Source organism: Kocuria coralli, assembly GCF_008831305.1.
Taxonomy (GTDB): Bacteria; Actinomycetota; Actinomycetes; order Actinomycetales; family Micrococcaceae; genus Kocuria; species Kocuria coralli.
Map to the genome: position 1 here is coordinate 1 of NZ_ML708612.1, position 57,671 is coordinate 57,671.

The following is a 57,671-nucleotide window of genomic DNA, read 5'->3' on the forward strand; positions in this document are numbered from 1 at the left end:
CCCATACAGGCCCTCCGGCGTCATCTGGACCAGCCCGGTGACGGGGTTGACGGTCCAGGCGAGGTCCCTGATCTTGTCCTCGACCAGAGCATCTGTGACGGTGCGGGCCGCGATCCGGGCCGGCCTCTTCCAGGCTCGGTAGGTCCGTGCAGCGATCACAAGGCCCTGCTGGCGCAGGACGGCAAGGATCGGCTCTACTGCATAGCCTTCGGCGCGCATCTCGTCGATGAAGGCGAGGATCAGCGGTTGCGGGGGTCGAGCTCCCCCGCGAAGAAAATCGAGGCCCGACGCAGGATCTCATTGTCCTCCCTCAGTCGCTTGACCTCGGACTTCAGGCGCTTGATCTCGGCTGACTCTTCACTGGTGACGCCGGGGCGGGTCCCGTCGTCGACCTCGGCCTGCGCCAGCCAGCGCCGCACGGACTCCCGCGAGACGCCCTCCTGACGGGCCACCGCAGTCGTCGCCGCGGTCAAGGTGGGGTACTCCTGGGCGTGCTCGCGCACGAGCCGCACGCACCTCGCGCGCAGCTGGGCATCGATCTTCTTCGGCATGCTGTCCATCCTCTCGGACTCAAACAGCAGCGGCATCAAACCCGGGCCGATTCAGGATGAGACGGATCGGCTTCTTGCCGTTCGCGAACCCGACCCCTCCCTCATTCGAGACGTGCCCCATGTCTGAGTAGAAGCCCCGCCACAGATCCCCCCGGATGACCGTCCGACCGAATGTAGGCAGGTAGTCGTCGGAGGTCCGGTAGTTCCGGTCCAGGGTGTAGATCTGCCAGATCTTGCCCTTGCTGGAGCGCGTGAGCCGGTACGTGCGACCATCGGTCTGATGCTCCACCCATCGTCCGACCGGGACGTCGACGTTTTTGCCGGAGACAGGAGGCGTGTCTGTGCGACCGATGCGGGTCAGGTTGTCGAGGATGAACTCTCGCGCCGCCTCAGATGCTGCCAGGAGCAGATCCATTCCCGGGGCCCCAATGAACGTCCCCTTGCGATTCCCGGATTCACGCACGAGATCGAACCGCTCAATGTCTGCACGCACGGCCGGTTCCTCGTCGAGCCTCTGGTACAGCAGTTCCGTGGTGCCGTCGTCGTTGAGCCACAACGGGTAGTTGGCGTCCCACTTCTCGATGCCATCATAGAGCGGGGTGTGCCTGACCTCGGTGTCGAACGCTGCTGTCCTCCGATAGATCAGGACGTACTCGACGTTCTTGACGATGGTGCCCTGCTGCGCGTTGGTGGTCTTCGGTCCGGAGGTCGTCGACATCTCGACCGCGAGCTGCGCGACCTGGTTCTCGACTCCGAAGATCTGATCCATGAGCATCCGGAGACGGTGCTGCTCATCGTCGCCGATCGAGACCATGATCGCGCCGGTCGACTTGAGGATGTCCTTCGCGACGCGCAGTCGCCGGTCCATGAACGCGAGCCACTTGGAGTGGCGATAGTTGTCGTCGTTGTCGACGAAGCTGTCGTTGTAGAGCCAGGGTGCTTTACCCCCGGTGTTGTACGGCGGGTCGATGTAGATGAGGTCGACCGCGCCCTTGTGCGTGTAGAGCAGCGACTCGAGAGCGTGGTAATTCTCGGCATTGATGACGGTGTGGAATGGCGTGTCACCGCCGCGCTCCTCGGGGTCACCCGAGGCCACGAGGCCGGGGTAGATCGGGTCGCGAAAGTCGGCGACGAAGACGAGGTCGACGAGAGCGCGCGACGCCTCGTCCTTTGTCCGCGGATCGACCAGGTCGGCGACCCTACCGCCCTTCGGGCCGGAGAAGCCAGTTACGATCCACGTGGCCGTCGACTCCGCCACGGTCTCGCCCCATGGCGGCAGGAAGCGCACCTTGTCCCCGACGGATATGGGACGTCCGGTAAGGGAGACCGACTCGGGCAGGTGCCGCTCAAAGCTGAGACCGAACTGCTGTCGGCTTTGCAGCGCGTCGATGTGCCGCCGGATCTCCTTGGCAGTGCCGGGGTCGGTCTGCGCGACGCGCTCAAGGAGCGATCGAAGTTCGTTGCTCACAGGCCAGTGCTCCCTCTCTCTACTTTGGTTAATCCTGCCGTAGCCCTGTGACAATCCGAGCACGCGACGTGGTTGAAGTTCTGTCTGGCTGGCTGAGTCGCCACCGAGCTACCTCGTCGCGTAGAACGCCACGGCCGCCGACGCCGCGACGTTCAGCGAGTCCACGCCGCGCATCATCGGGATCGTCACCCGACGGTCGAGCCGACGATCAGCCTGGCGCGTCAGCCCGTGTCCCTCCGTCCCGAACACCAGCGCCAGATGCGGGTGGTCCTCGGCAACCAGATCGTCGAGTGTGATCGCTCCCTCGCCAAGCGTCATGCCGGCCACGACGTACCCGTGCTCTTTGATCATGTCGATGTCGCCAGGCCACGAGTCGATGCGTGCCCACGGAACCTGGAACACCGTCCCCATCGAGACCCGGATCGAGCGGCGATACAGCGGGTCCGCGCAGCTGGGAGTGACCAGAACAGCGTCCACACCGATCGCCGCGGCGGACCTGAAAGCGGCACCAAGATTCGTATGGTCCACAATGTTCTCGAAGATCGCGATCCGTGACCGTGTCCTCATATTCGAGGAGAACTGCGGAGTTTCAGGACCGCCCACGTTCGTATGGTCGACCAGACCCTCCAGGATCGCGATACGGGAGCGTTTCTTGTGGTCCTGGGCCGTGGCCAGCAGTTCGCCGAGCGGGACCGGAACCGGGCGTTGCATCGCTGCGAGGGCGCCGCGGTGCAGATGGAAACCGGTGATGGCCTCCAGCACCTGGTCGTCCCCTATGAAGAGGGGAACCTCCGGATGGGCGTCGATCACATCCGCCAGGTCATGGACCCACTTCTCGGCCATGAAGAACGATCGAGGGCGGTGACCGGCGTCCAGGGCCCGGCGCAGGACCTTGGAGGACTCGGCCAGGTACATCCCCCGTTCCGGTTCGAGCTTGCGGCGCAAGGCCACGTCCGTGAGCGACGTGTAGTCGGCCACCCGCGGGTCATGGGCGTCGTCGAGCCGGATCATCTGGGGAAAGCGCGTTCCGAGCGGATCGACCGCCGATTCGTCGTCGTGACCCGGGCCAGCCCCCGGGTCCATCGCGGGCCCCGTCACAGGAGCTGACGGATCATGTTGCCCAGGGCCACCACACCGAGCACCACGATGACCGTGCGCAGCGCGATCGGCGACAGGCGCTGGCCGACCTTGGCGCCGACCCAGGAGCCGACGGTGGAGGAGATGGCGATCAGCACGACCACCCACCAGTCGAGGCGGTCGAAGGCGAAGATCACGTAGGAGACCGCTGCCACGATATTGACCACGGCCACCAGCACCGTCTTGACCGCGTTGGCGGACTGCATGGAGGCCATCAGGAAGACACCCAGGATGCCCAGGAGCAGCACCCCCTGGGCCGCCACAAAGTATCCGCCGTAGACACCGGCGAAGAACACGAGGACGTACAGGCTCAGCGGCTGCGCTTCCTTGTCGGGGTCCATGGGCTGGACCTCTTCGCCGCGTGCCTCGGCCTTTTCAGCCGCTTTCTGGGCCTGCTTCTCCTTGCTGGCCCTGACAGCTGACTGCAGGCGCGGCTGGAAGACCACGAAGCCCAGGGCCACTACGATCAGCACGGGAGCTACGTAGGCGAAGACCTCTTCCGGCAGGTGCATCAGCAGCGCCGCGCCGGCCACACCGCCCACCACGGAGCACGGGATCAGCTTGAGCAGGGTCCGCCCCACGCCCTTGAGCTTCTTCCGGTACCCCCACGCACCGGTCAGGTTGCCCGCGATCAGGCCCATGGCGTTGGACATCGTGGCGGTCACGGGGGGTACGCCCATGGTCACCAGGACGGGAAAGGTCACCAGGGTGCCCGATCCGACGATGGTATTGATCAGGCCGGCCCAGACACCGGCCACCAGAATCAGGGCTACCTGCCACCATTCGAAATCCAAGGTGGCGAACAGGTCATTGAGCCACTCCACGTACAACGCCTCCGGTTCTTGTGTGTTAAGCGCTGCATACGCGCATTAAGACAACCACCAGGAGGTGGGCTGGGAATCGAGTCGATTAATCCTGGCGGAAGGCGGCGAATCGCCGGCCGACTCGAACGAGCTTAAGCGGCAAACCGTAGGTTTGGGACAGCGCAGTGGGCGTCATCACATCGGCCACCGGCCCGGCCGCCACCACGGCGCCGTCGCGCATGAGCAGCGCGTGGGTGAAGTTCTCCGGCACCTCTTCGAGGTGGTGGGTGACCATGACGACGGCGGGCGCCGTGGCCGAGGCGGCCAGTTCGTCCAGGCGCACCACCAGGTCCTCCCGGCCGCCGACGTCGAGGCCGGAGGCCGGTTCGTCCAGCAGCAGCAGTTCGGGATCCGTCATCAGAGCGCGGGCGATCAGGACGCGCTTCTTCTCCCCCGAGGACAGCGATCCGAACTTCCGGTCCGCGAGCCCCTGGAGGTCCCAGTCCCTCAGGAGGACGTTGGCGCGATCGGTATCGGCGTCGTCGTACTGCTCCCGCCAGCGGCCGGCGACGCCCCATGCCGCGGTGACCACCGTATTGAACACGGTCTCGCGGGCGGGGATCTGCTCGGCCAGAGGAGCGGAGGTCAGGCCGATCCGCGGACGCAACTCGAAGACGTCCACACGGCCCAGGGTCTCGTCGAGGATCTCCGCGGATCCGCGCGTGGGGTGCAGGCGTGCCGCTGCGATGGACAGCAGCGTGGACTTGCCCGCTCCGTTGGGGCCCAGGACCACCCAGCGTTCGCTGTCGTTGACCGTCCAGGACACGTGGTCCAGCAATTTCTTCTCACCGCGGACGAGGTCAATATCGGTCATTTTCAGGACGGCGCTCATGGCCACAACTCTAGTGCTGCGTACAGGGTGCGGGCCCGCGGGACGGTCCGCGAGTCGGGCACCGGTTCCAGGAATTCGCCCACACGGCTACGGGCGATAGAATCCGGGCCATGACCGACGAACTCGCCGTGATCGCACTGTCCAGAACGCCCGAGCCGGAGGATGCCGACAGGATTCTCGCGGAGCTCGAGGACGCCGGTGCCACGGTGGAGCAGTACGGCCGGGTCCGCGTGACCGCCACCGCCTCCAGCGGCGGCGAGGACTCCGAGGCGACCGGGTACTCCGCCATGACGGTGCGCGTGGCGGGCGGTGACCTCGAGGCGCTCAGGAAGCGCATGCGCCCCGACCCCGAGGGTTTCCGCTGGCACAGCGTCGACGTCAACGTGATCCCCCAGGCGCTGTTCGATCCGGACGCCAAGAAGCTCCTGGTCGTCGACGTCGACTCCACCCTGATCCAGCAGGAGGTCATCGACCTGCTGGCCGGCCACGTCGGACGCCAGGAGGAGGTCGCTGCGGTCACCGAGCGCGCCATGCGCGGCGAGATCGACTTCGCGCGATCGCTGCAGGAGCGCGTGGCCGTGCTGGAGGGCGTTCCCGAAAGCGTCCTGGACGAGGTGATCTCCCAGGTCCGGCTGAGCATCGGCGCCCGCGTCCTGGTGGAGACCTTCCATCGCGCAGGGCACACCGTGGGCGCGGTCTCCGGCGGATTCAACCAGATCCTCGCTCCCCTGGCGGAGAAGCTGGGTCTGGACCACTATCGGGCCAATGACCTCGAAATCGTCGATGGGCACCTGACGGGCCGTGTGCTGGGCGAGGTCGTGGATGCGGACGTCAAGGAACGCATGCTCAAGCAGTGGGCTGCCGAAGACGGCGTGAGCCCCGAGCAGGTGATCGCGGTGGGCGACGGCGCCAACGACGCGAAGATGCTCTCCAGCGCCGCCGTCGGCATCTCCTTCAACGGCAAACCGCTCCTGCGGCAGTCCGCCGACGCGCAGATCAACATGCCGAACCTGGACTCCGTACGGTTCTTCGCCGACCTCTGATCCGCTCGGATCTCCGATCCGTCTCCGCTGATGTCCCGTGACGCCTCCGGGACCTCCGGTGACGATGTCACGACGTGAACGACGACGCCGGGGTGGCCCCGTTCTGTCCGATGGACAGGCGGGCCACCCCGGCGTCGTGAAGAGGGAGTGTCAGCCGACCGGCTGCGGTGCGCCGCCGTCGGCCGGGAAGTCCCCCGAGCCGCCCGCCAGCTCGATGTGACCGGTCGCGACGTCCGCGGTGACCATCTTGGCGATCTCCTGGGCGAACTCGTTGACCGAGAGCAGCTTGCCGGCGGCCTCGCGCCGGGCCTCCAGGGCGCCGGGCTGGGCGCGGTTGAGCAGGGTGGCCGTGACGGTCCCCTCGATCATGTCGCCCGAGACCACCACGAAATCCACGCCCTGCTCCGTCATCTCCGGGACCCGGGAGGTGAGCTGGTCCTCGCCGGCGCGCTTGGAGGTGGCCACGTCCACGTAGGCCTCCATGGTCTCGACCTCGCGGATGAAATGCGCCTGGTGGCTGGTCACGAACACCACGCGACCGCCGTCGGTCAGGTAGTTCAGGGCGACGCTCAGGGCGTCGTTCTGGGCGTCGCGGTTCAACCGCATCGCGTAGTCCTCGCCCATCCCGGACTCCATGCCGCCGGAGGCGTTGAGGATCACCCCGTCCACGGCGCCGAAGGCTTCGACGGCCTGGTCGAACATGGCCTTCACGGAATCCTGGTCGGTCAGGTCGGCGCCCACGGCGATGGCCTTGCCGCCGGCCTCCTCGATCTCCTTGACCACCTTGTTGGCCCGCGGAGCCTTCTGCCGGTAGTTGACGACGACGTTGGCGCCCTCCCCCGCCAGAATCTTCGCGGTGTCGGCTCCCACGCCTCGGGAGGATCCGGTGATCACGATGGTCTTTCCTGCCACAGACTTCATGCGCGCAGCTCCTTGCGTATCGGGTTCGGGTTCTTCACAACGCTCTTCACGGCGCTTCGGCTCGAAAGCCTAACCAACGGTCGGCTCAGAGACCCATGGCCAGGCCGCCGTCGACGCGGATGACGGTGCCGTTGACGTAGCCGGCCCCCGGGGAAGCGAGCCACTGCACGGCATTGGCCACTTCCTCGGCGTCGCCGAAACGACCCGCGGGGATGCTCGCCTTGTAGGTGGCGGTGACGTCCCCGGGCAGCTCGGCGGTCATGTCGGTGGTGATGTAGCCGGGGGCCACCACGTTGGCGGTGACGTTGCGAGCACCGAGCTCACGGGTGATGGCGCGGGCCATGCCGGTCAGACCCGCCTTCGATGAGGCGTAGTTCGCCTGGCCCGGGGCGCCGGTGAAGCCCACCACGGAGGAGATGAAGATGATGCGGCCGCGCTTGAGCTTCAGGAAGCCCTTGGTCGCGCGCTTGGCCACCCGGAAAGCCCCCACGAGGTTGGTGTCCAGGACCGAGGTGAAGTCGTCCTCGCTCATGCGCATCAGCAAGGTGTCCTTGGTGATGCCGGCGTTGGCCACGAGCACCTCCACGGGACCCCAGGTCTTCTCGATCTCCTTGAAGGCGGCGTCCACGGAGTCCGTGGAGCTGACATCGCACTGCACGGCGTCCACGCCCTCGGGTGCCGCACCCGTCCGATAGGTGATGATCACGCGATCGCCCTGCGCGCGGAAGGCATCTGCGATGCACTTGCCGATCCCTCGGTTACCTCCGGTCACCAGGACGACGCGGGGCTCGGTGGTTTCGGGTGTTGCAACTGCCATGGGAGCTGGAGGCCTTTCGGTCTGAAGAATCTGTCTCGCCGGTCGCGGTGTCCGGCGCAGCCGCACCCGGGCGGCGTTCAGCCCCCTGCGATGCCAGGGGCCCGCATCACATTACCGTCACGACCCTGGGGATTCCTTGGGCGCGCCCAACCATGCTGGGTCCGGCGTATTGTGCGAACCGGCCAGGGTGATCGCAAGCACCTGTCACTTCCTTAGATTCGCTGTGTGGCGCAGGCTGTACGAGAGAGGAGAAGGCGGATGGCATCCGAAGGTTTCGAGGCACCGGACGTTCAGCACTTCATCGAACTCCTGCGCTCCGCCGGCGCAATGGACGGTGGCGGCGGCCTGGATGACATTTGGCGTCGACCAGAACCACAGCTTCTACCCGTCCCCGCTACGGTGCGAGCCTTCCGCTTGCGCGTCGATCTGCTGGGGACGAAACCCCCGGTGTGGCGGCGTATCGAGGTTCCCGGAGACATCACCCTCCCCCGGCTGCACGAGGTCATCCAGACGACCATGGGGTGGACGGACAGCCACCTCCATCGTTTCCGTACGAGCAACAGCCGCAACGCCCCCGAGTTCCTGACGCAGTTCGACCTCGATGAAGGCGACGAAGGCCTGCTCGAAGACGATGTACGCCTCGACCAGGTCATTGCGGCCGAGGGCGACAGGCTCTGGTACGACTACGACTTCGGCGATGACTGGGAGCATGTACTGCGCGTGGAGAAGGTCCTCGAGACTCCTCCCCCGGCCCCCGTGTGCCTCGGAGGCAAGCGCGCCTGTCCACCGGAGGACTGCGGCGGGACGTGGGGTTACAGCGAACTCGCCGACTGGGTGCGTAGCGACTACGGTGACGCCCACATCCCGGACGTGTTCGACAGTCCCGAAGATGGCCGGGCATGGCTGCCCGTAGGCTGGCATCCCGATGCCTTCGACGTGAACGAGACCAACGAGCTGCTCACCGCGCTCATAGCTGAACCGGTTCCCGTGGTGAAAGAACTCGCATCTCTGCTCGAGTTCTCGGGACAGCGCGGTGCACGCGGGCTGCGCCAGACGCTCGTGCAGCCGTCCATGTACGGCCCGACCGAGATCAGCACGGATGCGGCTGCCGAAGTCATTGAGCCGTTCCAGATCCTGCTCGATGTCATCGGCAATGGCTCAGACCTCACCGGCGCGGGGTACCTGAAGCCAGCGGCCGTCGAGCAGATCGCACAGCGCACCGGTATCACCCGGTGGTGGATCGGGAAGACGAATCGTGAAGACCTCACCTTTCCGGTCGCGGAACTGCGAGCCACGGCGCGAGCTCTGGGCCTCATCTCCGTCCGCGAGGGCCGCATCGCCCCCACCCAGGTGATCAAACGCCACGCGGGCGACCCTCAGGCGATCCTGCGTCACATCACCGGCCGTCTCCCGCTCGGACGTTCTGCCGCCGAGCGGCACGCCGGCTGGGCTGCTCTCGCCGTCGTCGGAAGCGAGAGGCCCGCAGAGCTGTGGGATGCGAGCATCAGCGCGCTCATGTTCGACCTCGGCTGGGGCATCCGGGGCAACCCGTACGCGGCTCCTCCGGCCGACAGCCCCACGCTCGCCGCGCTCACGCTACTCGCAGGCGCTACGCATGAGCGCGGGCGCCTGCATGGCGTGAACGCCGCCGTCGCGGCAGTTGCCCGGATCGTCATCCGAGGCTGAGACAAGGGCCAGTGCCCACCTACCCGTATTTCCCTGCGGTACCTGTACTTCACCTGCCGGTCGTCACGTCAAGTTCGAAGGCCGGGGCTGTTCTGCGGGTTGTCGCGCGGGTTGATTCGATCTCATTCGAACCCCGCGAGAGGGTTTAGGGCCCCGTTTCGGACCCCGCTGGAAGGCCAGTCATTGCTTTGTTCATCTCGAGCTTCTTTGGACGGCCGTCAGAAACCATCACAGGTGCCGCCTATCTGTACCGGATTCCGTCGACCCCGAAACCGTCATAGGCGCTTCGCGGCTCCAGCCGCGTTCCGTGGGGTTCCATACGGCTTCAGCATCCAAGCCGCTGAGCACCGGATCGACGAAGACTGCGACGGCAGCTACCGCGTCGGAGAACCGAGGCGGGAGACTCGCACCCACCTCGCCCAGACTTTTCCGGTAAGGGACATAGGTCGAGTCGCGTAGCTCCCCGAGCCCGTCAGCGGCACGTGCCAGCGGGATCAGGGCAGTTCCTCGAAACTCGGCAGTTGCCGTGAGTGCGTCGCGCAGCAATCCGCACTGCACGACCTGGGTACCAGTCAGGAGATAGGTGTCGGCGAAATCGCGCACGCGAGTGTTCGCTCTTCCCAGCTCGATTGCGGTAACGAGCTTCTCTGCGAGCACGGTTTCGATCGGGTATCCGAGGATGCGGACCGATGGGGAATCTGGCCGCAACGCCGGCAGTTCGACTGTGCGCGGAGCCGGAGTGACGGGGTCACCGAAGTTGATGTCCAAGCGCAGCTTCACCTGCGCAGTGGCGAGTTGCGCGGTCATCGTCACTCGCACGCCCGAGTACAGGGCGTCATCGCGGATCACCGCGGTCGTGATGGTCTCGGGCAGGAACTCCACGCCGTCGTCCGGATCTGCAATCGCGGCAATCTCAGCGACGCGGCGAGCGACTGTCTCGTCGTCGGCGGCCATGTTGCGGGCGAGCGCGTCGGCATCGACGGTTGGGCGGCGGTACCGAATGAGGCCAGCAGCATCCCGCCCTTCAAGATGAAGTCATCGGCGTACGCGGAGCGCGACATACGCGAGAGCCACCGTTCGACGACGTACATCGTGAGGAGTTCTTGCGTTCCCCGCTTCTGACGGCGGGCCTGGTTCTGCAGGTCGAGGTATGCGCGGCCCGCAGCGCTGTCGCGTGTCGGCCGGCTCATCGGGCACTCGCAATATCGAGGGCCACGCGCATGGGACCAAACGTCCCCAGCGCTTCCGCGTAGTCCAGCAGCAACGCGGGCCGCGCGCCCGGCCCGGTCAGGTAGCGGTGCAGTGCGGCGTGCGCGATCGGCTCGCCAAGGCGCCTCCGAAATCTCATGAGATCCACCACCGTCCTCGCCGCATCGTAGATGCGCACCGGTTCTCCCGGCCCCGCCTCGAATGATGTCAGCCCGAGGTCGAATGTCGCCTCGTCGAAACGAAACACCGTCACGGGAGGGTATGTGATCACCGGCGTATGCGATCGTTTGGGCACCGCGATCTGCGCTGATGGCGGCATCTCATCCGTCAGGTCGTGGATCGCCGCCGCCGACATGCAGCACACGATGGCGCGAGGAGCCCGGTGCGCCACGGCGATCATGTCTGGGTACGACGCCGGGGGCGCGTCCGCTCGACGAAAGACCCCGCGCGAGAGTTCGATGATCAGCCCGTCATCGCGCCAGGCGTAGAGGTCCCGAGGATGCACCCCGTGGGCCCGCGAGGTCTCCGTCGTGAACGTCGACGGAAGTGACTCCTTCAACTCCTTCATGGATACAATCCTTGCACGGACCACTCGACTATGTGTGGTTTTTATCCACCTCTGGTCACGTGTTCTTCTCGCTCTGATCGACAGCACCATGCCCACGACGACATTCCGGCTTCGGTTGATCGCCGTATAAGACTCATGCGCCACCCTTGTTCAAATCCTTGCTGTTGTTCCTCCAGGTTTGCAAGGCTAGAGCCCACCCTCAGCGGCGCCTCGTCGATGTCGATTTCAGGCTGGCCCAACAGCTCCAGAGGGGTGAGACCGGCGGGCGCTACGGAGGTCGCCGCTGCGGACAGGACACTCTGTGCTCCGTCGGTCGTGTCTACCCAGGCGAAGTAGGACGGCCGGTCATCGGTGTCCCTGTTCTTGTTCAAGAATGCGGCGAGTTTTTCCCGCCCAGGGGTTAAGCTCGGCCCTCGGCGGGTGCACAATGAACTGATGGATTCATCAGTTTCCTGATCATTTTCTGAGCAGTGAGGAGGTAACTCGTGGCACGGCGTTACCTCACCCCGGAAGACCTCGCGGAGATCCAGGCCGGCGGGCACGGCACCCAGGTCCGGCCGTCCGGCGCGCAAGGCGGCCGCCGAGCAGGGCGCGGATCCCCCGAGACGGTGCATTCGATCACCTCCACCCCCGAGGCCCATTCGGCCGACATGGGCCGGAGGATGAAGGTCTACTCGGTGCAGATGGCATTGCGCGTGGCCTGCTTCTTCGGTTTCGTGTTCATCGACAACGTCTGGTGGCGCATCGCCTGCGTGGTGGGCATGGTGTTCCTGCCCTGGTCGGCCGTCCTCCTGGCCAACGCGGGCGCCGACAAGTCCGAGCGCGGTTCCAGCTACCTCGGCCCGGATCTGCAACCCGAGCTCACAGCGGCATCCGGCGGACCGGCGTCGGAATCCGACGACGACGCGACGGACTCCGACGATCCGGCCCGCGATCGAGGTGAGGCGCAGGACCCGTCCACGGATGAGTCGTCGCCCCGTCCCAGCGGGGACCTCGGGCCGGACGTGGTCGAGGGCGAATGGTCCGCCGACCCATCCTCCGATCGAGACCGCTAAACTGGACGGACGCCGTCCAGGTGATCCGTCGTCGCGGGGACCGCATGGCCCCGTCCGTTTGGCACCCATCCTCGGCACTGAATCACCAGCGCCCACCATCAAGCAGGAGCAATACGTCCCCATGTCCTTCGATCTCCTGGGATCCCTGTCAGGGGGCCCGCAGAACCCCGAAGGGCAGTCGGAGCAGCCCGCCGGCCCGGAGATCGTGCAGTGTTCACGTCGCGGTTGCCGGGCTCGTGCCACCTGGCGTCTGGAATGGAACAACCCCAAGATCCACACCCCCGCTCGGCGCAAGGTCTGGACCGCGTGCGATGAGCACCGTGAGCATCTCGCCGAGTTCCTGCGCCTGAGAGGCTTCCTCAAGGACGTCCTGCCGATCGATGCGCCGGAGGCCTCCGGCGCTGCGGATACCCCGGAGGGATCCCGGTGAGGGAGAAGATCGCCGCCTACTCCTTCCTGCTCTCCGGCCGGTGGATCGCCTGGTTCCTGCTCTGCTGCATCGGGGCGGTCCTGTGCCTCTATCTGGGCTCCTGGCAGATGTCCCGCGCCGATGCCATGACGGCTCGCAACGACCTGATCGTCAACAACTACGACGCCGCTCCGCTCACGGACGACGACGCGGTCGGCGCCCTGACCGGTTTCGACGGCTCCCAGCAGTGGCATCCGGTCGAGCTGACCGGCTCCTACCTGCCTGAAGACACTCTGGTGGTCCGCAACCGTGCCCACGAGGGCGTGATCGGCTACGAGGTCCTGGTGCCGTTCCAGGTCACCTCCGGGGAGATCGTGGCCCTGGACCGGGGCTGGATCCCGACGTCCGAGGCGGGAGACGGATCGCCGTCGGAGATCCCCGCCCCGCCCGCCGGCGAGGTCACCGTGACGGCCCGCCTGCAACCGGCCGAGACCGACCTGCGGCGCGACTCCGCCGAGGGCCAGATCGCGTCGGTCTCCGTGGAGCAGGCCGCGGAGCTGACCGGGCTGCCGCTGGTCACGGATGCGTACGGGCAGGTGGCGACGGAGGAGCCGGCTCCGGCGGCCGCTCCCGAGTCGTTCTCCATGCCGGACCTGGACTACGGGCCCAATCTGTCCTACGCGCTGCAGTGGGACGCTTTCGCGGTACTGGTCTTCGTGGCCTACGGGTACTCGGCGCGGCAGAAGGTCCGTAACGATCAGTGGGACCGCGAATACGCGGCGCAGATCGAGGACGAGCTGTCGCGCTACTACGACGACCACGGCAACTTCGTCTCCCAGGGCGACGGGATGACTGAGGAGGACGTGGTGCGTCGTCTGGAGATGGTCGACGACATGCCGGCCCACCTGAAGGACATCATGCGGCCCAAGCGGGTCAAGCGGACCTTCTCCGTCGTCGATGCAGAGGAAGAGGACGCCCTGCTCGAGGCCTACGAATCCCGCCGCTAGCCGCTTTTCTCTTCCCCCCATCCCGGCCGAGTGGTGAGTTGAGCCGCCCATCGACGTCGAGAAGCGGCTCAACTCACCACTCGGCGGAATTTTCGCCCTCCTGTGTCACCGCTTCGGTGAGCGGCGGGGTGCTATTTTCACTCCATGCACGCAACGACGCCCGGTACCGACGATCAGGGAGGCCGGACGGAGGACGTGACTTTCACCTGGGACGATGCCCAGGCCGAGAGAGTCCACCTGACGATGAACCGGGTGACGGACAAGGCGGACTACGAGCGCGGCCTCATGCACCGGGTGCCCGGCACGGATACCTGGCCCCTGACCCTGCGATTGCCCACCGCGCTGCGTGCCTCCTACGGGTTCACGCCGCTCGGGGCGGGAGAATAACCACCGCAGGGGCCTCCCCTGATCACCCGCACATTCTGGGACCCCCGCAATCCCGATCCTCCGCTGCGCCGTCAGGGACCCCACGGGACATCGATTCACACCGGCTCGCAGGCTCCGCCGCAACCGGAATGGCGCACCGGTCGCGGACCTCTTGAACGGCACGTCGGAGAACGCCTCGAAGGGCGCATCGTCGAGGACTCTCTCGAGGTGCCCCGCGGGAGCGGCCCGCGCAGGCACCTGCTCTACCTGCCGGCACCGGATGCCCAGGAACAGAGCGTCAGCACCTCCGGATTGCCCCTGCTCGTCCTGTTCGACGCCGAGGTCTGGTTCGACGAACTCGGTCTCCCTCACGCTCTGGAAGCCGCGGTGAGGGCCGGCCGCCTGCCGCCGCTCGCCGTCCTGGGCCTGACCACCTCCGGCCGGGCGGACCGGTTCCGGTCCCTGGGGGCGAACTCAGCCTTCCTCGCGGGCGTCGCGGAGACCTCCATCCCGTGGGCGGAACGGGCAGCCGTCGCACAGGGTATCCTCCTGGCCGGGCGCGATCGCCGGATCCTGGCCGGTCAGAGCCTGGGAGGGTTATCCGCGCTGGTGGGAGCGCTGGAGCTCCCCGACGCCTTCGGAGCCGCCCTGGCTCATTCCGCGTCCTTATGGTGGGAGCACCAGGAGGCCGGCCCGGAGGGGTTCATGCCGGCCCCGCCGCGGTTCGACCGCGAACCGGGGAACAACTGGATCACCGCACGGTTCCGCGAGGCCTCCGCCCGGGACGTCAGGATCCGGCTGGAAGTGGGGACACGGGAGGGGCCCGCCGCTGCACACAACCGCGCCCTCCATCGCGTGCTGCTGGAGTGCGGCTGGGAGAGCGAGCAGCATCTCTACGAGGGCGGTCACGACTGGGCCTGCTGGCGGGGATGCCTGATCGACGGCCTCGACTGGGCGCTCTCCCCGCCCACTCCTACCGAGTAGTGAGTTGGACCGCCCATCAGCGCTGATGGGCGGTCCAACTCGCTACTCGGCAGGGAAGGAAAGAGTCAGGCCAGGCTGATGAGGTCCTGGTACTCCTGGGACCAGAGGTCCTCGATGCCGTCGGGGAGCATGACCACGCGCTCCGGGTCCAGGGCCTCGACCGCGCCCTCGTCGTGGGAGATCAGCACGACGGCGCCTTCGTAGTTGCGCAGCGCCGCGAGGATCTCCTCGCGGGAGGCGGGGTCCAGGTTGTTGGTGGGCTCGTCCAGCAGCAGCACGTTGGCGGACGAGGCGACCAGCGTGGCCAGGGCCAGGCGGGTCTTCTCACCGCCGGAGAGCACCCCGGCGGACTTCTCGACGTCGTCGCCCTGGAAGAGGAACGATCCCAGGATGGTCCGCGCCTGGGTCTCGGCGAGGTCCGGGGCGGCCGACTTCATGTTCTGCAGCACGGTGCGCTCGGTGTCCAGGGTGTCGTGCTCCTGGGCGAAGTAGCCGAGCTTGAGCCCGTGCCCGGCCTCGATCACGCCCGAATCCGGGTTCGTCACCCCCGCGAGCATGCGCAGCAGCGTGGTCTTGCCCGCGCCGTTGAGCCCGAGGATCACGACGCGCGAGCCGCGGTCGATGGCCAGGTCGACGTCCGTGAAGATCTCCAGGGATCCGTAGGCCTTGGACAGGCCCTGGCCCCGCAACGGGGTCTTGCCGCAGGGAGCCGGGGCCGGGAACCGGATCGCGGCGACCTTGTCGGCCACCCGCTCCCCCTCGACTCCCGCCATGAGCCGTTCGGCGCGCTTGATCATCTGCTGGGCGGCCACCGCCTTGGTGGCCTTGGCCCGCATCTTCTCGGCCTGGGCCATCAGGGCCGAGGCCTTCTTCTCCGCGTTGGCGTACTCGCGCTTGCGGCGGTGCTCGTCCTGCTCGCGCTGGAGCTTGTAGTGCTTCCAGTCCATGTTGTAGACGTCCACGACGGCGCGGTTGGCATCCAGGTAGAGGACCTTGTTCACCACCATCTGCATGAGCTCGACGTCGTGGGAGATCACCAGGACGCCCCCGGAGTAGTCCTTGAGGAACTCGCGGAGCCAGGCGATCGAGTCGGCGTCCAGGTGGTTGGTGGGCTCGTCCAGGAGCATGGTGTCGGCGTCGGCGAACAGGATCCGGGCCAGTTCCACACGACGCCGCTGGCCGCCGGAGAGCGTGCGCAGGGGCTGGTTGAGCACCCGCTCGGGCAGGTCCAGGTTGGCCGTGATCGTCGCGGCCTCGGACTCGGCGGCATATCCGCCGGCTGCCACGAACTCCGCCTCCAGCCGGGCGTAGCGCTTCATGGCCTTCTCGCGCACGGCGTCGTTGGAGGAGGCCATGTCCTCCTCGGCCACGCGCATCCTGTCGATGACCTCGGCCAGGCCGCGGGCGGCGAAGATGCGGTCCCGGGCCAGCTGCTCCATGTCATCGACCTTGGGGTCCTGCGGCAGGTACCCCACCGTGCCGGAGCGGGTCACGGTGCCGTCGGCGGGCAGGGTCTGGCCGGCGAGGACCTTGGTCATGGTGGTCTTGCCGGCGCCGTTGCGGCCGACCAGGCCGATCTTGTCGCCTCGCTGGACCCGGAAGTTGACCTCGTCCATCAGCAGGCGTGCGCCGGCGCGCAATTCCAAGTTGGACACGGTGATCAACGGGCTTCAGCCTTTCATGGGGGACGCCTGATGCGGCAAGACCGATCAAGTGTACCGGCAGCTCGTCATCCGCGCAGTGTCGCCAGACACTCCCGCGCCCAGGAGATCTCGGCCTCCGCCCGGGCGCACACCCCGCGGTAGGCCATGAGCTTGAACTCGATCATCTGCTCGGCCTCCGCCTCGGGATAGTTCTCCAACCGCCGTTGCAACGTGGGATGCGTCCGGTCGGTCAGCTCCCGGATCTGCTCGTAGGCCTGCTCGGCGGCTGCCTGGTGATGCGCGATGTGGTCCTCGAAGTGCTGGCGGGCGGTCTCGGCATCGGTCCATTCGAGGTAGGCCGTGCGCAGGCGGACGGGATCCCGTTCCAGGGCGTAGGTCAGCGGGGTGCTGACCCAGTCCGTCAGGGCCGCACGGCCCTCGGGGGTGACCTCGTACTCCGTCTTGGTCGTGCCCTTGGTCCCCCAGGGCACCGGGCGGGTCACCAGCAGGCCCTCGGTCTCCATCTTTCTCAGCTCCGGATAGATCTGGGAGTCGAAGGCGTACCAGACGTTGCCCACGGAGCCCGCGAAACGCTTCGCGGCGTCGTACCCGGTCATCGGCCCGGCTGAGATCAGAGCGAGTAGCGCACTGCGTAGGCTCATGACCGTTCCTCACGTCCGGGAATCCCGGGGACCGGCCGCGGACGGACCCTGGGTGACTTCCCGTGACACTAGCCCACGGCGACCGCCCGCCGCTGCGCTCAGGCCATGACGTGCTCAGGACCACAGGAACTGTTACATCCCGGTCATCGGCACGTCAGAGAATGACCCGCGTCCGCTACGCTCCCAGAGGTTCGCGCGTCGCGGGCCGCTCACCCCACGGATGCAAGGGATCCGCCGTGAACACTCCGATCAATCTCCGCCGGGCCATCGACGAACGGCCCATGACCGGTTTCCAGTGGTTGGTGGTCGCCCTGTGCGGTCTGCTCAACGCACTGGACGGCTACGACGTCCTGGCCATGGCCTTCACGGGATCCGCGGTCTCCCGTGAATTCGACCTGTCGGGATCCGAACTCGGCGTGCTGCTGAGCGCGGGCCTGATCGGCATGGCCGTCGGTTCCCTGAGCCTCGGACCCCTGGCCGACCGTTACGGGCGGCGTCCCCTGCTGATCGTGTCGTTGGTGATCAACGGCCTGGGGATGGCCATGTCCGCCACGGTCGGCTCCCACTGGGAACTGGGACTCTGGCGGGTGTTCACCGGCATCGGCGTGGGCGGAATCCTGGCCTGCACCGCGGTCATCGCCAGCGAATACGCCAACAACGCCCGTCGCGGCATCGCCATCAGCATCTTCACGGCCGGCTACGGCGTCGGCGCGACCCTCGGCGGCCTGGGCGCCGCCGAGCTCATCCCCGCCTACGGGTGGCGGTCGGTCTTCCTGGTGGGGGCGTTGTGCACGGTGGTGGTGCTCGCCCTGATCTCGCTGCTGCTGCCCGAGTCCGTCGACTACCTGGCCACGGGGAAGCATCCGAAGGCCGCGGCGAAAGCAGCCGTGGTGGCACGGCGTCTGGGTATCGGCGGGCCGGTCGCGCTGCCCGAGTCGGCCGCCGTCGTGGAGACCCCGGGAGGCAGGGCGCGCGACGGCGGTGTCCTCAGCCCCCGGTACCGGACGCAGAGCCTGTTCCTGTGGGCCTCGTGGTTCATCGTGATGTTCGGCTTCTACTTCGCCAATACGTGGACGCCGGCGCTGCTGGTGGAATCCGGTATGACCCAGGAGCAGGGGATCCTCGGCGGGATCATGCTCACGCTGGGAGGAACGTTCGGAGCCCTGCTTTACGGCGCCATGACCTCCAGATGGACCGAGAAGGCCGTGCTGATCGTGTTCGTGGTCCTCCAATCGATCACGCTGGTGCTGTTCATCGTCTCGACCTCGGTGCCGACCGTCGCCTTCGCGAGCGGGGTCCTGGTGGGCATGCTGGTCAACGGCTGCATCGCCGGGATGTACACGCTCTCCCCCATGTCCTACGAACCCGGCCTGCGGGCCACCGGCGTGGGCTGGGGAATCGGCGTGGGACGCGTGGGTGCGATCCTGGCGCCCCTGGCGGTCGGCCGGCTGCTGGACACCGGGTGGACCCCCGTGCAGCTCTATCTCGGTGTGGCGGTCGTGGTGCTGCTGGCGGCCGTGGCCCTGTCCCGCCTGAAGGTCGTGCGCACTCCGCGGACGGTGACGGCGGACCATGGCACGGGCAGTGACACGAACGACGGCGACGCGGCCGCCGGATCGCACGCCCGACCGGAGAGCGGCGACAAGGGCTGAGCGCTGCGTCGGCCCTGGTTTCCGCCCGACTTGAACACTGTTTAAGATACCTTCATGACCTCACCCCGGAACACCTCCGCACCCCAGTCCGAGCGCCCGGCCCGCGCGCAGCAGCGATCCGCCGGAACCGACCTGGCTCTCATCGCCGTCTTCGCCGCGTTCTGCGCCGTGCTCTCCGTGATGCCCGCCATCCCGATCGGGCCGCTCGCGGTGCCGATCACGCTGCAGACCCTGGGCATCTACCTGACGGGGCTGGTCCTGGGCGGCCGCCGGGGCGGACTGGCCGTACTGCTCTACGTGGTCGTCGGCGTGGCGGGGCTGCCGATCTTCGCGGGCTTCCGCGGAGGGCCGGCCGTCCTGGCGGGCCCGACGGCCGGATACATCGTGGGTTTCGCGATCGCAGGATTCCTGACCGGGCTGCTGGCCTACGCCGCGCTGCGCAGGGCACGGACCGGCCGGGCCAAGGTCATCGGCCTGTTCGTCGCCGCCGTGCTGGGCGGGTTCGTGATCGCCCGGGTCGCGGGCATCCCGGGCATGGTTGTCAACGGAGGCCTGTCGTGGCGTGACGCCTTCTTCGCCGACCTGCCCTTCTGGCCGCTGGATCTGATCAAGTGCGCCGCGGCCGCCCTCGTGGCGGCTGCCGTCCACAGGGCGTTCCCGCGATTGGCCTCCGGCCGGTGATCTTCAGCCGCGCGCGCAGGGATCGCTCGCCGGGCCCCGCCGGGCACGGCGACGAGCGCCCCGACCCCGCCCAGGGCATCGTCCTGGACGGGGTGGACGTCCTCCTCCCAGGGGTCGATGGCCAGCGGGAGGATACTGCGATCCTGCGCGGAGTCACCACCCGCCTGGACGGTCCGCGGACTGCGGTGGTCGGGCTCAACGGCTCCGGGAAGTCGACGCTGCTGCGGCTGCTCAACGGCCTGGTCTCCCCGAGCAACGGGACGGTGTCCGTCCACGGCATCGACGTCGCCGCCTCCCGGAAGGCCGCACGGGCCGCGGTGGGATTCGTATTCACCGACCCGCTGGCCCAGCTGCTCATGCCGACGCCCCTGGAGGACGTCGAGCTGTCCCTGCGGGACGGCTACCCGGACAGCGCGCAGCGGAGGCGGCGGGCGGTGGAGCTGCTGACGGAGGCCGGCCTGGCCGACCGGATGCACCACTCGGTCCACGACCTCTCCGGCGGCCAGCGGCAGCTGACCGCCCTGACGGCGGTCCTGGCGGTCGAGCCCTCCGTGCTGGTGCTCGACGAGCCCACCACCCTGCTGGACCTGCGCAATCGTGCTCGCCTGATCGACCGCCTGGACCGGCTGCCCCAGCAGGTCGTGATCGCCACGCACGATCTGGGCCTGGCGGCCACAGCCGACCGGATCCTGGTGGTCCATGAGGGCCGTCTGGTGGCCGACGGCGGCCCGGAACTGCTCGATCGGTACCACGAGTGGTGCGTCTCGGGCTTTCCCGGTGAAGAGGCCAGCGCCCTCGAAGGGACGCAGCAGGACGACGGCCCGGGAGTCGCCCGATGAGCGGGCGCCGGGAACTGTTCGGCACCTACCGGCCGGCCGGCACCTGGCTGCATCGCATGCCCGTGGCCGTTAAAGGTCTGAGTGTGCTGCTGCTGACCCTGTTCCTCGTGCTGCCCATGGACCGATGGCTCTCGGACCTGCTGGAAGTCGCCACGGGCCTCGGCACCGGCCCTGGATCGGACGCTCTGCTGGTGCCCCGGTGGGCGATCCCCCTGTCCTGTATCGCGGCGATCATCCTGGCCGGAGCCACGGCGGGCCTGACGATGCGCAGCTGGTGGAACACGCTGCGGCCGGCGGCACCCGTCTTCGTGCTCCTGGCCGCATACCATCTCCTCATGGGCACTCCTCAGCGGGGTGCCGCCGTGCTCCTGACCGTGATCGCTGCCATGCTGGCCACCCGGGTCCTGCTGGAGACCACGCCGCAGGCCGCGCTCATGGACGGGCTGGTCCGCCTGCTGACCCCTTTGAAGATCGTGGGGCTGCAACCCGCGAGGGTGGGGCTGGCCATCCAGATCATGCTGCGTGCCATCCCGTACCTGCTGGGGGTGCTGGAGGACATCCGGCAGGCGGCGGCCGCTCGCGGTATCCGCATGGGGCCGGTCAGGGTCGCGACCCCGGCCGTGATCGCCGCGGTGGCCCACGCCCAGCGCACCGGCGAAGCCCTTGCCGCTCGCGGCCTGGACTGACCCGGAGCCGGCTTTCGGAAGGCAAGCCCCTCCCTGAGGGCATCCGAGATGAGACGTGAGACGACACCCGGGAGGAACCCGGGGCGACAGAGAAAGACCGTGGCCTATGACCCCCCGCAGACGTGCTGCCGCAGTGCTGGCCGCCGGCACCCTCGCAGCCCTGACCGGATGCAGCGGCATCCCCTTCGACTTCCTGAACGGCTCCTTCCCCTCCGCCGCCGAGGAGGATGCCGCCCTGGTGGAGGAGGCCAAGGAAGTCCTTCCCGAGATTGACGTCAAGGGCCGGGCGCCCAAGACCGGTTACGACCGGGACGAGTTCGGCCAGCGCTGGGCCGATATCGACCGCAACGGGTGCGATCAGCGCAATGACGTGCTCACCCGCGACCTGATCGACGTCACCTACGTCGACCCCGCCTCGTGCGCGGTGGCGACCGGCACCCTGGAGGACCGCTTCACCGGAACCACCATCGACTTCACCCGCGGTGCCAAGACCTCCTCTCAGGTCCAGATCGACCATGTCGTCGCCCTCTCCGACGCCTGGCAGAAGGGGGCGCAGCAGCTCAGCCCGCGGGAGCGCGAGCAGTTCGCCAATGACCCGGAGAACCTCATCGCCGTCGACGGCCCCGCCAACGCCTCGAAGGGCGACGCGGACGCCGCCACCTGGCTGCCGCCCAATCGCGACTACTGGTGCGGCTACGTGGCCCGGCAGACCGTCGTCAAGGACGACTACGACCTCTGGATGACACCCGCCGAGCACGACCGTATCGACGAGATCCTGACTGCCTGCTGACCGGGGGGGGGGGAGCCTCCGGACAAGAGCCTCGGAGCAGCAACGCCCGGGGCCGGTCAGGGAACTCGTCGTCTCCTGACCGGCCCCGGGCGTTATCGGGCTGGGTAGCGCGTGATCAGATGTTGAAGCCCAGGGCCCTCATCTGATCGCGGCCGTCCTCCGTGATGCGCTCCATGCCCCACGGCGGCATCCACACCCAGTTGACGTGCCACTCGTCGACCAGCGTGCCGATGTTCTGCTCGACCTGCTCCTCGATCACGTCCTGCAGGGGGCAGGCCGCGGTGGTCAGGGTCATGTCCAGCTTCAGGGCGCCGTCGTCCATGTAGGACGCGCCGTAGAGCAGCCCCAGGTCGACGATGTTCACGCCGAGCTCGGGATCGATCACGTTCTTCAGCGCGTCCTCGATCTCCTCGATCTTCGGGGCGCCCGCGGGGATTTCTGCGGTCTCAGTCATGGTTCTTCCTCACCATCTCATGGGCGGCGCCGGGCGACGACGCCCGAGGCAGGTCGGCGGCAGGCCTCGGCTCAGCGAGCGGCCGCGACGTACTTGTCGTAGCCCTCTTCCTCGAGCGTGACGGCCAGCTCCGGGCCGCCCTGCTCGACGATGCGGCCGTCGTTGAAGACGTGCACGAAGTCCGGCTTGATGTAGCGCAGGATGCGGTTGTAGTGGGTGATCAGCATGACACCCAGGTCGTTCTCCTCCTTGGCGCGGTTCACGCCGTCGGAGACGACGCGCAGGGCGTCGACATCCAGGCCGGAGTCGGTCTCGTCGAGCAGCGCCATCTTGGGCCTGAGCAGCTCGAGCTGCATGATCTCCATGCGCTTCTTCTCGCCGCCGGAGAAGCCCTCGTTGACGTTGCGCTGGATCATGGTGGGATCCATCTTCAGCTGCTCGGCCACGGCCTTGACGTCCTTGGTCCAGGTGCGCAGCGACGGGGCTTCGCCGTCGATCGCGGTCTTGGCCGAACGCAGGAAGTTCGAGGTGGTCACCCCCGGGATCTCGACCGGGTACTGCATGGCCAGGAACAGCCCGGCGCGGGCGCGCTCGTCCACGGACATCTCCAGGACGTTCTCGCCGTCGAGCAGCACCTCGCCCGAGTCCACCCGGAACTTGGGGTGACCGGCGATCGTCGAGGCCAGGGTCGACTTGCCCGACCCGTTCGGACCCATGATGGCGTGCACCTCACCCGAGTTGATGGTGATGTTGACGCCCTTGAGGATCTGCTTGCTGTTTTCGTCGTCGAGCAGGACCGATGCGTTGAGGTCCTTGATCTCCAGAGTGCTCAATGTCTCTCCTGTGTTCTTAAGTCTGTGGTTCTGCGCCGTCAGCGACCGTGACCGGTCAGTGGTCGGCGTTGGACAGTTCGGCCTCGACGACGTCGCGCAGGCGCGCCTCGATGCCTTCGTCCTCGATCTGCTGCAGGATCTCGAAGAGGAAGCCGCGCACCACCAGGCGCCGGGCCTCGACCTCGGGGATCCCGCGGGACATGAGGTAGTAGAGGTGCTCGGCGTCCAGCTGACCCGTGGTCGAGGCATGCCCCGCGCCCTCGATCAGGCCGGTCTCGATCTCCAGGTTGGGGATCGAATCCATGCGGGGGCCGTCGTTGAGGATCAGGTTGCGGTTGAGCTCGTAGGTGTCAGTGCCCTCGGCCTCGGGACGGATCAGGACATCGCCGACCCACACGCCGTGGGCGGCCCGACCCTGCAGCGCGGACTTGTAGGACACGCGGGACACGCAGTTGGGCTGCGAATGATCCACGAACAGGCGCGACTCGAGGTGCTGGCCGTCGTCCACGAAGGTGAGGCCGTACATCTCGACCGAGCCGCCGGGGCCGGTGTACCGGACCGCCGGGGTGACGCGGACGATGTCGCCGCCCAGGTTCACGGACACGTGCTTGAAGTGCGCGTCGCGACCGAGCTTGCCGTGCTGGGCGGAGGCGTGCGCGGTGCCCTCGTCCTGCCATTCCTGCAGCGAGACGACGGTCAGCTGGGCCGAATCCCCCACGATGAACTCGATGTTCTGGCTCACCACGGCCGTGCCGCTGTGGCGCAGCACCACACGGGCCTTGGAGAACGGCTTCGCCTCGACGATCACGTGCTGGGCCGCGGCCTCGGTATGGGTGCCCTCGATCTCGACGGAGATAGTCTCGTCGACCTCGGCCTCCTGCGGGATGGTCACCACGGTGGCCTCCCGGAAATGCGCCCAGGCGTTGGCGGACAGGCGGTCCTCGGGGATGCCGGCGGCACCCACGCGGGGATCCTCGCGACCCACGGTCTCCACGGTGACGAGATCCGGCCCGGACACGGTGACGGCCGGTGCCGCCCCGGTCAGCTCACCCGCGTGCAGCCCCTTGAGGCGCTTGAGCGGCGTGAACCGGAAGTCCTCTTCCCGGCCGGTCAGCTCGGGGAAGTCCGCCAGATCGTAGGAGGCGGTGCGCTCGGCACGGGAATTGCCGGCGGGCTTCTTGGCCACGGAGACCTCGACCTCGCCGTCCTGGGCCTGGGCGCTGTGCTCGGTGGCGAGCTTCTCGCCCTCCTGGGTCATGCCCGGGATGGCCACGCGCGCCTCATCGGTGCGCACGCCCTCGACCAGGTTCTCTTCGGCGGTGGTGGTACCGGGCTGCTCCGTCACGGGGCTCTCAGCGGTATCAGTCGTGGCGGTGTTGGACGTATCAGCCAACGGATCCCTCCATCTGCAGTTCGATCAGGCGGTTAAGCTCCAGCGCGTACTCCATGGGCAGCTCACGGGCGATCGGCTCGACGAAGCCGCGCACGATCATGGCCATGGCCTCGTCCTCGGCGATGCCGCGCTGCATGAGGTAGAACAGCTGCTCCTCGGACACGCGGGAGACGGTGGCCTCGTGGCCCATGGAGACGTCGTCCTCGCGGATGTCCACGTAGGGGTAGGTGTCCGACCGGGAGACCGTGTCCACCAGCAGGGCGTCGCAGACCACGTTCGACTTGGCGTTGTGCGCTCCCTCCCGGACCTGGACCAGGCCGCGGTAGGCCGCCCGTCCTCCGTTGCGGGCCACCGACTTGGAGACGATGGACGACGACGTGTTGGGGGCGATGTGCACCATCTTGGAGCCGGTGTCCTGGTGCTGTCCCTCACCCGCGAAGGCGATCGAGAGGGTCTCGCCCTTGGCGTGCTCGCCGGTCATGTAGACGGCGGGGTACTTCTGGGTGACCTTGGAACCGATGTTGCCGTCGATCCACTCCATGGTCGCGCCCTCGTGGGCGATCGCGCGCTTGGTCACCAGGTTGTAGACGTTGTTCGACCAGTTCTGGATGGTCGTGTAGCGCACGCGGGCGTTCTTCTTGACCACGATCTCCACGACGGCGGAGTGCAGCGAGTCCGTCTTGTAGATCGGGGCGGTGCAGCCCTCGATGTAGTGCACGTAGGAGTCCTCGTCGGCGATGATCAGCGTGCGCTCGAACTGGCCCATGTTCTCCGTGTTGATCCGGAAATAGGCCTGCAGCGGGATCTCGACGTGGACGCCCTTGGGCACGTAGACGAAGGAGCCGCCGGACCACACCGCGGTGTTCAGGGCGCCGAACTTGTTGTCGCCCACCGGGATCACGGTGCCGAAGTACTCCTCGAAGAACTCCGGGTGCTCGCGCAGCGCGGTGTCGGTGTCCAGGAAGATGACCCCCTGCTCCTCCAGGTCCTCGCGGATCTGGTGGTAGACCACCTCGGACTCGTACTGGGCGGCGACGCCGGCCACCAGCCGGGAGCGCTCGGCCTCCGGGATGCCCAGCTTCTCGTAGGTGTCGCGGATGTCCTCGGGGAGGTCCTCCCAGGACTGCGCCTGCTTCTCCGAGGCGCGCACGAAGTACTTGATGTTGTCGAAGTCGATGTCCGACAGGTCCGCGCCCCAGGTCGGCATGGGCTTGCGGTCGAAGAACTTGAGCGCCTTGAGGCGCATGTTCAGCATCCACTCGGGCTCGTTCTTTTTCGCGGAGATGTCGCGGACGACCTCCTCGCTCAGACCGCGGCGCGCCGAGGCGCCGGCCACGTCCGGGTCGGCCCAGCCGTACTCGTAGTGCCCGATGCCCTCGAGCTCGGGGTTCTTCTCCAGAATGTCGCTGATGACCGTGTCATTAGCGTTCGTCACGTCAGTCATGACGGCCTCCTCTTGTCGAGCAGTTCGCACGGGGTGCCGTGCTCAGGCTTGGATCCAGATGGTTCTTCAGGGCGGGCGGGCCCTCACGTGCCCACGGCACGGCTACGACCCGTTCCCGCGGCCGGCCGGGAGAGCGGCACGTGCGTGTTGCACACGTGGGCGCCCGCGGCCAGTGTCGAGAGACGCCGGATATCGACGTCGAGCAATGAGCTGATCATCCGGGTCTCCGCCACGCAGAACTCCGGATGCTTGATCGCGATCTCCTGCAGGGGGCAGTGCCCCTGGCAGAGCTGGGCGGACAGCACGCGGTGCCGGGCGGGCCCGACCTTCACGATCGTGGCCGAGGCGGCGTAACCGTCAGCCGAGAGCAGCCGCACCAGCACGTCCAGGCGCTCCGCGACGTCGTCGCCGGCGGCCTCGACCGTGGGCCGGTAACGCCGCTCCATGTGCTCGTACTGACCGTCGACGAACGCTCGCAGCGCTTCCTCGCCACCGAGATCGCGCAGGGCGTCGAGGGCGTCCGCGGCGATGCCGAGGTAGTCGTTGCCCAGTCGCTCGTGCCCCTTGGGCGCCACGACGTAGCGGCGGGCGGGGCGGCCCGCTCCGGCGGCGTGACGCCGGACCATGGTGACCTCGATGAAGTGGTCGCGCTCGAGGGCGTCGAGGTGGCGCCGGACGGCTGCCGGCGTCAGGTCCAGGATCTTCCCCAGGTCGCGGGCCGAGACGGGGCCGTGCTCGAGCACGGCGTTGAGGACGCGTGACCGGGTGCTGGACTCGGCGGCCTCCTCGAGACTCAGGGGGCCGCGAGCTGGATCGCTGTGCTGAACGGTCATGCTGGCCCTCCTCGTCGTTCTCGTCGGCGTCTTTCCGCCATCTTCACGTCGTCGCTGTCCGCGGCCAGAGGTCAGGATCCCCGGCACACGAAATACACAACCAAAGTATGACGAAATTAATTCCGCGTGCCTAGCAAGGCGACCCTCACCTGATCCCGCCATGATCGCTTATTGCGACAAGATCATAATAACTCACCGAGCGGGATCGGTGGTCCTCTCGGCGGGTGTCGCGCTCCCCCGCGGCGGTTCTGCCGGGGCGTTCTTGGCGGAGGTCACCGCGAAGGCCTTCTCGACGGCGAAGGCCACCGTGGCCACCATCACGGCCGAGCCCACGAGATGCAGCGTCACGGCCACGATCGGCACGCCGTTGAAGTACTGGTAGAAACCGATCAGCGCCTGCCCGACGATCACCGCGCCCACCACCGCGTAGGCCCTCCACACCGAGCGCGGCCAGCGGCCACCGCCCACGATCAGGGACAGGGCCACCAGGGCGACCAGCGCGTAGACCGGCAGCGCGTGGGCGCGGGTGATGGACACCGCGTCGAACGTGTGGCGCACCACCTCGCCGGCGTCGCCGGAGTGCGGTCCCGTTCCGGTCACGAGGGTGCCGAGATACACCGTGACCGCGGCGAGCACGGCCATGAGGACGGCACTGCACCGGATCAGCGCGCGGGAACGGGCCGCCTGCCCGGGGGCCTCACGTTCGGCCACGGCGGGCAGGGCTGCGCGCCGCACCCGGTTCACATACGTGGCGGCCAGGAAGATCATCACGGCCGAGATCATGAAGTGGATGCCCACGACCCACGGGTTCAGTCCCGTGTGCACGGTGATGCCGCCCACCACCGCCTGCAGGGGGATGCCGAGCCCCAGGATCAGGGTCAGGGCGAAGAAATCGGGGCGCCGGCGGCGCAGCCGCAGCACGGCCAGGAAGGCCGCGACGGCTACGACAGCCAGCACGAAGGTCAGCAGCCGGTTGCCGAACTCGATGGCACCGTGCAGCCCCATCTCCGCGGTGGAGGTCCAGGACTCGTCCGTGCAGCGGGGCCACGTGGGGCAGCCGAGCCCGGAACCGGTCAGGCGGACCAGGCCGCCCGTGAGGATCAGCAGTGAATTGGCCACCAGGGAGGCCCACGCGGTGAACAGCACCCAGCCGTCCGCCCGGGTCCGGAAGAAGAACGCGCCGAGGCTGCTGCGCCAGTTCCTGGATCCGCCGGTGCTGTCCTGCTCGGCGTCCGGGGCCTGCGGTGCAGGGGTCGATGGGCCGTCGGTCGGTGCGTAACTCACGTATTCACGTCCAGGGCGTACAAGGGGTTCGGGGCGCATCCAGTCTAGCCGCCTCCGGCCTCGCTAGCTCCAGCGGAACCAGCGGGCGGTCGCGGCCCAGGCGCCCACGGCCCACACTGTGAGCAGCACCACGGGACCCAGGGGCGAGAGCCCGGAGGCGGGGACCAGGACGGCGCGCAGGCCGTCGGACAGGGCGGCGGAGGGCAACAGGCCCACCAGGGGCGCGATCCACTCCGGCAGCGCACCCGCGGGAGCCAGGGTCCCGCCCGCTACGGCCAGCAGCACCCAGAGCAGGTTGACGACCGCCAGCGTCGCCTCGGCCCGCAGGGTGCCGGCCACCAGCAGCCCCAGGCCGGTGAAGGCCACCGCGCCGAGGACCAGGAGCACCGCGGCGAGCGGCACGCCGGACCAGGGCACGCGCCAGCCCATGGCCAGCGCGACACCGCAGATCAGGAGGGTCTGGACGAGCAGGACGATCAGGATCGCGCACAGCTTTCCCGCGATGAGGCCGCTGCGGCCCAAGGGCGTGGTGGAGAGCTGCCGCAGGACGCCGTACCTGCGGTCGAAGCCGGTCTGGATGCCCTGACCGGAGAATGCGTTGGAGATCACGCTCAGGGCCAGGACCCCGGGCACGGCGTAGTCGACCCGCGAGGACCCGGCAGGCAGGACGGCGTCGAGCAGGTCCATCCGGGTCAGGGCGATCAGCGCGATCAGCGGAAGGATCACCAGCAGCAGGAGCTGCTCCCCGTTCCGGAGCATGGTCAGGGTCTCGTACCTCGCCTGGCTCATCACCCGTCGCGCCATCGGCGACGGCGCCGAGAGCACCGGGGCGGAGCCCGCCGTCGTACGGTCCGGGGAGTCGTGCTGGGGCCCTGCGGTGGCCGGCCGGTCGTTCATCGGATCTCCTCACCGGCGATCGCCAGGAACACGTCCTCGAGGGTGCGCGGTTGCAGGGACATGGAGACGGGCAGCTCACCAGTGGCCTCGAGCCACCGGGAGGCCTGGGCCAGCAGTTCCGCGCCGAATTGGCCCGTGACCGTGACCTCCTCCCCCTCCAGCCTGACCTCCACCGCGGCCCCGGGCTCGCCGGGGGCCGCTGGCGCAGCCCACGACGGCGGTCTCCGGATCCAGGCCTCGCGCTGGCCCGCCGTCAGGCCGATGCGCAGCATGCCCGGCTCGCCGTCTCCGGCGATCAGCTCGGCCACGGTCCCCGAAGCCCGCACGGTGCCGCGGTCCACGATGACCACCCGGTCGGCGAGGCGCTGGGCGTCGTCGAGCAGGTGGGTGGTGAGCACCACGGCCACCCCTTCCTCGGTGAGCTGGCGGATCAGGTCGAAGACCACACCGCGGGACTGGGGGTCCAGGCCGGCGGAGGGCTCGTCGAGGAACACGATCTCGGGCCTGCCCGCCAGGGCCGCGGCCAGGGCCACCCGTTGCTTCTGGCCGCCGGAGAGCCTGCGCAGGGGCGTCCGGGCGAAGCCGTCGATTCCCAGCCGCTGCATCAGCCGCGGCATGTCCGCCGCGGTCCGGTACATGGAGCTGACGTGACGCAGGAACTCCCCCGGCCGGGCCGACTGCGGCAGGCCGCCGTCCTGGAGCATGACCCCGGCGCGGGCGCGCAGCTGCGGGCCCGCGTTCCAGGGATTCTCCCCCAGTAGCCTCACCGCGCCGCTCGTGGGCTTCAGCAGTCCCTGGGCGCATTCCATCGTGGTGGTCTTCCCGGCCCCGTTGGGGCCGAGCAGGGCCGTGACCTGGCCGTGGAAGGCGGTGAAGTCCAGGCCGTTGACCGCCTGGACGGTGTGGAAGCCGGGCCCGCTGGAGACCTTGAACTCCACCACCAGGTCTCGCACCTCCACGGCGGGAGGCGGGGAGCTCTGGGGTTCGCGACGGTCCTGGGGCACCGATCCAGTCTAGGCTCTCCCCGGTGCCGGGCAGGACATCGGGTTCAGCCGGCCATCGCGTGGCGCACGGTCTGGACGGCTTCCGCGATCCTGTCGCGGCTCTGGGAGGTCACGGGGTGGATGGGCCGCCGGGGTGCGGCCGTGTGTACGCCGCATACGTCGTTGAGGGCGTAGATCGAGCTCAGCGGCCGCTCCCATCGCAGCACCTCGATCAGGGGCGTGAACGCCTCCCGCCAGCGACGCACCCCGTCGTCGTCGCCGGCGACGGCGGCAGCCCGGAAGGCGGCGAACTCCCGCGGCAGCGCAGCCGCCAGCCCGGTGTGCCACGCGGTGGTGGGGTCGGCGTCGTCGACGATCAGCCGCGGACTGGACACTCCGAAGGCCGTGCCCGGCTCGCACAGCTGCTCGAAGAGATGACGCCGGTTCTGCAGGGCGCGCACCGAATCCGCCGTGTCCTTGAACGCCACGACGTTCTCCAGGTGGGTCAGTTCCGCGGCCAGGTCCACCGGGTATACGAACCCGGTGGTGGCCGGGTTGTTGTCCAGGCACAGGGGCAGGCTCACGGAGGAGGAGACGGTCTCCACCTGGTCCGCGATCTCCGGGGAACGCAGCGAGACGTAGGAGAGCGGATTGACCACCAGCGCGTCCGCCCCGGCGTTCTCGGCATCCCACGCGAGCTCCAGGACCTGCTGGGTGGTCAGTGCCGAGATGCCCACCCCGACGGGCACCCCGGAGCCCTCGGCCGCCGCCACGGCGGTGCGCACGACGTTGCCGCGCTCCTCGTTGCTCAGGTAGGCGAAGGAGCCGGCCGTGCCCAGGACGCAGATCTCGTCCACGCCGGAGTCGGCCAGCCGCGCGATCTGCCCGGAGAAGGTGACCAGGTCGATCATGCCGCCGGGGAAGAAGGGCGTGACCGGGTAGGCCACCAGACCCGAGAAACGCATACTCAGCATGCTCGGAAGTCTACGGGGCTCAGAGGATCGGGCCGCCGATGAAGGGGTCCGCCGCCACGGCCACGAACACCAGCGTCAGGTAGGTGATCGAGCTGTGGAACACGCGCATGGCCTGCTTGTCCGTGGGCCGCCCCTCGTTGGCCAGGTGCAGGAGCCGGTGGCACTGGAAGGCGAACCAGGCCCCTGCCGCGAGCGACACGGAGGCGTAGAACCAGCCCGCTCCGCCCACCGGCACCAGGAGCAGGGAGCAGATCACGGTGGCCCAGGCGTACAGCACCACCTGCGAGGAGACCTTGCCCGCCGGGGAGACAGCCCCGAGCATGGGGATCCCAGCCCGGGAGTAGTCCTCGGCGTATTTCATCGACAACGGCCAGTAGTGCGGTGGAGTCCACAGGAAGACGACGGCGAAGAGCACCAGCGCCGGCCATTCCACGGTGCCCGTCACCGCGGCCCAGGCGATGATGACGGGCATGCACCCGGCCACTCCGCCCCAGACGATGTTCTGGGAGGTGCGGCGCTTGAGGATGATCGAGTAGAACACCGCGTACAGGAAGATCGCCACCGCGGTGAGCACGGCCGCCAGGGCATTGACCGTGACCAGGAACCAGGCCACGGAGACCACCGCGACCACCCAGGCGAAGATCAGCGCCTCCCGGTCGCCGACCGCCCGGGTGACCAGGGGCCGCTTGGAGGTCCGCTTCATCACGCGGTCCGACTCCCGGTCGATATAGGAGTTGAAGGCGCCGGCCGCGCCGGCGGAGAGGGTGCCGCCGATCAGGGTGTTCAGGATCAGCCAGAAGCTCGGCATGCCCTGCTGGGCGAAGATCATCGTGGGTACGGTGGCGATCAGCAGCAGCTCGACGATGCGCAGCTTCATCAGCTGCAGATAGGCGCGCAGACGGACGCCCAGCGGGGTGGCCCGGGCCGGGGTGGCAACCGCTCGGGTGTCGCCGGAGCCCGTTTCGGGTTCCACGGACTGCTCCGAGGCTTGCGCTGAACTCACGTGTTCGCTCTCCCTGACATCGAGGCTGCTGGATCCGGAAGCCGCGGCGGGACGCGACGAGTAGGCACCCGGGTGCCCGGCGGGCGCGTGGCGGCATGCGGATCACAGGAAATTCCCCGTCAGTCTATCGCCTGGACCCGGTTTCGGCAGAACGTGAACGGGCCCGGGGTGCCGGAGACCCGCAGGACGCCTCCCGGTCCTCCCGTCCCCATCCGCCTGTTTCGCCCACAGCCGAGCGGATGCCCCCTGCCGGGAGATCCCAGGCGCCGGGAGCGCGGAGATACCGCGGTTTAGCCCGGCCTGACGCCGCGCAACGTGGCGAAACCGGCGAGTGCACGCGTGCCGATCCGGGGGCCGTGTCCTAGGCTGAGGCAGGAACAGCGCCGTGAGTCACGCCTGCCGCGGCCCCGGCGCCGATAACGAACCTTCTTAGGAAAGGACAGCGTTCTAGTGCCTCAGTCTGAGCAGCTCACCTGGACCGATGTGGATCGACGTGCGGTGGACACCGTGCGCGTCCTGGCCGCCGATGCGGTGGAGAAGGTCGGCTCCGGCCACCCCGGCACAGCGATGAGCCTGGCCCCGGCCGCTTATCTGCTGTTCCAGAGGGTCATGCGCCACGACCCCTCGGACGACCGCTGGACCGGCCGCGACCGGTTCATCCTCTCCCCCGGCCACACCTCCCTGACGCTGTACCTGCAGCTATTCCTGGGCGGGTTCGGCCTGGAGATGGAGGACATCGAGTCCTTGCGCACGTGGGGCTCGAAGACCCCCGGCCACCCGGAGTACCGGCACACCAAGGGCGTAGAGATCACCACCGGCCCGCTGGGCCAGGGCCTGGCCTCGGCCGTGGGCTTCGCCTACGGCCAGCGCTACACCCGCGGTCTGCTCGACCCCGACGCCGCCGAGGGCACCTCCCCCTTCGACCACCACATCTACGCGATCGCCTCCGACGGCGACCTCCAGGAGGGCGTGACCTCGGAGGCCTCCTCGCTGGCGGGCCACCAGGAGCTGGGCAACCTGGTCGTGATCTACGATCAGAACCAGATCTCCATCGAGGACGATACCGACGTCGCTTTCACCGAGGACGTCGCGAAGCGCTACGAGGCGTACGGCTGGCAGGTCCAGACGGTCGACTGGACCAATGACGGCGGCGAGTACACCGAGGACGTGCAGGCGCTCTACGACGCCATCGAGGCGGCCAAGGCCGAGACCCGTAAGCCGTCCCTGATCTGCCTGCGCACCATCATCGGCTGGCCCGCGCCCAAGAAGCAGAACACCGGCGGCATCCACGGCTCCAAGCTGGGCGGCGAGGAACTGGCCGCCACCAAGGAGATCCTGGGCTTCGACCCCGAGCAGCACTTCGTGATCGACGACGAGGTCCTGGCGCACACGCGTGAGCTGGGGCAGCGGGGCGCCGAGGACCGCAAGGCCTGGGAGAGCTCCTTCCAGGAGTGGCGCGAGGCCAACCCCGACCGGGCCGCGCTCTACGACCGCCTGCGCGACGGAGAGCTGCCGGCCGACTACGCCGCGGCCTTCCCCACCTTCGAAGCGGGGAAGGCGGTCGCCACTCGCGCCGCCTCCGGCAAGGTCATCAACGCCATCGCCGACGCCTTCCCCGAGCTGTGGGGCGGTTCCGCCGATCTCGCCGGCTCCAACAACACGACCATCGAGTCGGCCGCCTCGTTCATTCCCTCCGAGCACTCGACCGGCAAGTGGACGGGCAACCCGTACGGGCGCGTCCTGCACTTCGGCATCCGCGAGCACGCTGCAGCCTCGATCGTCAACGGCATCACCATGTCGTCGCAGACCCGGGCGTTCTCCGGTACGTTCCTGATTTTCTCGGACTACCAGCGTCCCGCCGTGCGCCTGGGCGCGCTCATGCGGGTGCCGTCGATCTACATCTGGACCCACGATTCCATCGGCCTGGGCGAGGACGGACCGACGCATCAGCCCGTCGAGCAGCTGTCCTCCCTGCGCGCGATCCCGGGCCTCGACGTCGTCCGCCCGGCGGACGCCAACGAGGTCTCCGTGGCCTGGCGCACGATCCTGGAGAAGCGTGAGCGCCCCTCCGGGCTGGCGCTGACCCGCCAGAACGTCCCGACCTTCCTGCGCGAGGACCTCGACGGCGATGCCGAGGGCGAGAAGCTGGCCTCCGCCGAGGGCACCGCCAAGGGCGGCTACGTCCTGGCCGACACCGACGGCACCCCCGACGTGATCCTGATCGGCACCGGCTCCGAGGTGCAGCTGGCCGTGGCCGCCCGCGAGTCGCTGGCCGCCGAGGGCATCAAGGCCCGCGTGGTGTCCATGCCGTGCCGCGAATGGTTCGACGACCAGGACGAGGCCTACCGCGAGTCCGTCATCCCCTCGGCGGTCAAGGCCAGGGTGACGGTCGAAGCCGGCATCGCGATGTCCTGGAACGACCTGCTGGGCGCCTACGGCCGCGCGGTCTCCCTCGAGCACTTCGGGGAGTCGGCCGCCTACGAGAAGCTGTACGAGGAGTTCGGCATCACCGCCGAGAACGTGGCCTCCTCGGCACGCGAGTCCATCGAGGCGGCCGCCGGCACCGGCGCCTGAGAACGTGCGCGCGGCGGGGACAGCTCCCGGCCGTGCGCACGGGCCCGCCGCGGCTTCGCGCCGCGCCCCGAACCACCACAATTTTCCATACGTATGAAGGAGCGCATCATGACTGCCTCGACCAAGAAGCTCTCGGACGCCGGTGTCTCGATCTGGCTCGACGACCTCTCCCGCGAACGACTCACCAGCGGCAACCTCCAGCAGCTGATCGACGAGAAGGACGTCGTGGGCGTGACCACCAACCCCACGATCTTCGCGGGGGCGCTGTCCAACGGGGCCGCCTACGCCGACCAGGTCAAGGAACTGGCGGCCGAGGGCGTCGACGTCGACGAAGCCGTCTTCCGGATCACCACGGACGACGTCCGTGACGCCTGCGACGTCTTCGCCTCCATCGCCGAGGCCACCCAGGGCGTCGACGGGCGGGTCTCCATCGAGGTCGACCCGCGGCTCGCGAACGACCCCGAGGCCACGGCCACCATGGCGCGGCGCCTCGCCGAGACCATCGACCGGCCCAACCTGCACATCAAGATCCCCGCCACGCAGGCGGGGCTGCCGTCCATCGCCGAGACCCTGGCGAACGGCGTCTCCGTCAACGTGACGCTGATCTTCTCCCTCGAGCGCTACCGCGAGGTCATCAACGCCTACCTCACGGGCCTGGAGAAGGCACTCGAGAACGGCAAGGACCTGTCGACGATCCACTCCGTGGCCTCGTTCTTCGTATCCCGCGTGGACTCGGAGGTGGACAAGCGGCTCGAGGCGATCGGCACCGACGAGGCCCTGGCGCTGAAGTCGAAGGCGGGCCTGGCCAACGCGCGCCTGGCCTACCAGGTCTACGAGGAGGCCTTCGCCACCGAGCGCTGGAAGCGCCTGGAGTCGGCGGGCGCCAACGCCCAGCGCCCGCTGTGGGCTTCGACCGGGACCAAGGACCCTGCCCTGTCCCCCACGCTGTACGTCGACGGCCTGGTCGCTCCCAACACGGTGAACACCATGCCGGAGAAGACCCTGGACGCGACCGTGGCCGGCGCCGAGATCACCGGGGACACCGTCACGGGCACCTACGAGGAGTCCGACCGGCACCTGGACCGTCTCGCCGAGCTGGGGATCGAGTACGACGACGTCGTGACCCGGCTCGAAGCGGAGGGCGTGGAGAAGTTCGAGGCCTCCTGGGCTGAGCTGCTCCAGACCGTGCAGACCGCGCTCGACGACGCCCGCTGAGGTTCCCGGGGCCGGCGGCTTCCGCGGGCGCATCCGCAGTTCGTTCCATCAAGAAGTACGAATCCAGAGAAGTACGAATTCAGAGAGGACATCATGAGTTCCCTATCCGTCATTCTCACGGGTGCTGCCCGCGAAGCCGCTGACCGTCACGTTCCCGACCTCGTCGCCGAGAAGTTCGCCTCGCGCCTGTTCGCCAAGGACCACACCCTGTGGGGCCCGGCGGCCGAGGACGAGGCCTCCAAGCGCCTGGGCTGGGTGGACACCGCCGAGGCCTCCCGCCAGCTCGTACCGCAGATCAACGAACTGCGCGAGGCCTTCGCCGCCGAGGGCGTCGACCGTTTCGTCCTGGCCGGCATGGGCGGCTCGTCCCTCGCCCCTGAAGTGGTGACCAAGACCGCCGGCGTCGAGCTGTTCGTGCTGGACTCCACGGATCCGGTCATGGTGCAGGCCGCGCTGTCCCAGGACATCGCCCGCACCGCCGCGATCATCTCCTCCAAGTCCGGTTCGACCGTGGAGACGGACTCGGCGCGACGCGCTTTCGAGAAGGCCTTCAACGACGCCGGCATCGACGCCGCCCGTCGCATGGTGGTCGTCACCGATCCGGGCTCCCCGTTCGATCAGTCCTCGCGCGAGGCGGGCTACCGGGCGGTCTTCACCGCGGATCCGACCGTGGGCGGCCGTTTCTCGGCGATGACCGCGTTCGGCCTGGTGCCCTCCGGGCTGGCGGGCGTCAACCTGGACACCCTGCTGGACGAGGTGGACGAGGCCGCGGAGGTGCTCCGGGAGGACGATTCCGACAACCTCGGGCTGCTCCTGGGCGCTGCCATGGGCGGCACCTCTCCCCTGCGGGACAAGCTGCTGATCCAGGACGTGGGCTCGGGCATCGTCGGCTTCGCCGACTGGGCCGAGCAGCTCATCGCGGAGTCCACCGGCAAGGACGGCACCGGCGTCCTGCCGGTCGTCGTCGCCGTCGACGTCCCGGAGCTCGAGGAGCCCCTGGCCTCCGATGTGCTGCCCGCCTTCCTGATCCCGCCGGAGACGGACACCTTCTCCGCGGAGGACGCCGTGGCCGTCGCCGGGTCCCTGGGCGGGCAGATGCTCCTGTGGGAGGTGGCCACCTCCGTGGCCGGACGCCTGCTGGGCATCAATCCGTTCGATCAGCCGGACGTCGAGTCCGCGAAGTCCGCCACGCGCGCGGTGCTGGAGAACAAGCCCGAGCCCACCCCGGCGGTCCTGACCGACGGCTCCGTGGAGATCCGCGGCGGTACCGAACTGCTCGGCGGGGCGCAGAACCTCACGGCCGCCGTCGAGGCGCTGCTCGAGCAGCTGCCCGCCGACGGCTATGTGGCGATCCAGGCCTACTTCGACCGGCTGACCTGGACCGAGCTTGAGGCCTCTCGGCCGCTGCTGGCCGAGATCACCCGTCGGCCGGCCACGTTCGGCTGGGGCCCGCGCTTCCTGCACTCGACCGGGCAGTTCCACAAGGGCGGTCCGGGCGTCGGCGTGTTCCTGCAGATCACCGCCGACTCCGATACGGACCTCGAGATCCCCGGCATCCCGTTCACCTTCGGCGAGCTGATCTCGGCCCAGGCCGACGGCGACGCGCAGGTGCTCGAGGAGCACGATCGTCCCGTGCTGCGGCTGCGGCTGACCGACCGCGAGACCGGCGTGTCCCAGATCCTGGACGTGCTGCACGCGCTGGCCCAGCGCTGAACGTGAGGAGTATCGCGCCGGCGGTCCCACACCGGACCGCCGGCGCGATACCGCGATGGCCCTAGGATGATTTCCCGCGGCGTCATGGACGCGCCAGGCGCCGCGGAAGAACCGGTCTACGCCCTGACCAAGAGGAGTTACGTGCCTACCTCGAATGCGCACAGCAACCCGTTGCGAGACGCTCGCGACAAGCGACTCGTCCGCGTCGCCGCCCCTTCCGCCCTCGTCCTGTTCGGTGTCACCGGCGACCTGGCCCGCAAGAAGCTCCTTCCGGCCATGTACGACCTGGTGAACAGGGGGCTGCTGCCGCCGTCGTTCTCCCTGGTGGGATTCGGCCGGCGACCCTGGAGCCACGAGGACTTCCAGAGGTACGTCCGGGAGGCCGTGGAGGCCCACGCTCGCACGGAGTTCCAGGAGGTCGTCTGGCAGCAGTTCTCGGCGGGGCTGCGCTTCGTCCAGGGCGAGTTCGATGACACGGAGGCCTACCGCCGGCTCCAGGAGGTGCTGACCGAGCTCGACCGTGAACGCGGCACCAGCGGCAACCACGCGTTCTACCTCTCGATCCCGCCCAAGGCCTTCGAGGTCGTGTGCCACCAGCTCGCCGAGAACGGCCTGGCGGACCACGAGGACGCCTCCGGCTGGCGCCGGGTGGTCATCGAGAAGCCGTTCGGGCACAACCTGCAGTCCGCCCAGGAGCTCAACGAGATCGTCGAGTCCGTGTTCTCCCGGGACGCCATCTTCCGGATCGACCACTATCTGGGCAAGGAGACGGTCCAGAACATCCTGGCACTGCGCTTCGCCAACACGATGTTCTCCCCGCTGTGGAGCGCCAACTACGTGGACCACGTGCAGATCACCATGGCGGAGGACATCGGGATCGGCTCCCGCGCCGGCTACTACGACGGCGTCGGCGCCGCCCGCGACGTCATCCAGAACCACCTGCTCCAGCTGCTGGCGCTGACCGCCATGGAGGAGCCGTTCGACTTCTCGGCCCGCGCCCTGCGCTCCGAGAAGGCCAAGGTCCTCGGTGCGGTGCGCCTGCCCGAGGACCTCGGGGAGGCCTCCGCGCTGGGCCAGTACCGCGGCGGCCTGCAGGGCGGCGAAGAGGTGAGGTCCTTCTTCGAGGAGGACGACATCCCCGCCGACTCCCGCACCGAGACCTTCGCGGCGCTGCGCCTGGAGGTCTACAACCGCCGCTGGGCGGGGGTCCCGTTCTACCTGCGCGCCGGAAAGCGGCTCGGCCGCCGGGTGACCGAGATCGCGGTGATCTTCAAGCACAGCCCGGACCGGCTCTTCGCCTCCCACGACACGGAGGAGTTCGGCAACAACGCGATCGTGATCAGGATCCAGCCGGACGAGGGCGTGACCATGAGGTTCGCCTCCAAGGTGCCCGGCACCCAGGCCGAGATCCGCGACGTGACCATGGACTTCGGCTACGGCCACGCTTTCACGGAGTCCTCCCCCGAGGCCTACGAACGGCTGATCCTGGACGTGCTGCTGGGCGAGCCCCCGCTGTTCCCGCACCACGAGGAGGTCGAGCTGTCCTGGCGGATCCTGGACCCCTTCGAGGAGTACTGGGCTGCCAACTCGGTTCGGCCCGAGGGCTACGACCCCGGCTCCTGGGGCCCCGCATCGGCTGACCGACTGATGGAACGTGACGGAAGGACGTGGCGCCGCCCATGATCGTGACCCTGGAAAACACCACCAGCTCTGCCATCGACAAGCAACTGCACCGCCTCCGCGACGAGGGGGGCGTGGTTACCCTGGGCCGGGTCCTCACCCTGGTGATCCTGGCCGAGGGCGGCCACTCGGAGCGCGCTCTCGATGCCGCCATCCTGGCCTCGCACGAGCATCCGTGCCGCATCATCATGCACGTCGCCCACTCGGCGTCCGAGGACACCCGTCTGGACGCGCAGCTGCGCATCGGCGGCGACGCCGGAGCCTCCGAGGTCGTGATCCTCCACGGGTACGGGAAGCTAGCGGAGCCCTCCGAGATGCTCGTCTCGGCCCTGCTGCTGCCGGACGCCCCGATCGTCGCCTGGTGGCCGCACCGGGTGCCCGACAAGCCCTCGGACTCTTCGATCGGCAAGATCGCCCATCGGCGGATCACCGATTCCTCCAACGCGGACGACGTCTGCGCGGCCCTGAGCCACCTGGCGGAGCAGTACGACCCCGGGGACACGGACCTCTCCTGGACCCGCCTGACGAACTGGCGGGTGCAGCTGGCCGCCGCACTGGACCAGGCGCAGCCGGCTCCGGTGACCGAGATCGTCGTGACCGGGGCGTCGGACTCGTCCCGCGTGCACCTGCTGGGCGCCTGGCTGGGCGGCCGCCTCGACGCGCCGGTGCGGTTCGTCCATCCCGAGCAGAGCCACCACGGCCTGGACAGCGTGCGCCTGGTCCGGGGCGACGCCGGTGACATCGTCCTGGACCGGCCGGGCAACTCCCTGGCCACGCTCACCCAGCCCGATCAGCCCGACCAGCAGGTCGCGATCCCCCACCGGGAGCTGAGCGCCTGCCTGGCCGAGGAGCTGCGTCAGATGGACGCCGACGAGGTCTACGGCGAGGTCCTGGCATCCTCCGTCCACGTGCTGCCCTGCGGCAGGTGCGGCGAGGGGGTCGAGGCCGGTGAGACCGATGAACCCGAGACCGTGGAAACTGAAGCCGTAGAAGCCGAGACGACGGAACCGGAGGCGCACGAGTCCGCCCCCGCCGGCCAGGATGACGACACCGTAACGGAGGAGACCGCATGACACCGTTGGTGGAGACCGAGTCGACGAAGGACCTGCTGGCCGAGCGGATCGCCGCGCGGGTCAACGAGGTCCTCGTAGAAGCCCAGCAGCAGCGGGGACGCGCGTCGATCGCCCTCACGGGCGGGTCGATGGGGATCGCCGTCGTCGCCGCCCTCGCGGCCTCGACCAGGACCGGTGAATTCGTCCCCGACTGGAGCAGGGTGGACCTATGGTGGTCCGACGAGCGGTTCCTGCCCGACGGCGACCTCGAGCGCAACGCCCAGCAGGCGGCCGATGTCTCGGACCGGTTCGCGCTGCTGGTCAACCTGCCGCCCGAGAATGTTCACGTCATGGGCGACTCGGACCGGTTCAACACGCCGGAGGAGGCCGCGGAGGACTACATCGCGGAACTCCGGGCGGCCGCCCGGGCCGAGAACGCCGAGGGAGACTTCCCGACCTTCGACGTCGCGCTCCTGGGCATGGGCCCCGACGGGCATGTGGCCTCGATCTTCCCCGGCCGGGAGGAGACGCAGATCGAGGAGCCCACGATCATCGCCGTGCGCGACTCCCCCAAGCCCCCTCCCCTGCGCGTGTCCATGACCCTGCCGCTGATCTCCACCGCCAACCACGTGTGGTACGTCGTGGCCGGCGCGGAGAAGGCCGAGGCCGCCGGACGCCTGCTGAAGGGCACTCCGGCCCTCGAGACGCCCGCGTGCGGAGTGAGCGGACGGATCTCGACGGTCCTGTTCGCCACACCGGACGCCGTCCCGGCCCAGGACGACGAAACCCCAACCCCTAACTAACCCCTACCCTCCCTCCCCCCTCCTCCCCCCATGCCGAGTGTCCGATTACGTACCGGAAAACGCTGAAAATCGGTACGCAATCGGACACTCGGCGGGGGGGGGGAAGAGAGAAGGGTGGGGGGCGGATCCTTAAGGATCCGCCCCCCACCCTTTCGGAAGGTCGCGTTCGCTCAGGCGCCCGTCGCGGTGCTGACGAACCGCATGGTCAGCGCGAAGCCGACGATGCAGACCGCCCACACGATGATCACCGTGGTGGTCAGGCGGATCAGGTTCTTCTGCGCGACGCCGGAGGTGTTCAGCGACTGAGTCATGCCGCCGCCGAACATATCGGACAGGCCGCCGCCCTTGCCCTTGTTGAGCAGGACGAGCACGATCGCCAGCAGGCTCGTGATCACGATGACGGCCAGCAGGATGTCTTGCAGGATCTCCATGGTTCATTCCTTAAGGCCACGGGCCTCTAGGTCGCGGGACGTGCCGAGGTCAGCTCCGGCACCGACGGATCGGATGGATCAGTCGGTCACCAGGTGCTGTTCGAACTTCGCAATGTTAGCAAACTCCTCGGCGTCGAGGCTGGCGCCACCCACCAGGGCGCCGTCGACGTCCTTGCCCTTGAGGATCGAGCCGACGTTGCCGGACTTGACCGATCCGCCGTAGAGGATGCGGGTCGCGGCGGCGGTCTCGGAGTCGTAGAGATCGGCGAGATCCTTGCGGATCGCCTCCGCCATCTCCTGCGCGTCCTCCGGACCGGCGACCTCACCGGTGCCGATGGCCCACACGGGCTCGTAGGCCACGACGAGCCGGGCCACTTCCTCGGCGGAGAGGCCCTTGATGGAACCGCGCAGCTGCTCGAGCGTGTACTGGACGTGCTCGCCCGCCTTGCGGACCTCGAGGCCCTCGCCCACGCACAGCACCGGGACCAGGTCATGGCGGAACGCCGCGTTGATCTTGGCCAGGCACTGCTCGTCGGTCTCCTGGTGGATGGTGCGCCGCTCGGAGTGGCCCACCAGCACGTAGGAGCAGCCCAGCTTGTTCAGGAACTCACCGGAGATGTCTCCGGTGTAGGCGCCGGAGTCCTTGTCGGAGAGGTCCTGACCCCCGTAGACGACCTTGAGCTCATCGCCGTCGACGATGGTCTGGACGGAACGGATGTCGGTGAACGGCGGGAACACCGCGACCTCGACCCGATCGAAGTCGTGCTTGGCGTCCTGCAGGGTCCATGCCAGCTTCTGGAGCAGGGCCACGCCCTGCTGGTGGTCCATGTTCATCTTCCAGTTGCCCGCGATCAGCGGGGTGCGGTCGAACTGGCCGTTGGTCTGAGAGGTCATGTGCGAACTCCTGGTTCTCGGGTGTCGGGGTCGGAAACGGTCGGTGGAGCGGCGGTCAGCCGATGACGGAGACGCCGGGCAGGTCCTTGCCCTCGATGAACTCGAGGGAGGCGCCGCCGCCGGTGGAGATGTGGCCGAACTGGTCGTCGGAGAAGCCCAGGGTGCGGACAGCGGCCGCGGAGTCACCGCCACCGATCACGGACATCCCGGATCCGTTGGCCAGGGCCTCGGCCACGGCCTTGGTGCCGCCGGCGAAGGCCTCCATCTCGAACACGCCCACGGGACCGTTCCAGAAGATGGTCTTCGCCTGGGTGATCTCGTCGGCGAAGGCCTTGGCGGAGTCCGGGCCGATATCCAGGCCCAGGCCGGAGCTGCCGAGCTCGCCGCCTTCGATATCGGAGACGGGACGGACCTCGCTCTTGGCGTCGGCCTTGAACTCCGCGGCGTAGACGATGTCGGTGGGCAGGACGATCTCGGTTCCCGCGGAAGGAGCCTTCTCCAGGTAGCCCTTGACGGTGTCGACCTGGTCCTCCTCGACCAGCGAGCTGCCGATGGAGTAGCCCTGGGCCTTCAGGAAGGTGAAGACCATGCCACCGCCGATCAGGAGTTTGTCGGCCTTGCCGATGAGGTTCTCGATCACGGCCAGCTTGTCCGAGACCTTGGACCCGCCCATGACCACGATGAACGGGCGGTCGGGGTTGGAGACGACCTTCGTGAGCACGTCCACCTCGGTCTTGACCAGGTCGCCCAGATAGGCCGGCAGGATCTTGGCGATGTCGTAGACGGAAGCGTGCTTGCGGTGCACGGCGCCGAAGGCGTCACCCACGAACGCGCCGTTCTCACCGGCCAGGGAGGCCAGCTCCTGGGCGAACTCGGTGCGCTCGGCCTCGTCCTTGGAGGTCTCGCGGGGGTCGAAGCGGACGTTCTCCACCACCAGGACCTGTCCGTCCTGCAGGGCGGCCGCCTTGGCCTGGGCGTCGGGGCCGGTGACGTCAGTGGCCGTGACGACGTCGAGGTTGGAGAGCTCCGCCAGCTTGGCGGCCGCGGGGGCGATGGAGTACTTGGGATTGGGCTCGCCCTTGGGGCGACCCAGGTGCGCGGTCACGATCACGCGGGCACCGGCCTGCGACAGGGCCTCGATCACGGGAAGGGAGGCACGAACACGGCCGTCGTCGGTGACGGTGGAGCCATCCAGCGGGACGTTGAGGTCCGAGCGCACCAGAACGGTGCGGCCGGCGACGCCAGCGTTGAGCAAGTCTTCGAGTGACTTAGCCATGGAAGGGATGTCCTTTCAATCGTGGATTCGTGAATCTGGGGAAACGTGAGCTTGGGGCGTGCGGCGGCCGGGCCGCCGGACGGGCCCGCCTGAAGGCAATCGGTGCGTTCGGCGCACTCCATTGCACTGAGGCGGATACGACTGACGCGCGGGGTGCGCACAGCGGTGCTGCGCGCACCCCGCGCGTCAGTCGGAAGCGCCGGACCTCAGCGCGCCCCGCACGGGTGCGTCTGCCGTGGTCCGGGCCTGCGCGGGATCAGAACTTGGAGGCGACGTGGTTGGTCAGGGAGACCAGGCGGGAGATGTAGCCCCACTCGTTGTCGTACCAGGCGATGACCTTGACCTGCTTGCCGATGACCTTGGTCAGCGGTGCGTCGAACACGGTCGAGATCGCGTAGCCCTCGATGTCCTTGGAGACGATGGGATCCTCGGTGTACTCGATGATGCCCTTCATGTCGCCCTCGGCGGCCTCCTTGAGCGCCGCGTTGACGGACTCGACGGAGACCTCCTTCTCGGCGTCGAAGGTGAGGTCGACGACGGAGCCGGTCGGGGTGGGAACGCGCATCGCGAAGCCGTCCAGCTTGCCCTTGAGCTCCGGCAGCACCAGGCCGACGGCCGCAGCGGCGCCGGTGGTGGTGGGAACCATGTTCAGGGCGGCGGCGCGGGCACGGCGGAGGTCGCTGTGGGGGGCGTCCTGCAGGCGCTGATCCGCGGTGTAGGCGTGGATGGTGGTCATCAGGCCGGCCTCGATGCCGAACGTGTCGTTGAGCACCTTGGCCAGCGGAGCCAGGCAGTTGGTGGTGCAGGAGGCGCCCGAGATGAGGTTCATGGTCGCGGCGTCGTAGGTCTCGTGGTTCACGCCGTACACGAAGGTGCCGTCGACCTCCTTGCCGGGAGCCGAGAGGAGGACCTTCTTGGCGCCCGCATCGAGGTGCGCCTGCATCTGGGAGCCCTTGGCGAAGCGGCCCGTGGACTCGATCACGATGTCGACGTCGAGATCGCCCCAGGGGAGCTTGGTGGGATCCGGCTCGGCCAGGAACTTGACCTCCGTGCCGTTGACGGTCATGGTGTCGCCGCTGTGCGAGATCTCACCCGGGAAACGTCCGCTGATGGAGTCGTACTTGAGCAGGTGAACCAGCGTCTCGGGATCGGTGAGGTCGTTGACTGCCACGACCTCGATGTTCTCGCCCTGCTCCTGGACGGCGCGGAAGAAGCCGCGTCCGATTCGGCCGAAACCGTTAATACCAACCTTGATGGTCACTTCGATCGATCTCCTATGTCTTCGGTGACGTCGTCCGACGAGTGCCCTGCCAGTCTGCCTGGCCCGAGGTTCGTCCGACACCTGATGAACGGAAGTTGCCGTGTTGTTTCGTGAGGGATCGCCGGAGTTCAACGGCCCTTCATCTGATGGCCATACAACCATCGGGCCAGCGTCAACGCGGCTCGTCCCGCACACCACCAAGTCTAAGGGCACCGGGCGGCTGAGACTAGGGAACCCGCGATATTTTCGAGGGTAAAGTCACAAATCCCAACCAAAACAACATGCAGAGGCCCAGGCGGCAGCCCGTGTTCGCTCTCAGCGGGGGACTGCGCCGAAATGTGACCCGGCCCGCATCGGGCGTGTCACGGGCGGGGCAGCATCTCCTCGGAGACGTTGGCCTCGGTGCCCGGGATGCCCAGTTCCTCGGCCCGCCGGTCGGCCATCGCGAGCAGCCGGCGGATCCGCCCGGCGATCGCGTCCTTGGTCAGGATGGGGTCCGACAGCCTTCCCAGCTCGTCCAGGCTGGCCTGCTTGTTGGCCAGCCGCAGCTCCCCGGCGGCCCGCAGGTGCTCGGGCACGTCATCGCCCAGCAGCTCGAGGGCGCGCTCCACCCGGGCGCCGGCGGCCACGGCGGCCTGGGCCGAGCGGCGGAGATTGGCGTCGTCGAAGTTGGCGAGCCGGTTGGCCGTTGCACGCACCTCTTTGCGCATGCGGCGGTCCTCCCAGGTCAGCAGGGTCTCGTGGGCGCCCATGCGGGTCAGCAGCGTGGCGATGGCGTCGCCGTCGCGGATCACCACCCGGTCTCCGCCCCGGACCTCGCGCGCCTTGGCCATGACGTCGAGGCGGCGCGCGGCGCCCACGAGGGCCAGCGCGGCCTCCGGCCCGGGGCAGGTGAACTCCATGGCGGCCGACCGGCCGGGCTCGGTCAGCGAACCGTGGGAGAGGAAGGCGCCGCGGAGCACGGCCTCGGCGTCGCCGATCGAGCCGTTGACGACGATCGGCGGCAGCCCGCGGACAGGGCGTCCGTGCGCATCCAGCAGGCCGGTTCGGCGGGCGAGGGCCTCCCCCTCGCGCACCACGCGCAGCACGTAGTTGTTGCCCCGTCGAAGTCCCCCGCCGCTGATCACGCCGAGTTCGCACGTGTGGCCGAACTCCTCCATGATCGTGGCCCGCAGCCTGCGGGCGACCGCCGCGGAGTCGAGTTCGACCTCGACCACGATGCTGCCCGAGACGATATGCAACCCGCCGGAGAACCGGAGGACCGTCGAGAGTTCGGCACGGCGCTCAGAGGCCTTCTTGGTCTCCAAACGGGCAAGCTCGTCCTTGACCGATGCCGTCAGCGACATCTGCTTCCTTTCCGCAGGGGGTGAAGTGCGCGACCCGCCCGCCGGTCGTCCTCACGGCGTGTCATGGGGGCACCGCACCAGCACCGCTCCACAGGCGGATCCTCAATAGGGTACCCCTCCCGCAGGAATCCGTGGGGCGGGCCGTGGACCGGAATCCGCGGGCAGTCTCCCGCGGGCGCCGCTACCAGGCCCCTAAAACCTCCTGATACGCGGCGGCGAGCTTGAACGGAGAGTGCACGCCCTCGCCCTGGGACCGCCGGAGGTCCGCCAGGTGCACCGTGGCCCCCATGGAGCCGGCCACCTCCTGGAGATGGTCCTGATCCTCCACCGAGGTGGGGTCGGCGACGACGGCGTCGATGTGCAGTTCCGGGGCGTGTTCGTGCAGGACCTGCAGTTCCTCGGCGCTGGTCTTGCCCTCGGTCTCGGTATCCCTGGACAGGTTCATGGTGATCACCCGCCGGCCCTCCGTGGCGCTCAGCGCCTGACGCAGCTCCGGCAGGAGCACATGGGGCAGGACGGAGGTATGCCAGGAGCCCGGTCCGAGGATCACGGCGTCCGCCGACTCGACGGCGTCCAGGGCCTGCTTGCACACGACAGCCCCCGGGGGCTGGAGACGGACGTTGCGGACGTAGGGCTCCTTGGCCAGGGCGGCCTGGCCGGTCACGGTGCGGACACCGGACTGCGCCGAATCGTCCGCCACGTCCCCTTCGATGATCAGCGGGGTGACCGACATGGGCAGCACCTGCCCCTGCGCCCTGAGCAGCGCACCGGCCCATCGCAGCCCTTCCACCGGATCGCCCAGCAGCTCCCACAGGGTGACGATCAGCAGGTTGCCGAGCGCGTGGCCCTCGAGCGGCGTGGACCGGTCCGGTGGCGATCCGAAGCGGTGCTGCATGACGTCGCGCCAGGTCATGCCCCAGTCCGAGTCGTCGCACAGCGCGGAGAGCGCCATCCGCAGGTCCCCCGGCGGGAGGACCCCGAGCTCCTCGCGCAGCCGGCCCGAGGAACCGCCGTCGTCGGCTACGGTCACGATCGCCGTGAGGTGACTGGTCAGCAGCCGCAGGGCGGACAACGACGCCGACAGGCCGTGGCCCCCGCCCAGCGCGACGACGGCCTTGCCCGTGCTGCGGTGGGGCCGGGTGGGCACGTCGTCGTTCTGGGCCCGACCTGCGCCGTGCTGTCCGGTCAGGGGCGGGGCCGGCGGGCCGGTGAGGAACGCCTCCGAGGCCGAGGTCCCGAGGTGGGGCCTGCTCCGCGTCAGGGGGTGAGGTTTCTCAGTCATGTCGGTTCCAGGTCTCCTTTGACCTCAGTGCCGGGGAGTCGGTGCCAGGGAGTCAGTGCCGGAGAGTACTGCCTGGATTATTCACGACCGATGTCCCGGTGCTCCACGTTGACGGTGACACGCGGGAGCTTGGAGAGCCTGCGGGCGACCTCCTCGGTGACCGCCACCGACCGGTGCTTCCCGCCGGTGCAGCCGATGGCGATCGTGGCGTAGTGCTTGTTCTCCGCGCGGTAGCCCTCGAACACGGGCTCGAGCATCGAGGTGAACCGTTCCACGAAGGACTGCGCGCCCTCGGACTTGAATACGTAGTCGCGTACCTCGATGTCCTTGCCGGTTCGCGGGCGCAGGGCGGGGACCCAGTGCGGGTTGGGGATGAACCGGACGTCCGCCACGTAGTTGGCGTCGGCGGGCACGCCGTACTTGAAGCCGAAACTCATGACCGTCAGCCGCAGTACGACCGGCCCGTCTGTCGTGTACAGGTCGGCCACGGCCTTGGACAGGGCGTGGACGTTGTACGACGACGTGTCCAGCACGATGTCGGCCGACTCGCGCAGGTCCCTGAGCAGATCCCGTTCGGCGCCGATGCCGTCGAGGATCCGTCCCCCCGCCTGCAGCGGGTGCGGGCGGCGCTGGTGCTCGTAGCGGGCCACCAGGACCTCGTCGGAGGCCTCCAGGAACAGGACGGAGAAGTCGACCCCGCTGGTCTCCAGCGCGGCGAGGGTCTCCTTCATATCGTTGAACAGGGCCTTGCCCCGGACGTCGATGACCACGGCCAGTCGCGGGATCGCCTCCGGAGTGCGCGCCACCAGGTCGGCGAGGGTCTGGAGCATCTGCGGGGGCAGGTTGTCGACGACGTACCACCCCTGATCCTCGAGCGCGTTGGCGGCGGTGGACCGGCCGGCCCCGGACATCCCGGTCACCACGAGCAGCTCGGACTTGCGCTGGGGCTGCGGCGTGTTCTCGCCGTTACCCGCGGCGGCGCCTCCCGTGCGGATCGCAGGGTCGGGGGACGGCGTGGCAGATCCGCGCTGATCGTCGTCTTGCGGGGTGTGCGTCATGTCTTCCTCCCGGCCGGTCCCTCACGGTCAGGGCAGCTCCCCGTCGGAGGCGGGTCGGCTGCCACGGTGATAAGCCTATCGGCACGGGCCGGGCCTCCGGGGGTTGTTCGCCGCGGGCGCGCCAGCATCCTCATCCTCGGCTCGGATGCGCTCGGGCTCAGTCCAGGATCTCGCCCGTGGTCATGTTGACCGTCAGTCCCCCGGCGTCCGCGGCGTCGTCACCGTCCGTGTCCTTGCCGTCGCGGTCCTGCTCCTGCAGGACCGCGACGACCTTGGCGGCCAGGGCCGGCCCGAAGCCGGGGACCTGCTCGATCTCCTCGACCCGGGCGGCGCGCAGCTTCTTGGCGGAGCCGAAATGCTTGAGCAGGGCCTTCTGCTTGGCCGGACCCACTCCGGGAAGATCGTCCAGGACCGAGGCGATCATCGACTTGCCCCTCTTGGAACGGTGGAACGTGATCGCGAACCGGTGGGCCTCGTCGCGCACCCGCTGCATGAGGTACAGCGCCTCGGAGGCCCGGGGCAGGATCACGGGGAAGTCGTCGTCGGGCACCCAGACCTCCTCGAGCCTCTTGGCCAGGCCGACGACGGCGATGTCGGTGACCCCCAGGTCGTCGAGCGCACGGGCCGCGGCGGCCACCTGCGGCGGCCCGCCGTCGACGACCACGAGGTTCGGCGGGTAGGCGAACCGCTTGCGCGCGGCGGAGTCCGTGCTGAGCTCCCCCGGTGCCAGCTCTCCCGTCCTGGGGCCGCCCCCGGCCTGCTGCTCCGCCTGCTGGGCGAGGTGGCGGCTGAAACGCCGGTGGATGACGTCGTACATCGAGGCGGTGTCGTCGCGGGCGGCCTCTCCCGTGATCGCGAACTTTCGGTATTCCGCCTTCCGCGGCAGCCCGTCCTCGAACACCACCATGGACGCCACGACATTGCTGCCCTGGACATGCGAGATGTCGTAGCACTCGATGCGCATGAGGGCGTCGGGCAGGTCCAGGGCCTCCTGCAACTGCTGCAACGACGCCGAACGGGTGGTGATGTCCCCGGCGCGGCGCGACTTGTGCAATGCCAATGCCTGCCTGGCGTTCTCCTGCACGGTCTCCATCAGATGGGCCTTCTCACCCCGCTGCGGGGTGCTGATGGTCACCTTGGACCCGCGCAGCTCGGTGAGCCACCGCTCGAGCTGCTCCGCGTTGCCGACCTCTCCCGAGACCAGCACCGTGCGCGGGATCAGATCCTCCCGGTAGTCGAGCTCGAGGCTGCGCGGACGGTGATGGGAGCCTCGTTCCTCCCGCGAGGCCTGCGCCCTCAGTTCGGCGCCGGAGACGTCGTCGGCGGTGCGCTCCCCGTAGACCTGCTGCAGCAGGGCCTCGAAGAGGTGCGGCCCGTCCGTGTCCTCGACCTTCTCCGTCACCCAGCCCCGCTGACCGCGGATCCGACCGCCACGGACGTGGAAGACCTGGACGGCCGCCTCGAGCTCGTCGTCGGCCAGCGCGAAGAAGTCGGCGTCGACGGCGTCGGAGAGCACCACGGAATTGCGCTCGAACGCCTTGCTCAGCGCTTCGACGTCGTCGCGCCGGGCGGCCGCCGTCTCGAAGTCCTGGACCGCCGCGGCCTGGCGCATCTGCTCCTCGAGGTCCCTGATGAAGCTCTCCGCGTGCCCGGACATGAACCGGCAGAGGTCCTCGGCCAGGGCGCGATGGTCTTCGACGGAGATCTGGCCCACGCACGGGGCGGAGCACTTGCCGATATAACCCAGCAGGCAGGGGCGGCCCGAGCGCTCCGCTCGTTTGTAGACGCCGGGCGAGCACGAACGGACCGGGAAGACCCTCAGCACGGCGTCCAGGGTCTCGCGGATGGCCCAGGCCTGCGAGTAGGGCCCGAAATAGCGGGTCCCCTTCTTCCGGGTTCCGCGCGTCACCAGCGCCCGCGGGACCTCCTCCCCCATGGTCACGGCCAGATAGGGATAGGACTTGTCGTCGCGATAGGCGATGTTGAAACGCGGCTGGAACTGCTTGATCCAGGTGTACTCGAGCTGCAGGGACTCCAGCTCCGTGCCCACGACCACCCATTCGACGCCGGCCGCCGTCGTCACCATGCTCCGGGTCTTGGGCGCCAGGGAATGCAGCGGCGCGAAATAGGACGAGAGCCGGTTGCGCAGGTTCTTGGCCTTGCCCACGTAGATGACCCGGCCCGTGGCGTCACGGAACCGGTAGACGCCGGGGCCCGTGGGAATGTCCCCACGGGCCGGGCGGTAGGTCGAGGGGTCAGCCACGGGCGGCGTCACGCTCCACGGAGGGCGGCTTGTTATAGGCGTCTGCCCGTTCCTGCCCGGACAGCGCGGCGATCCGGTCCATGACCAGCTCCACCAGTTCCCGGCGCTGCGCGCCGGTCTGCCGGCCGTCCACGCGGGTCACGGCGATCGGCTCGCCGATCTGGAGGTCGAACCTGCGGGGGATGATCACCTTGGAGCCGGGGCGCTGCATCCTCTCCGTGCCGCGCAGGGCCACGGGCACCACCGGCGCACCGGTGGACAGCGCCACGAAGGCCACCCCGGTACGCCCGCGGTAGAGCCTCCCGTCACGGGAACGGGTGCCCTCCGGGAACACCCCGAACGATCCGCCCTCGCCCAGGAGCTTGAGCGCGGGGTCCAGGGCCGCCACGGACTCGGTCTGACGCGAGCGGTCCACGGGGATGATGCCCAGGGCCTCGTAGACGAAGGACATCACCTTGCCCTTGATCCCGGGGGCGTTGGACAGGGAGGCCTTGGCGATGAACCCGACCCGGCGCGGCATCAGCGCGGAGACGATGATCCCGTCCATGAAGGACAGGTGGTTGGAGGCCACGATGACCGGCCCGGTCATCGGGAAGTTCTCCACCCCGGTGATCCGCGGCCGGCAGGTGACCCTCAGCAGGATCGCCACGGCCTTCTGCGCTGCTCGGTAGAGTTTCACTGCGCCCCCTCGAAAATGTCCTTGAGAAATACCCCTGTATGGCTGGCGGGGTTCTGGGCGACCTCTTCGGGAGTGCCCTCGGCCACCACGCGGCCACCGCCGGAACCGCCGTCGGGGCCCATGTCGATCACCCAGTCCGCGGTCTTGATCACGTCCAGGTTGTGCTCGATGGTCATCACCGAGTTCCCCTTGTCCACCAGGCCCTGCAGCACCTTGAGGAGCTTGTTGATGTCCTCGAAGTGCAACCCGGTGGTGGGTTCGTCCAGCACGTAGATGGTGTCACCGTGGGAGCGCTTCTGCAGCTCCGCGGCCAGCTTGACGCGCTGGGCCTCGCCGCCGGACAGGGTCGTGGCGGGCTGCCCCAGTCGTACGTAGCCCAGGCCGACGTCCACGAGGGTGTTCAGATGCCGGGCTATGGCCGTGTAGGCGGAGAAGAACTCCGCGGCCTCCTCGATCGGCATGTCCAGGACCTCGGCGATGGACTTCCCCTTGTAGTGGACGTCCAGGGTCTCCCGGTTGTAGCGGGCGCCCTTGCAGACCTCGCACGGCACGTAGACGTCGGGCAGGAAGTTCATCTCGATCTTCAGCGTGCCGTCGCCCGAGCAGGCCTCGCAGCGTCCGCCCTTGACGTTGAAGGAGAACCGGCCGGGCTGATAGCCGCGGATCTTGGCCTCCTGGGTGTCCGCGAAGAGCTTGCGGATCCGGTCGAAGACCCCCGAGTACGTGGCGGGGTTCGACCGCGGGGTGCGCCCGATCGGCGACTGGTCCACGTGCACGATCTTCTTGAGGTGGTCCGTGCCCTCGATGCGCTTGTGGCGCCCCGGCACCTGCTTGGCGCCGTTGAGCTCGTTGGCCAGCTTCGTGTACAGGATCTCGTTGACCAGCGACGACTTGCCGGAGCCGGAGACCCCCGTGACCGCCGTGAAGACCCCCAGCGGGAAGGTGACGTCGATGTTCTGGAGGTTGTTCTCCTGCGCGCCGACCACCCTGAGCACGCGCTTCGGGTCCACCGGGCGGCGCTGACGAGGAACGGGGATGACCTTCCGGCCGGCCAGGTAGTCCGAGGTGATGGAGTCCTGGTTGGCCAGCAGTTCCTGGTATCCGCCCGAGTGCACCACGCGGCCGCCGCGCTCACCGGCTCCGGGGCCGACGTCGACGATCCAGTCCGCCTCGCGGATGGTGTCCTCGTCGTGCTCGACCACGATGAGGGTGTTGCCCATGTCCCGCAGTTTGGTCAGCGTCTGGATCAGCCTCCGGTTGTCCCGCTGGTGCAGGCCGATCGAGGGTTCGTCCAGGACGTAGAGCACCCCCACCAGGCCGGCCCCGATCTGGGTGGCCAGACGGATGCGCTGGGCCTCACCGCCCGAGAGCGTGGCGGAGGCCCGTTGCAGGTTGAGGTAGTCCAGGCCGACATCCAGGAGGAACGTCAGCCGGGCCTCGATCTCCTTGAGCACCTGATCGGCGATCCTCGCCTCCCGGTCGGTCAGCTCCAGCCCCTGGAAGAAGGCCAGGGCCTCTCGCATCGGCAGCCCCGTGGCCTCGGCGATCGACAGGCCGCCCACCGTGACCCCCAGCATGGTGGGGTTCAGGCGCTGGCCGTGACAGGCAGGGCACGGGGTCTGCCGCATGTACTGCTCGTACCGGTCCTTGGCGTTCTCGGACTCGGTCTCCTCGTGCTTGCGCCGGATGTAGGTGTAGACGCCCTCGAAGCCCTGGGTGTACTTGCGTTCCCGGCCCCACCGGTTCGTATAGGCCACCGTCACCTTGTAGTCCTTGCCCTCGAGAAGGGCCTTCCGTCCGGCCGCCGGGAGGTCCTTCCACGGCGTCACCAGGTCGAAGCCGAGTTCCTCGCCCAGGCCGGCCATCAGCCTGTTCCAGTAGTCGCTCGTGGACTTACCGAGCGACCACGGCTGGATGGCGCCTTCCACCAGGCTCAGGTCCGGGTTCGGCACCACCAGGTGCTCGTCGACCTCGAGCCGGCTGCCGATGCCGTCGCATTCCGGGCAGGCGCCGAACGGGGCGTTGAAGGAGAACGCGCGGGGTTCGATCTCGTCGGTGCCCAGAGGATGCTCGTTGGGGCAGGCCAGGTGCTCCGAGAACGTCTGGCGCGGCTCCAGGTCCTGCGGGGCCTCCTCGCCGTCGCGCAGGACCAGCTCGACCACCACGCGCCCGTCCGCGAGCCCCAGGGCGGTCTCGACCGAGTCGGTCAGCCGCCGCTCGACGCCGTCCTTGATCACCAGACGGTCCACGACGACGTCGATGTCGTGCTTGTACTGCTTCTTGAGCTTGGGCGGGTCGTCCAGGGAGACCTGATCGCCGTCGACGATGGCGCGCGCGTAGCCCTGCTGGGTCAGCGAGCTGAAGAGGTCCGCGAACTCGCCCTTGCGCCGCCGCACCACGGGTGCCAGGACCTGGAAGCGCGTCCGGTCGGGCATGGTCAGGAGCCGGTCGACGATCTGCTGGGGGGTCTGCTTCTCGATCGGCTCGCCGCACACCGGGCAGTGGGGCCGGCCGACACGCGCCCACAGCAGGCGCATGTAGTCGTAGATCTCCGTGATGGTGCCCACGGTGGAACGAGGGTTCTTGGAGGTCGACTTCTGGTCGATCGACACCGCCGGGGAGAGGCCTTCGATGAAGTCCACGTCGGGCTTGTCCACCCGGCCCAGGAACATGCGCGCGTACGAGGAGAGGGACTCGACGTACCTGCGCTGGCCCTCCGCGAAGATCGTGTCGAAGGCCAGGGAGGACTTTCCGGAGCCCGACAGGCCGGTGAAGACCACCATGGCGTCGCGAGGGATGGTCAGGTCCACGTTGTGCAGGTTGTGCTCACGGGCACCCTGCACCACGATCTCGGTCAGATCACTGGGCACCGCGGCCTGGGCCACCGGCACGGAATCGGCGGGAGTAAGAGTTTGTTCGAGCACGCCCTCCAGCTTATCGCCGCACTCCGACACCGTGGCCCCCGGGGACTGCGCTACACGCGATCACGACGGTAGGCCAGCACCAGCCAGGCGATGTTGACCAGCACGCCCGCCAGCGGAACCACGCCGACCCGCCAGTTCCACAGGAACCCGGTGGTCGCCGAGAGGGCGAAGACCACCCCGCCGAGGATGCACAGCCCCGCCATCAGATGCAGGACGTAGGGGACCTTCCGCCACCAGAGCACCAGCGGAACGCCGTAGAGCAGCGCCAGCCCGCCCGCGGTGGCCCAGCCGGGCCCTGGCGACAGGCCCGCGCCGCCGTCGGGGGCGGAGCTGACGGCCGCCACGATCTCCGGGTCATGGGTCTGGACCCAGATGGTCGCCAGCAGCAGGACGTAGGAGGTCGCCGTGAGGAGTACCAGCCGCAGCGGCCGCCTCCGTTCCCATCCGGCATCGGCAGGTGGCAGGAGTCTGGGCATATCGCCTTCCATGGACGCGGGCTGAGGGGCGGGAGGACCGGACGGTACGGGCTTCGTGGCAGATCTTGACCGGTCAGGATGACCCTCGGCGTAAAAGTGAGTGGCCACATATGTCCTGGAGGTGAACAAAGGCTACGAACCGGCCTAGAATCATCGGCATGATCGTAACCGAGACGCAGACCATCGATCTGGCCGAGATCACGGTCCGTTCCATTCAGGTCAGCGACATGGCGAACAACGTCTACCTCCTGACCTCCAAGAAGCACGGCACCCAGGTGCTCATCGACGCCGCGGACGACCCCCGTGCCATCGCCGGGCTGGTGGGCGCCGGCTGCCACGACTGCACTCTCTCCGGCAGCCTGCAGATGATCATCACCACGCATTCCCACTGGGACCACGTGCGTGCCCTGGCCGAGGTGAAGTCCCGCTCCGAGGCGGTCACGGCCTGCGGTAGCGCCGACGAGGACGATATCGACGTGGCGATGGACCTGACGCTGGACCACGGCGATGTCGCCGAGTTCGACGGCTTCGACCTGGAGGTCATCGGCCTGCGGGGGCACACCCCGGGTTCGATCGCCCTGGTCTATCGCGACCCGCAGGGGCCGGCCCGCATCTTCACCGGCGACTCCCTGTTCCCCGGCGGCGTGGGCCGCACGGAGAGCAAGGAGGACTTCGAGGACCTCTACCACGACGTCGTGACCCGCATCTTCGATCGTTTCGACGACGACACCGTGATCTACCCCGGGCACGGCGACCCGACCACGCTGGGCGCGGAGCGTCCGCACCTGGAGGAATGGCGCGAACGCGGCTGGTGACTGAACCAGCACCCTGAATCTTCGTCGAAGGGCCCGCCCGGTGATCATGCCCGGGCGGGCCCTTTCGTACGGGCGCGGGTCTTCGCTGCGCACGGATGTCCGGCACCGCCGATAGGCTTTTCCCGATGTCACTCCTTGATGCTCTGGCCCCAGGCCTCCCCTCCCCCGGCCGCCACTACCTGCGCGGCGACTTCGCCCGTAACCCGCTGACCGACGACGAGGTCTTCGAGGGCTTCGTGGGCTGGGCCGCGCAACGGGGCATCGAGCTCTACCCCCACCAGGAAGAGGCCGTGCTGGAGGTCGCCAACGGCTCCAACGTCGTCCTGGCCACCCCCACCGGCTCGGGCAAGTCCATGGTCGCCCTGGCCGCCCACTACGCGGGGCTGGCCGACGGCAGACGGTCCTACTACACCGCCCCCATCAAGGCGCTGGTCTCGGAGAAGTTCTTCGCGCTGTGCGAGGCCTTCGGCGCCGAGAACGTGGGCATGGTCACCGGTGACTCCTCGGTCAACGCCGAGGCGCCGATCGTGTGCTGCACGGCGGAGATCCTGGCCAACATCGCGCTGCGCGAGGGAGCGGACGCCGACCTTGGCCCGGTCGTCATGGACGAGTTCCATTTCTACGCCGACCCCCAGCGCGGGTGGGCCTGGCAGGTCCCCCTGGTTGAGCTGCCCCAGGCCCAGTTCCTGCTCATGTCCGCGACCCTGGGCGACACCACCCGGATCGAGAAGCGCCTCACCGAGGTCACGGGGCGGGACACAGCGGTGGTCGACGACGCCGAGCGCCCCGTCCCCCTGAGCTACTACTACTCGGAGATCCCCGTCCACGAGCAGATCGAGGAGCTGGTCTCCACCCACCAGGCACCGGTCTACGTGGTTCACTTCTCCCAGCTGCAGGCCATGGACCAGGCCCAGAGCCTCATGAGCGTCAACGTGCTGAGCAAGGACGAGAAGGAGCGGGTGGCCCGGGTCATCGCGGACTTCAAGTTCGCGGCGGGTTTCGGCAAGACCCTCAACCGGCTGGTGCGCAGCGGCGTCGGCGTCCACCACGCGGGCATGCTGCCCAAGTACCGACGACTGGTCGAGCAACTGGCGCAGGACGGCCTGCTGAAGGTGATCTGCGGGACGGACACCCTGGGCGTGGGGATCAACGTGCCGATCCGGACGGTGCTCATCACCGCGCTGTCCAAGTTCGACGGCACCCGCACCCGGCGCCTGCAGGCACGGGAATTCCACCAGATCGCCGGACGGGCCGGACGGGCAGGGTTCGACACCCAGGGGACCGTCGTCGTTCAAGCGCCCGAGCACGACATCGAGAACCGCCGTGCCATGGAGAAGGCACGCCGCAAGCACGGCGACGATGAGAAGAAACTCCGTCAGATCCCCAGGAAGAAGCCGCCGCAGGGTTTCGTCTCCTGGTCCAGCAAGACCTTCGACGGCATCGTGGCCGCTGCGCCCGAGCCCTTGCGGTCGAGTTTCTCCGTCACGCACGCCATGCTGCTCAACCTCCTGCAGCGACCCGGGGACCCCGTGGCCGCCACGCTGCATCTGTTCGACGGACTCGAGGGAACTGCGGCGGATCGTCGGCGGTGGGTCCGCGAATCGCTGGGGATCCTCCGCGAGCTGCTGGCCACGGGAGTCGTGCAACGCCTCCCCCGCGCCGAGGCGGAGAGCACGGGGCGCCGTTACCGCCTGACCGTGGAGCTGCAGGAGAACTTCGCCCTCAACAACGCCCTCTCCCCCTTCGCCCTGGCCGCCCTGACCCTTCTGGACCCGGAGGCGGAGGGGTACGAGCTCGACGTCATCTCGATCATCGAGGCCACCCTGGAGCGTCCCCGCCAGGTGCTGGTCATGCAGGAGAAGAAGGCCAAGTCGGAGGCCCTGGCGCAGATGAAGGCGGACGGGCTGGAGTACAACGAGCGCATGCGTGAGCTCGACGAGATCACCTGGCCCATGCCCCTGC

General features: G+C 68.4%; 51 protein-coding genes and 1 pseudogene (1 of these 52 running past the window's edge). 20 read left to right on the forward strand and 32 right to left on the reverse strand.

Going from position 1 to position 57,671, the window contains the following annotated elements; genetic code table 11:
* The 5 genes and pseudogenes from FCK90_RS15655 to FCK90_RS03305 form a co-directional block, all read right to left on the reverse strand.
* Positions 1 to 551 (reverse strand): annotated as a pseudogene (locus FCK90_RS15655) (transposase family protein); the annotation flags it as partial.
* 19 nt (positions 552 to 570) lie between these two features.
* Complete coding sequence (locus FCK90_RS03290; protein WP_158032882.1) at positions 571 to 2,082, reverse strand: DNA methyltransferase; 1,512 nt, start codon at positions 2,080 to 2,082, stop codon at positions 571 to 573.
* A 45-nt stretch (positions 2,083 to 2,127) separates the two neighbouring features.
* Positions 2,128 to 3,030 carry a TrmH family RNA methyltransferase gene (locus FCK90_RS03295; protein WP_158033052.1) on the reverse strand — a complete coding sequence of 301 codons (903 nt, stop codon included), beginning with the start codon at positions 3,028 to 3,030 and terminating at the stop codon, positions 2,128 to 2,130.
* A gap of 83 nt (positions 3,031 to 3,113) precedes the next feature.
* Positions 3,114 to 3,980 carry a sulfite exporter TauE/SafE family protein gene (locus FCK90_RS03300; protein ID WP_158032883.1) on the reverse strand — a complete coding sequence of 289 codons (867 nt, stop codon included), beginning with the start codon at positions 3,978 to 3,980 and terminating at the stop codon, positions 3,114 to 3,116.
* Positions 3,981 to 4,065: 85 nt separating this feature from the next.
* Positions 4,066 to 4,851 (reverse strand): ABC transporter ATP-binding protein, encoded by a 786-nt coding sequence (locus FCK90_RS03305; protein WP_158032884.1) that lies wholly within the window; start codon positions 4,849 to 4,851, stop codon positions 4,066 to 4,068.
* A gap of 110 nt (positions 4,852 to 4,961) precedes the next feature.
* Here FCK90_RS03305 and serB point away from each other — a divergent pair, with 110 nt between their 5' ends.
* Positions 4,962 to 5,894: a phosphoserine phosphatase SerB gene (gene serB / locus FCK90_RS03310; RefSeq protein WP_158032885.1), complete on the forward strand. Its 933-nt coding sequence runs from the start codon at positions 4,962 to 4,964 to the stop codon at positions 5,892 to 5,894.
* Positions 5,895 to 6,044: 150 nt separating this feature from the next.
* Here serB and FCK90_RS03315 read toward each other — a convergent pair whose 3' ends face one another.
* On the reverse strand, positions 6,045 to 6,815 hold the full coding sequence (locus FCK90_RS03315; protein WP_158032886.1) for an SDR family oxidoreductase: 771 nt from the start codon (positions 6,813 to 6,815) through the stop codon (positions 6,045 to 6,047).
* An 85-nt stretch (positions 6,816 to 6,900) separates the two neighbouring features.
* Positions 6,901 to 7,632 carry a 3-oxoacyl-ACP reductase FabG gene (gene fabG, locus FCK90_RS03320; protein ID WP_158032887.1) on the reverse strand — a complete coding sequence of 244 codons (732 nt, stop codon included), beginning with the start codon at positions 7,630 to 7,632 and terminating at the stop codon, positions 6,901 to 6,903.
* 258 nt (positions 7,633 to 7,890) lie between these two features.
* Between fabG and FCK90_RS03325 the strand changes: the two genes are divergently transcribed.
* A complete protein-coding gene (locus tag FCK90_RS03325; RefSeq protein WP_220433260.1) occupies positions 7,891 to 9,318 on the forward strand; it encodes a plasmid pRiA4b ORF-3 family protein in 1,428 nt (475 codons plus the stop codon).
* A 228-nt stretch (positions 9,319 to 9,546) separates the two neighbouring features.
* Here FCK90_RS03325 and FCK90_RS03330 read toward each other — a convergent pair whose 3' ends face one another.
* On the reverse strand, positions 9,547 to 10,272 hold the full coding sequence (locus tag FCK90_RS03330; RefSeq protein ID WP_220433261.1) for a nucleotidyl transferase AbiEii/AbiGii toxin family protein: 726 nt from the start codon (positions 10,270 to 10,272) through the stop codon (positions 9,547 to 9,549).
* Between the two features lie 232 nt (positions 10,273 to 10,504).
* Positions 10,505 to 11,095, reverse strand: coding sequence for a type IV toxin-antitoxin system AbiEi family antitoxin domain-containing protein (locus FCK90_RS03335; protein WP_158032888.1), 591 nt, complete (start codon positions 11,093 to 11,095; stop codon positions 10,505 to 10,507).
* 485 nt (positions 11,096 to 11,580) lie between these two features.
* On the opposite strand from FCK90_RS03335, the gene FCK90_RS03340 reads away from it, so the two are divergent.
* The 5 genes from FCK90_RS03340 to FCK90_RS03360 all read left to right on the forward strand — a co-directional run bounded on the left by FCK90_RS03340 (position 11,581) and on the right by FCK90_RS03360 (position 14,916).
* Complete coding sequence (locus tag FCK90_RS03340) at positions 11,581 to 12,150, forward strand: DUF3099 domain-containing protein (RefSeq protein ID WP_246179946.1); 570 nt, start codon at positions 11,581 to 11,583, stop codon at positions 12,148 to 12,150.
* 121 nt (positions 12,151 to 12,271) lie between these two features.
* Entirely contained in the window at positions 12,272 to 12,580 is a 309-nt protein-coding gene (locus FCK90_RS03345; protein WP_220433262.1) for a hypothetical protein, read from the forward strand.
* A complete protein-coding gene (locus tag FCK90_RS03350) occupies positions 12,577 to 13,566 on the forward strand; it encodes an SURF1 family cytochrome oxidase biogenesis protein (RefSeq protein ID WP_246179947.1) in 990 nt (329 codons plus the stop codon). The genes FCK90_RS03345 and FCK90_RS03350 overlap by 4 nt, the downstream gene beginning before the upstream one ends.
* A 144-nt stretch (positions 13,567 to 13,710) precedes the next feature.
* Positions 13,711 to 13,953, forward strand: a complete 243-nt coding sequence (locus FCK90_RS03355) for an enterochelin esterase domain-containing protein (protein WP_158032889.1) — start codon at positions 13,711 to 13,713, stop codon at positions 13,951 to 13,953.
* Positions 13,954 to 14,160: 207 nt separating this feature from the next.
* Positions 14,161 to 14,916: an alpha/beta hydrolase gene (locus FCK90_RS03360; RefSeq protein ID WP_181954177.1), complete on the forward strand. Its 756-nt coding sequence runs from the start codon at positions 14,161 to 14,163 to the stop codon at positions 14,914 to 14,916.
* Positions 14,917 to 14,981: 65 nt separating this feature from the next.
* On the opposite strand, the gene FCK90_RS03365 is transcribed toward FCK90_RS03360, so the two are convergent.
* Complete coding sequence (locus FCK90_RS03365; RefSeq protein ID WP_158032891.1) at positions 14,982 to 16,580, reverse strand: ABC-F family ATP-binding cassette domain-containing protein; 1,599 nt, start codon at positions 16,578 to 16,580, stop codon at positions 14,982 to 14,984.
* A gap of 65 nt (positions 16,581 to 16,645) precedes the next feature.
* Positions 16,646 to 17,221: a PadR family transcriptional regulator gene (locus FCK90_RS03370; RefSeq protein WP_158032892.1), complete on the reverse strand. Its 576-nt coding sequence runs from the start codon at positions 17,219 to 17,221 to the stop codon at positions 16,646 to 16,648.
* A gap of 236 nt (positions 17,222 to 17,457) precedes the next feature.
* Here FCK90_RS03370 and FCK90_RS03375 point away from each other — a divergent pair, with 236 nt between their 5' ends.
* From FCK90_RS03375 to FCK90_RS03395, 5 genes are all read left to right on the forward strand, one after another.
* A complete protein-coding gene (locus FCK90_RS03375) occupies positions 17,458 to 18,873 on the forward strand; it encodes an MFS transporter (RefSeq protein ID WP_246179948.1) in 1,416 nt (471 codons plus the stop codon).
* Between the two features lie 54 nt (positions 18,874 to 18,927).
* A complete protein-coding gene (locus FCK90_RS03380; RefSeq protein ID WP_158032893.1) occupies positions 18,928 to 19,554 on the forward strand; it encodes a biotin transporter BioY in 627 nt (208 codons plus the stop codon).
* Complete coding sequence (locus tag FCK90_RS03385; RefSeq protein WP_246179949.1) at positions 19,551 to 20,393, forward strand: energy-coupling factor ABC transporter ATP-binding protein; 843 nt, start codon at positions 19,551 to 19,553, stop codon at positions 20,391 to 20,393. The genes FCK90_RS03380 and FCK90_RS03385 overlap by 4 nt, the downstream gene beginning before the upstream one ends.
* Positions 20,390 to 21,079, forward strand: a complete 690-nt coding sequence (locus FCK90_RS03390) for a CbiQ family ECF transporter T component (RefSeq protein ID WP_158032894.1) — start codon at positions 20,390 to 20,392, stop codon at positions 21,077 to 21,079. Before FCK90_RS03385 ends, FCK90_RS03390 begins: the two co-directional genes overlap by 4 nt.
* 106 nt (positions 21,080 to 21,185) lie before the next feature.
* Complete coding sequence (locus FCK90_RS03395; RefSeq protein WP_158032895.1) at positions 21,186 to 21,869, forward strand: HNH endonuclease family protein; 684 nt, start codon at positions 21,186 to 21,188, stop codon at positions 21,867 to 21,869.
* A 115-nt stretch (positions 21,870 to 21,984) separates the two neighbouring features.
* Here the strand turns inward: FCK90_RS03395 and FCK90_RS03400 are convergent, their stop codons facing one another.
* The 10 genes from FCK90_RS03400 to FCK90_RS03445 all read right to left on the reverse strand — a co-directional run bounded on the left by FCK90_RS03400 (position 21,985) and on the right by FCK90_RS03445 (position 31,967).
* The gene (locus FCK90_RS03400) at positions 21,985 to 22,323 is read right to left on the reverse strand and encodes a metal-sulfur cluster assembly factor (RefSeq protein ID WP_158032896.1); all 339 of its coding nucleotides are present in this window, start codon (positions 22,321 to 22,323) and stop codon (positions 21,985 to 21,987) included.
* 71 nt (positions 22,324 to 22,394) lie between these two features.
* Entirely contained in the window at positions 22,395 to 23,156 is a 762-nt protein-coding gene (gene sufC / locus FCK90_RS03405; protein ID WP_158032897.1) for a Fe-S cluster assembly ATPase SufC, read from the reverse strand.
* A 55-nt stretch (positions 23,157 to 23,211) separates the two neighbouring features.
* Positions 23,212 to 24,414: a Fe-S cluster assembly protein SufD gene (sufD, locus tag FCK90_RS03410; RefSeq protein ID WP_158033059.1), complete on the reverse strand. Its 1,203-nt coding sequence runs from the start codon at positions 24,412 to 24,414 to the stop codon at positions 23,212 to 23,214.
* Between the two features lie 127 nt (positions 24,415 to 24,541).
* Complete coding sequence (sufB, locus tag FCK90_RS03415) at positions 24,542 to 25,993, reverse strand: Fe-S cluster assembly protein SufB (RefSeq protein ID WP_158032898.1); 1,452 nt, start codon at positions 25,991 to 25,993, stop codon at positions 24,542 to 24,544.
* 83 nt (positions 25,994 to 26,076) lie between these two features.
* Positions 26,077 to 26,826 carry a helix-turn-helix transcriptional regulator gene (locus FCK90_RS03420; protein WP_158032899.1) on the reverse strand — a complete coding sequence of 250 codons (750 nt, stop codon included), beginning with the start codon at positions 26,824 to 26,826 and terminating at the stop codon, positions 26,077 to 26,079.
* Between the two features lie 192 nt (positions 26,827 to 27,018).
* Positions 27,019 to 28,110 (reverse strand): COX15/CtaA family protein, encoded by a 1,092-nt coding sequence (locus tag FCK90_RS03425; RefSeq protein ID WP_246179950.1) that lies wholly within the window; start codon positions 28,108 to 28,110, stop codon positions 27,019 to 27,021.
* Positions 28,111 to 28,173: 63 nt separating this feature from the next.
* Positions 28,174 to 29,007 carry an ABC transporter permease gene (locus FCK90_RS03430; RefSeq protein ID WP_220433263.1) on the reverse strand — a complete coding sequence of 278 codons (834 nt, stop codon included), beginning with the start codon at positions 29,005 to 29,007 and terminating at the stop codon, positions 28,174 to 28,176.
* Complete coding sequence (locus tag FCK90_RS03435) at positions 29,004 to 30,011, reverse strand: ABC transporter ATP-binding protein (RefSeq protein WP_158032901.1); 1,008 nt, start codon at positions 30,009 to 30,011, stop codon at positions 29,004 to 29,006. Before FCK90_RS03435 ends, FCK90_RS03430 begins: the two co-directional genes overlap by 4 nt.
* A gap of 44 nt (positions 30,012 to 30,055) precedes the next feature.
* Complete coding sequence (locus FCK90_RS03440; RefSeq protein WP_181954178.1) at positions 30,056 to 30,964, reverse strand: dihydrodipicolinate synthase family protein; 909 nt, start codon at positions 30,962 to 30,964, stop codon at positions 30,056 to 30,058.
* A gap of 19 nt (positions 30,965 to 30,983) precedes the next feature.
* A complete protein-coding gene (locus tag FCK90_RS03445) occupies positions 30,984 to 31,967 on the reverse strand; it encodes a heme o synthase (protein ID WP_158032902.1) in 984 nt (327 codons plus the stop codon).
* Positions 31,968 to 32,417: 450 nt separating this feature from the next.
* Here FCK90_RS03445 and tkt point away from each other — a divergent pair, with 450 nt between their 5' ends.
* The 6 genes from tkt (at position 32,418) to pgl (ending at position 41,004) form a co-directional block, all read left to right on the forward strand.
* Positions 32,418 to 34,541: a transketolase gene (gene tkt / locus FCK90_RS03450; RefSeq protein WP_158032903.1), complete on the forward strand. Its 2,124-nt coding sequence runs from the start codon at positions 32,418 to 32,420 to the stop codon at positions 34,539 to 34,541.
* Between the two features lie 108 nt (positions 34,542 to 34,649).
* A complete protein-coding gene (tal, locus tag FCK90_RS03455) occupies positions 34,650 to 35,756 on the forward strand; it encodes a transaldolase (protein WP_158032904.1) in 1,107 nt (368 codons plus the stop codon).
* 93 nt (positions 35,757 to 35,849) lie between these two features.
* Complete coding sequence (locus tag FCK90_RS03460; RefSeq protein ID WP_158032905.1) at positions 35,850 to 37,469, forward strand: glucose-6-phosphate isomerase; 1,620 nt, start codon at positions 35,850 to 35,852, stop codon at positions 37,467 to 37,469.
* 141 nt (positions 37,470 to 37,610) lie between these two features.
* Positions 37,611 to 39,152 carry a glucose-6-phosphate dehydrogenase gene (gene zwf / locus FCK90_RS03465; RefSeq protein ID WP_246179951.1) on the forward strand — a complete coding sequence of 514 codons (1,542 nt, stop codon included), beginning with the start codon at positions 37,611 to 37,613 and terminating at the stop codon, positions 39,150 to 39,152.
* The gene (locus FCK90_RS03470) at positions 39,149 to 40,222 is read left to right on the forward strand and encodes a glucose-6-phosphate dehydrogenase assembly protein OpcA (protein ID WP_158032907.1); all 1,074 of its coding nucleotides are present in this window, start codon (positions 39,149 to 39,151) and stop codon (positions 40,220 to 40,222) included. The genes zwf and FCK90_RS03470 overlap by 4 nt, the downstream gene beginning before the upstream one ends.
* Positions 40,219 to 41,004, forward strand: coding sequence for a 6-phosphogluconolactonase (pgl, locus tag FCK90_RS03475; protein WP_158032908.1), 786 nt, complete (start codon positions 40,219 to 40,221; stop codon positions 41,002 to 41,004). Before FCK90_RS03470 ends, pgl begins: the two co-directional genes overlap by 4 nt.
* A gap of 170 nt (positions 41,005 to 41,174) precedes the next feature.
* Here the strand turns inward: pgl and secG are convergent, their stop codons facing one another.
* From secG to FCK90_RS03530, 11 genes are all read right to left on the reverse strand, one after another.
* Positions 41,175 to 41,435, reverse strand: coding sequence for a preprotein translocase subunit SecG (gene secG, locus FCK90_RS03480; RefSeq protein WP_158032909.1), 261 nt, complete (start codon positions 41,433 to 41,435; stop codon positions 41,175 to 41,177).
* A 78-nt stretch (positions 41,436 to 41,513) separates the two neighbouring features.
* On the reverse strand, positions 41,514 to 42,329 hold the full coding sequence (gene tpiA, locus FCK90_RS03485; RefSeq protein WP_158032910.1) for a triose-phosphate isomerase: 816 nt from the start codon (positions 42,327 to 42,329) through the stop codon (positions 41,514 to 41,516).
* 55 nt (positions 42,330 to 42,384) lie between these two features.
* On the reverse strand, positions 42,385 to 43,605 hold the full coding sequence (locus FCK90_RS03490) for a phosphoglycerate kinase (RefSeq protein ID WP_158032911.1): 1,221 nt from the start codon (positions 43,603 to 43,605) through the stop codon (positions 42,385 to 42,387).
* Between the two features lie 256 nt (positions 43,606 to 43,861).
* A complete protein-coding gene (gene gap, locus FCK90_RS03495) occupies positions 43,862 to 44,866 on the reverse strand; it encodes a type I glyceraldehyde-3-phosphate dehydrogenase (protein WP_158032912.1) in 1,005 nt (334 codons plus the stop codon).
* Between the two features lie 362 nt (positions 44,867 to 45,228).
* Positions 45,229 to 46,212 (reverse strand): DNA-binding protein WhiA, encoded by a 984-nt coding sequence (gene whiA / locus FCK90_RS03500; RefSeq protein WP_158032913.1) that lies wholly within the window; start codon positions 46,210 to 46,212, stop codon positions 45,229 to 45,231.
* A gap of 181 nt (positions 46,213 to 46,393) precedes the next feature.
* Positions 46,394 to 47,494, reverse strand: coding sequence for a gluconeogenesis factor YvcK family protein (locus FCK90_RS03505; RefSeq protein ID WP_158032914.1), 1,101 nt, complete (start codon positions 47,492 to 47,494; stop codon positions 46,394 to 46,396).
* A 77-nt stretch (positions 47,495 to 47,571) separates the two neighbouring features.
* Positions 47,572 to 48,552, reverse strand: coding sequence for an RNase adapter RapZ (gene rapZ, locus FCK90_RS03510; RefSeq protein WP_158032915.1), 981 nt, complete (start codon positions 48,550 to 48,552; stop codon positions 47,572 to 47,574).
* Between the two features lie 157 nt (positions 48,553 to 48,709).
* Positions 48,710 to 50,815, reverse strand: coding sequence for an excinuclease ABC subunit UvrC (gene uvrC / locus FCK90_RS03515; RefSeq protein WP_158032916.1), 2,106 nt, complete (start codon positions 50,813 to 50,815; stop codon positions 48,710 to 48,712).
* Positions 50,808 to 51,494: a lysophospholipid acyltransferase family protein gene (locus tag FCK90_RS03520; RefSeq protein ID WP_158032917.1), complete on the reverse strand. Its 687-nt coding sequence runs from the start codon at positions 51,492 to 51,494 to the stop codon at positions 50,808 to 50,810. The genes uvrC and FCK90_RS03520 overlap by 8 nt, the downstream gene beginning before the upstream one ends.
* Entirely contained in the window at positions 51,491 to 54,418 is a 2,928-nt protein-coding gene (gene uvrA / locus FCK90_RS03525) for an excinuclease ABC subunit UvrA (protein ID WP_158032918.1), read from the reverse strand. The genes FCK90_RS03520 and uvrA overlap by 4 nt, the downstream gene beginning before the upstream one ends.
* A 50-nt stretch (positions 54,419 to 54,468) precedes the next feature.
* On the reverse strand, positions 54,469 to 54,894 hold the full coding sequence (locus FCK90_RS03530) for a hypothetical protein (RefSeq protein WP_158032919.1): 426 nt from the start codon (positions 54,892 to 54,894) through the stop codon (positions 54,469 to 54,471).
* A gap of 158 nt (positions 54,895 to 55,052) precedes the next feature.
* Between FCK90_RS03530 and FCK90_RS03535 the strand changes: the two genes are divergently transcribed.
* Entirely contained in the window at positions 55,053 to 55,709 is a 657-nt protein-coding gene (locus tag FCK90_RS03535) for an MBL fold metallo-hydrolase (protein ID WP_158032920.1), read from the forward strand.
* Positions 55,710 to 55,834: 125 nt separating this feature from the next.
* A protein-coding gene (locus tag FCK90_RS03540; RefSeq protein ID WP_158032921.1) for a DEAD/DEAH box helicase crosses the window boundary here: on the forward strand, positions 55,835 to 57,671 show its 5' portion. 788 nt of this gene lie beyond the right edge of the window; only the first 1,837 of its 2,625 coding nucleotides appear in the window; it begins with the start codon at positions 55,835 to 55,837; its stop codon lies beyond the right edge, outside the window.

Bases quoted from the DNA above. Each gene is read 5' to 3' on its own strand.
- FCK90_RS03295 (WP_158033052.1), bottom strand. From the start codon at position 3,030: ATGATCCGGCTCGACGACGCCCATGACCCGCGGGTGGCCGACTACACG.
- FCK90_RS03305 (WP_158032884.1), bottom strand. From the start codon at position 4,851: ATGAGCGCCGTCCTGAAAATGACCGATATTGACCTCGTCCGCGGTGAG.
- serB (WP_158032885.1), top strand. From the start codon at position 4,962: ATGACCGACGAACTCGCCGTGATCGCACTGTCCAGAACGCCCGAGCCG.
- FCK90_RS03315 (WP_158032886.1), bottom strand. From the start codon at position 6,815: ATGAAGTCTGTGGCAGGAAAGACCATCGTGATCACCGGATCCTCCCGA.
- fabG (WP_158032887.1), bottom strand. From the start codon at position 7,632: ATGGCAGTTGCAACACCCGAAACCACCGAGCCCCGCGTCGTCCTGGTG.
- FCK90_RS03325 (WP_220433260.1), top strand. From the start codon at position 7,891: ATGGCATCCGAAGGTTTCGAGGCACCGGACGTTCAGCACTTCATCGAA.
- FCK90_RS03330 (WP_220433261.1), bottom strand. From the start codon at position 10,272: ATGGCCGCCGACGACGAGACAGTCGCTCGCCGCGTCGCTGAGATTGCC.
- FCK90_RS03335 (WP_158032888.1), bottom strand. From the start codon at position 11,095: ATGAAGGAGTTGAAGGAGTCACTTCCGTCGACGTTCACGACGGAGACC.
- FCK90_RS03345 (WP_220433262.1), top strand. From the start codon at position 12,272: ATGTCCTTCGATCTCCTGGGATCCCTGTCAGGGGGCCCGCAGAACCCC.
- FCK90_RS03355 (WP_158032889.1), top strand. From the start codon at position 13,711: ATGCACGCAACGACGCCCGGTACCGACGATCAGGGAGGCCGGACGGAG.
- FCK90_RS03370 (WP_158032892.1), bottom strand. From the start codon at position 17,221: ATGAGCCTACGCAGTGCGCTACTCGCTCTGATCTCAGCCGGGCCGATG.
- FCK90_RS03380 (WP_158032893.1), top strand. From the start codon at position 18,928: ATGACCTCACCCCGGAACACCTCCGCACCCCAGTCCGAGCGCCCGGCC.
- FCK90_RS03390 (WP_158032894.1), top strand. From the start codon at position 20,390: ATGAGCGGGCGCCGGGAACTGTTCGGCACCTACCGGCCGGCCGGCACC.
- FCK90_RS03395 (WP_158032895.1), top strand. From the start codon at position 21,186: ATGACCCCCCGCAGACGTGCTGCCGCAGTGCTGGCCGCCGGCACCCTC.
- FCK90_RS03400 (WP_158032896.1), bottom strand. From the start codon at position 22,323: ATGACTGAGACCGCAGAAATCCCCGCGGGCGCCCCGAAGATCGAGGAG.
- sufD (WP_158033059.1), bottom strand. From the start codon at position 24,414: ATGACCCAGGAGGGCGAGAAGCTCGCCACCGAGCACAGCGCCCAGGCC.
- sufB (WP_158032898.1), bottom strand. From the start codon at position 25,993: ATGACTGACGTGACGAACGCTAATGACACGGTCATCAGCGACATTCTG.
- FCK90_RS03420 (WP_158032899.1), bottom strand. From the start codon at position 26,826: ATGACCGTTCAGCACAGCGATCCAGCTCGCGGCCCCCTGAGTCTCGAG.
- FCK90_RS03430 (WP_220433263.1), bottom strand. From the start codon at position 29,007: ATGAACGACCGGCCGGCCACCGCAGGGCCCCAGCACGACTCCCCGGAC.
- FCK90_RS03440 (WP_181954178.1), bottom strand. From the start codon at position 30,964: ATGCTGAGTATGCGTTTCTCGGGTCTGGTGGCCTACCCGGTCACGCCC.
- tal (WP_158032904.1), top strand. From the start codon at position 34,650: ATGACTGCCTCGACCAAGAAGCTCTCGGACGCCGGTGTCTCGATCTGG.
- FCK90_RS03460 (WP_158032905.1), top strand. From the start codon at position 35,850: ATGAGTTCCCTATCCGTCATTCTCACGGGTGCTGCCCGCGAAGCCGCT.
- FCK90_RS03470 (WP_158032907.1), top strand. From the start codon at position 39,149: ATGATCGTGACCCTGGAAAACACCACCAGCTCTGCCATCGACAAGCAA.
- pgl (WP_158032908.1), top strand. From the start codon at position 40,219: ATGACACCGTTGGTGGAGACCGAGTCGACGAAGGACCTGCTGGCCGAG.
- secG (WP_158032909.1), bottom strand. From the start codon at position 41,435: ATGGAGATCCTGCAAGACATCCTGCTGGCCGTCATCGTGATCACGAGC.
- tpiA (WP_158032910.1), bottom strand. From the start codon at position 42,329: ATGACCTCTCAGACCAACGGCCAGTTCGACCGCACCCCGCTGATCGCG.
- FCK90_RS03490 (WP_158032911.1), bottom strand. From the start codon at position 43,605: ATGGCTAAGTCACTCGAAGACTTGCTCAACGCTGGCGTCGCCGGCCGC.
- whiA (WP_158032913.1), bottom strand. From the start codon at position 46,212: ATGTCGCTGACGGCATCGGTCAAGGACGAGCTTGCCCGTTTGGAGACC.
- FCK90_RS03505 (WP_158032914.1), bottom strand. From the start codon at position 47,494: ATGACTGAGAAACCTCACCCCCTGACGCGGAGCAGGCCCCACCTCGGG.
- rapZ (WP_158032915.1), bottom strand. From the start codon at position 48,552: ATGACGCACACCCCGCAAGACGACGATCAGCGCGGATCTGCCACGCCG.
- FCK90_RS03530 (WP_158032919.1), bottom strand. From the start codon at position 54,894: ATGCCCAGACTCCTGCCACCTGCCGATGCCGGATGGGAACGGAGGCGG.
- FCK90_RS03535 (WP_158032920.1), top strand. From the start codon at position 55,053: ATGATCGTAACCGAGACGCAGACCATCGATCTGGCCGAGATCACGGTC.